At 69.4% G+C, this 47,476-nt stretch carries 48 protein-coding genes, 3 tRNA genes and 2 pseudogenes (1 of these 53 cut by a window edge); 27 read left to right on the forward strand and 26 right to left on the reverse strand.

The annotated features are described in order from the left end of the window. The 9 genes from F4Y45_04600 to F4Y45_04640 form a co-directional block, all read right to left on the reverse strand. On the reverse strand, positions 1-6 hold the beginning of the coding sequence (locus F4Y45_04600; GenBank protein ID MXY23788.1) for a type II toxin-antitoxin system prevent-host-death family antitoxin. 471 nt of this gene lie to the left of the window's left edge; the window shows 6 of its 477 coding nt (coding positions 1-6); its start codon is at positions 4-6; its stop codon lies beyond the left edge, outside the window. A gap of 33 nt (positions 7-39) precedes the next feature. Next, a complete protein-coding gene (locus tag F4Y45_04605) occupies positions 40-273 on the reverse strand; it encodes an addiction module toxin, HicA family (GenBank protein MXY23789.1) in 234 nt (77 codons plus the stop codon). Position 274: 1 nt separating this feature from the next. Further along, positions 275-487 carry a type II toxin-antitoxin system HicB family antitoxin gene (locus F4Y45_04610; GenBank protein ID MXY23790.1) on the reverse strand — a complete coding sequence of 71 codons (213 nt, stop codon included), beginning with the start codon at positions 485-487 and terminating at the stop codon, positions 275-277. A gap of 471 nt (positions 488-958) precedes the next feature. Further along, a complete protein-coding gene (gene rfbD / locus F4Y45_04615; protein ID MXY23791.1) occupies positions 959-1,804 on the reverse strand; it encodes a dTDP-4-dehydrorhamnose reductase in 846 nt (281 codons plus the stop codon). Continuing rightward, positions 1,801-2,283, reverse strand: a complete 483-nt coding sequence (smpB, locus tag F4Y45_04620; GenBank protein MXY23792.1) for an SsrA-binding protein SmpB — start codon at positions 2,281-2,283, stop codon at positions 1,801-1,803. Before smpB ends, rfbD begins: the two co-directional genes overlap by 4 nt. 21 nt (positions 2,284-2,304) lie before the next feature. After that, complete coding sequence (gene pdxA / locus F4Y45_04625) at positions 2,305-3,288, reverse strand: 4-hydroxythreonine-4-phosphate dehydrogenase PdxA (GenBank protein MXY23793.1); 984 nt, start codon at positions 3,286-3,288, stop codon at positions 2,305-2,307. Beyond that, the gene (locus tag F4Y45_04630) at positions 3,281-4,153 is read right to left on the reverse strand and encodes a stage 0 sporulation family protein (protein ID MXY23794.1); all 873 of its coding nucleotides are present in this window, start codon (positions 4,151-4,153) and stop codon (positions 3,281-3,283) included. Before F4Y45_04630 ends, pdxA begins: the two co-directional genes overlap by 8 nt. Before the next feature lie 16 nt (positions 4,154-4,169). Continuing rightward, entirely contained in the window at positions 4,170-5,210 is a 1,041-nt protein-coding gene (locus tag F4Y45_04635; GenBank protein ID MXY23795.1) for a DNA polymerase III subunit, read from the reverse strand. Positions 5,211-5,325: 115 nt separating this feature from the next. Continuing rightward, positions 5,326-5,928 carry an HAD family hydrolase gene (locus F4Y45_04640; GenBank protein MXY23796.1) on the reverse strand — a complete coding sequence of 201 codons (603 nt, stop codon included), beginning with the start codon at positions 5,926-5,928 and terminating at the stop codon, positions 5,326-5,328. Between the two features lie 75 nt (positions 5,929-6,003). Between F4Y45_04640 and F4Y45_04645 the strand changes: the two genes are divergently transcribed. From F4Y45_04645 to F4Y45_04670, 6 genes and pseudogenes are all read left to right on the forward strand, one after another. Then, positions 6,004-6,216, forward strand: coding sequence for a hypothetical protein (locus F4Y45_04645; GenBank protein MXY23797.1), 213 nt, complete (start codon positions 6,004-6,006; stop codon positions 6,214-6,216). A gap of 5 nt (positions 6,217-6,221) precedes the next feature. Then, positions 6,222-7,583, forward strand: a pseudogene (locus F4Y45_04650) (methyltransferase). A 96-nt stretch (positions 7,584-7,679) separates the two neighbouring features. After that, positions 7,680-10,211: an LTA synthase family protein gene (locus tag F4Y45_04655; protein MXY23798.1), complete on the forward strand. Its 2,532-nt coding sequence runs from the start codon at positions 7,680-7,682 to the stop codon at positions 10,209-10,211. Positions 10,212-10,303: 92 nt separating this feature from the next. After that, positions 10,304-10,378 (forward strand) — tRNA-Val (locus tag F4Y45_04660). Positions 10,379-10,469: 91 nt separating this feature from the next. Continuing rightward, positions 10,470-10,546 (forward strand) — tRNA-Asp (locus F4Y45_04665). Between the two features lies 1 nt (position 10,547). Continuing rightward, a pseudogene (locus F4Y45_04670) lies at positions 10,548-10,676 on the forward strand (type II toxin-antitoxin system RelE/ParE family toxin). A 36-nt stretch (positions 10,677-10,712) separates the two neighbouring features. Here F4Y45_04670 and F4Y45_04675 read toward each other — a convergent pair. The 6 genes from F4Y45_04675 to F4Y45_04700 form a co-directional block, all read right to left on the reverse strand. Continuing rightward, entirely contained in the window at positions 10,713-10,901 is a 189-nt protein-coding gene (locus F4Y45_04675) for a hypothetical protein (GenBank protein MXY23799.1), read from the reverse strand. Between the two features lie 51 nt (positions 10,902-10,952). Next, positions 10,953-11,504 carry an isoprenylcysteine carboxylmethyltransferase family protein gene (locus tag F4Y45_04680; GenBank protein MXY23800.1) on the reverse strand — a complete coding sequence of 184 codons (552 nt, stop codon included), beginning with the start codon at positions 11,502-11,504 and terminating at the stop codon, positions 10,953-10,955. Continuing rightward, positions 11,497-12,630 carry a lipopolysaccharide heptosyltransferase I gene (gene waaC / locus F4Y45_04685; protein ID MXY23801.1) on the reverse strand — a complete coding sequence of 378 codons (1,134 nt, stop codon included), beginning with the start codon at positions 12,628-12,630 and terminating at the stop codon, positions 11,497-11,499. The genes F4Y45_04680 and waaC overlap by 8 nt, the downstream gene beginning before the upstream one ends. After that, positions 12,572-13,111 carry an adenylyltransferase/cytidyltransferase family protein gene (locus F4Y45_04690; protein MXY23802.1) on the reverse strand — a complete coding sequence of 180 codons (540 nt, stop codon included), beginning with the start codon at positions 13,109-13,111 and terminating at the stop codon, positions 12,572-12,574. The genes waaC and F4Y45_04690 overlap by 59 nt, the downstream gene beginning before the upstream one ends. A gap of 1 nt (position 13,112) precedes the next feature. After that, positions 13,113-14,168, reverse strand: a complete 1,056-nt coding sequence (locus tag F4Y45_04695; protein MXY23803.1) for a hypothetical protein — start codon at positions 14,166-14,168, stop codon at positions 13,113-13,115. Between the two features lie 75 nt (positions 14,169-14,243). Beyond that, positions 14,244-15,980, reverse strand: coding sequence for an AAA family ATPase (locus F4Y45_04700; protein MXY23804.1), 1,737 nt, complete (start codon positions 15,978-15,980; stop codon positions 14,244-14,246). A 186-nt stretch (positions 15,981-16,166) separates the two neighbouring features. Between F4Y45_04700 and F4Y45_04705 the strand changes: the two genes are divergently transcribed. From F4Y45_04705 to F4Y45_04725, 5 genes are all read left to right on the forward strand, one after another. Beyond that, entirely contained in the window at positions 16,167-17,471 is a 1,305-nt protein-coding gene (locus F4Y45_04705) for a 3-deoxy-D-manno-octulosonic acid transferase (GenBank protein MXY23805.1), read from the forward strand. Further along, positions 17,465-18,481, forward strand: coding sequence for a tetraacyldisaccharide 4'-kinase (lpxK, locus tag F4Y45_04710; protein ID MXY23806.1), 1,017 nt, complete (start codon positions 17,465-17,467; stop codon positions 18,479-18,481). Before F4Y45_04705 ends, lpxK begins: the two co-directional genes overlap by 7 nt. Then, a complete protein-coding gene (locus F4Y45_04715; protein ID MXY23807.1) occupies positions 18,478-19,353 on the forward strand; it encodes a lysophospholipid acyltransferase family protein in 876 nt (291 codons plus the stop codon). Before lpxK ends, F4Y45_04715 begins: the two co-directional genes overlap by 4 nt. A gap of 157 nt (positions 19,354-19,510) precedes the next feature. Continuing rightward, a complete protein-coding gene (gene gap / locus F4Y45_04720; protein MXY23808.1) occupies positions 19,511-20,527 on the forward strand; it encodes a type I glyceraldehyde-3-phosphate dehydrogenase in 1,017 nt (338 codons plus the stop codon). A gap of 21 nt (positions 20,528-20,548) precedes the next feature. Continuing rightward, positions 20,549-21,736: a phosphoglycerate kinase gene (locus F4Y45_04725; GenBank protein ID MXY23809.1), complete on the forward strand. Its 1,188-nt coding sequence runs from the start codon at positions 20,549-20,551 to the stop codon at positions 21,734-21,736. 47 nt (positions 21,737-21,783) lie between these two features. Here F4Y45_04725 and F4Y45_04730 read toward each other — a convergent pair whose 3' ends face one another. Continuing rightward, a complete protein-coding gene (locus tag F4Y45_04730) occupies positions 21,784-22,494 on the reverse strand; it encodes a tetratricopeptide repeat protein (GenBank protein MXY23810.1) in 711 nt (236 codons plus the stop codon). On the opposite strand from F4Y45_04730, the gene F4Y45_04735 reads away from it, so the two are divergent. From F4Y45_04735 to F4Y45_04770, 8 genes are all read left to right on the forward strand, one after another. Continuing rightward, on the forward strand, positions 22,390-23,145 hold the full coding sequence (locus F4Y45_04735; GenBank protein MXY23811.1) for a triose-phosphate isomerase: 756 nt from the start codon (positions 22,390-22,392) through the stop codon (positions 23,143-23,145). The genes F4Y45_04730 and F4Y45_04735 overlap by 105 nt on opposite strands. Positions 23,146-23,163: 18 nt before the next feature. Then, on the forward strand, positions 23,164-23,535 hold the full coding sequence (gene secG, locus F4Y45_04740) for a preprotein translocase subunit SecG (GenBank protein ID MXY23812.1): 372 nt from the start codon (positions 23,164-23,166) through the stop codon (positions 23,533-23,535). A gap of 56 nt (positions 23,536-23,591) precedes the next feature. Next, positions 23,592-23,678: transfer RNA gene (locus F4Y45_04745), tRNA-Leu, on the forward strand. Further along, the gene (locus F4Y45_04750) at positions 23,642-26,500 is read left to right on the forward strand and encodes a M1 family metallopeptidase (protein MXY23813.1); all 2,859 of its coding nucleotides are present in this window, start codon (positions 23,642-23,644) and stop codon (positions 26,498-26,500) included. The genes F4Y45_04745 and F4Y45_04750 overlap by 37 nt, the downstream gene beginning before the upstream one ends. A gap of 243 nt (positions 26,501-26,743) precedes the next feature. After that, positions 26,744-28,270, forward strand: a complete 1,527-nt coding sequence (locus tag F4Y45_04755) for a coproporphyrinogen III oxidase family protein (protein ID MXY23814.1) — start codon at positions 26,744-26,746, stop codon at positions 28,268-28,270. A gap of 40 nt (positions 28,271-28,310) precedes the next feature. After that, positions 28,311-28,673 (forward strand): hypothetical protein, encoded by a 363-nt coding sequence (locus tag F4Y45_04760; protein ID MXY23815.1) that lies wholly within the window; start codon positions 28,311-28,313, stop codon positions 28,671-28,673. Continuing rightward, positions 28,666-28,857, forward strand: coding sequence for a hypothetical protein (locus tag F4Y45_04765; protein ID MXY23816.1), 192 nt, complete (start codon positions 28,666-28,668; stop codon positions 28,855-28,857). The genes F4Y45_04760 and F4Y45_04765 overlap by 8 nt, the downstream gene beginning before the upstream one ends. Positions 28,858-29,011: 154 nt before the next feature. Then, the gene (locus tag F4Y45_04770; GenBank protein ID MXY23817.1) at positions 29,012-30,157 is read left to right on the forward strand and encodes an ATP-binding protein; all 1,146 of its coding nucleotides are present in this window, start codon (positions 29,012-29,014) and stop codon (positions 30,155-30,157) included. A 12-nt stretch (positions 30,158-30,169) separates the two neighbouring features. Here the strand turns inward: F4Y45_04770 and F4Y45_04775 are convergent, their stop codons facing one another. The 8 genes from F4Y45_04775 to F4Y45_04810 form a co-directional block, all read right to left on the reverse strand. Further along, positions 30,170-31,030, reverse strand: coding sequence for a CoA ester lyase (locus F4Y45_04775; GenBank protein MXY23818.1), 861 nt, complete (start codon positions 31,028-31,030; stop codon positions 30,170-30,172). A gap of 9 nt (positions 31,031-31,039) precedes the next feature. Further along, positions 31,040-32,542, reverse strand: coding sequence for an MmgE/PrpD family protein (locus tag F4Y45_04780; protein ID MXY23819.1), 1,503 nt, complete (start codon positions 32,540-32,542; stop codon positions 31,040-31,042). Positions 32,543-32,556: 14 nt separating this feature from the next. After that, on the reverse strand, positions 32,557-34,002 hold the full coding sequence (locus tag F4Y45_04785) for an amidohydrolase family protein (GenBank protein ID MXY23820.1): 1,446 nt from the start codon (positions 34,000-34,002) through the stop codon (positions 32,557-32,559). Beyond that, the gene (locus tag F4Y45_04790) at positions 33,999-34,505 is read right to left on the reverse strand and encodes a MaoC family dehydratase (GenBank protein ID MXY23821.1); all 507 of its coding nucleotides are present in this window, start codon (positions 34,503-34,505) and stop codon (positions 33,999-34,001) included. Before F4Y45_04790 ends, F4Y45_04785 begins: the two co-directional genes overlap by 4 nt. 103 nt (positions 34,506-34,608) lie before the next feature. Beyond that, positions 34,609-34,914: a helix-turn-helix domain-containing protein gene (locus F4Y45_04795; protein ID MXY23822.1), complete on the reverse strand. Its 306-nt coding sequence runs from the start codon at positions 34,912-34,914 to the stop codon at positions 34,609-34,611. After that, positions 34,911-35,243 carry a hypothetical protein gene (locus F4Y45_04800; protein MXY23823.1) on the reverse strand — a complete coding sequence of 111 codons (333 nt, stop codon included), beginning with the start codon at positions 35,241-35,243 and terminating at the stop codon, positions 34,911-34,913. The genes F4Y45_04795 and F4Y45_04800 overlap by 4 nt, the downstream gene beginning before the upstream one ends. Positions 35,244-35,295: 52 nt before the next feature. Next, the gene (locus tag F4Y45_04805) at positions 35,296-36,480 is read right to left on the reverse strand and encodes a CoA transferase (protein ID MXY23824.1); all 1,185 of its coding nucleotides are present in this window, start codon (positions 36,478-36,480) and stop codon (positions 35,296-35,298) included. Then, positions 36,480-37,730: an acyl-CoA dehydrogenase gene (locus F4Y45_04810; protein MXY23825.1), complete on the reverse strand. Its 1,251-nt coding sequence runs from the start codon at positions 37,728-37,730 to the stop codon at positions 36,480-36,482. Before F4Y45_04810 ends, F4Y45_04805 begins: the two co-directional genes overlap by 1 nt. Positions 37,731-37,760: 30 nt before the next feature. Between F4Y45_04810 and F4Y45_04815 the strand changes: the two genes are divergently transcribed. The 7 genes from F4Y45_04815 (at position 37,761) to F4Y45_04845 (ending at position 45,138) form a co-directional block, all read left to right on the forward strand. Next, positions 37,761-38,864: an ATP-binding protein gene (locus F4Y45_04815; GenBank protein MXY23826.1), complete on the forward strand. Its 1,104-nt coding sequence runs from the start codon at positions 37,761-37,763 to the stop codon at positions 38,862-38,864. 445 nt (positions 38,865-39,309) lie between these two features. Next, positions 39,310-40,317 (forward strand): Dam family site-specific DNA-(adenine-N6)-methyltransferase, encoded by a 1,008-nt coding sequence (locus F4Y45_04820; GenBank protein ID MXY23827.1) that lies wholly within the window; start codon positions 39,310-39,312, stop codon positions 40,315-40,317. A gap of 5 nt (positions 40,318-40,322) precedes the next feature. Beyond that, positions 40,323-41,486, forward strand: a complete 1,164-nt coding sequence (locus F4Y45_04825; protein ID MXY23828.1) for a DUF1343 domain-containing protein — start codon at positions 40,323-40,325, stop codon at positions 41,484-41,486. 5 nt (positions 41,487-41,491) lie between these two features. Continuing rightward, positions 41,492-42,016 carry a hypothetical protein gene (locus tag F4Y45_04830; GenBank protein MXY23829.1) on the forward strand — a complete coding sequence of 175 codons (525 nt, stop codon included), beginning with the start codon at positions 41,492-41,494 and terminating at the stop codon, positions 42,014-42,016. A 34-nt stretch (positions 42,017-42,050) separates the two neighbouring features. After that, positions 42,051-42,566 carry a hypothetical protein gene (locus F4Y45_04835; protein MXY23830.1) on the forward strand — a complete coding sequence of 172 codons (516 nt, stop codon included), beginning with the start codon at positions 42,051-42,053 and terminating at the stop codon, positions 42,564-42,566. Between the two features lie 50 nt (positions 42,567-42,616). Next, positions 42,617-43,801 carry an FAD-binding oxidoreductase gene (locus tag F4Y45_04840; GenBank protein ID MXY23831.1) on the forward strand — a complete coding sequence of 395 codons (1,185 nt, stop codon included), beginning with the start codon at positions 42,617-42,619 and terminating at the stop codon, positions 43,799-43,801. Positions 43,802-43,803: 2 nt separating this feature from the next. After that, positions 43,804-45,138, forward strand: coding sequence for an amidase (locus F4Y45_04845; protein MXY23832.1), 1,335 nt, complete (start codon positions 43,804-43,806; stop codon positions 45,136-45,138). A gap of 114 nt (positions 45,139-45,252) precedes the next feature. Here F4Y45_04845 and F4Y45_04850 read toward each other — a convergent pair whose 3' ends face one another. Next, positions 45,253-45,690, reverse strand: a complete 438-nt coding sequence (locus F4Y45_04850; protein ID MXY23833.1) for a rhodanese-like domain-containing protein — start codon at positions 45,688-45,690, stop codon at positions 45,253-45,255. Positions 45,691-45,754: 64 nt separating this feature from the next. Between F4Y45_04850 and F4Y45_04855 the strand changes: the two genes are divergently transcribed. Continuing rightward, positions 45,755-46,732, forward strand: coding sequence for an abhydrolase domain-containing 18 (locus F4Y45_04855; GenBank protein MXY23834.1), 978 nt, complete (start codon positions 45,755-45,757; stop codon positions 46,730-46,732). A 70-nt stretch (positions 46,733-46,802) separates the two neighbouring features. On the opposite strand, the gene F4Y45_04860 is transcribed toward F4Y45_04855, so the two are convergent. Further along, positions 46,803-47,476 (reverse strand): insulinase family protein (locus F4Y45_04860; GenBank protein MXY23835.1); only part of this gene is annotated, 674 nt, incomplete at its 5' end.

A 47,476-nucleotide genomic window follows, 5' to 3' on the forward strand; every position in this document is an offset into this window, starting at 1 on the left:
AATCATATAGTCATATTGTAGTCAGAAATATGACTATGTTCAATGAGCCCTTGGGCGCAGAAGGTTGACGAATTCCTCTCGACTCAGCCCTGCGTCGCGAATCAAGGCCCTCAGGAGTCCTCGCCCCAACTCCCGATGCTTTGGAACGGTGAGCCTCCGGCCGGTCGGTCCGACCAGAATCATGTGGCTGCCTTCCGTGCGGTCGAGTTCGAAACCGACCTGGGCAACCACCTTGAGGAACTGGTCTCCCGAGATAACAGGCAGCCGTGCCAACTTAGGCCTGCACCTCGATCACCTGAAAGTCCGACGACTCGGGCCGTCCGGCACCATGCTCGCGCATGCTCGCCACGTACCCCCGGACGGCCTCTCGGACGTTGTCGAGTGCTTCGACCTTCGTCCGCCCCTGACTATGGCAGCCTGGTAGCGTAGGACAACTCGCCACAACCCAGCCGTCTTCGTCTGCCTCGAACACGACCAGCAGCCGCAACACTTCGCTCTCTCTGTCAGCAGCTTCTGACTCCGCCAACGGTGCTGCAACATGACCCCTCCTAGCCGGAAGCGTCACGGTCTCCGATTGCACTTGATCCACGGGATGCTCCTCGATGTTGAACCCTAATCGGGTGAGAATCCTGTGTGCGTCCTGCGCCGTGAAGCCTACGGGAGGCAACCCAGTGACCAGCCGGACGACCTGCTTGATCGGGTACTGCCGTTCATGCAGTGCGACGAAGTACTTGTTGCGACCATCAGCCGGCAACGGTGGCTCGTTGCGCGTCGCGTTCAGAGCATCGGCCGCAGTGATCGAAAACGAGTTGCCGCGGATCGTGAATTTCATTCTTTCACCTCTTTCTATTACTTTCTATTTATAGCCGGCGGCGAGATTCTCGTCAACCAGTCTTGGGCGGACCGAGACGACCGGCGCCATGAATCGAGATGCCGGCCTGGAGGCCGGCGCACCAACCTAGAGGCGAGACCGTGCGTAGCGCGCGACGGCATCCTGCCAGGTCGGCATGGCGATGCCGGTCGCGGCGAGCTTCTCCGAGTCGAGCGCGCAGTACTTGGGGCGGGGCGCCTTGAGCGCCATCTCTTCCAGCGTGGTGGGCCGGATGTCGGGCACTGTGACGTTGAGCTGCCGCGCGAGTTCCCCGGCGACCTCCATCCACGTGGCGTGGCCGGTCGAGGCGCAGTGGTAGAGGCCGGGCGCCGGCATTCTTCCGAGCAGGGCGATGGTGGCGGCGGCGACATCCTCGACGTAGCTGGGCGAGACGACGCGGTCGGTGAAGGCGTGGACCTCGCGGCCGGCAAGGAACGCGTCGGCCATCCGGTCGATGGTGCCGCCGTGGGCGCCGCCGAAGAGACTCTCGACGCGGAGCACGTAGCTGTTCGGACCCTCCGCGAACCACTCGCCGAGCAGCTTGGACGCGGCATAGACGGCCGCCGGGTTGGGGTCGTCGGTCTCGACGTAGGGCTCGCCCTTCGTGCCGTCGAAGACGAAGTCGGTGCTGTAGTGGACGAGGTTCGCACCCACCTCGACCGCGGCCTTCTTGATCGCCCGGACGCCGAACGCGTTCACCGCCAACGCCGTCTCCGCATTGTCCTCGGCGCCGTCGACATCGGTGTAGGCGGCGGCGTTGAGGATGGCGTCGGGCCGGAGCCTCCCGATGGTCTCGCGCACGGCGGCCTCGTCGGCGACGTCGAGCGCGGCGCGCGGCAGCGCGACGACCGCCTTTTCGCCGTAGGCGGCGGCGGCGATCCGCACGAGGGCCGGACCCAGCCGGCCCGCCGCTCCGGTAACGACCACCTTCATCGCGAACGCTCCTTGAGGGCCGCCCGCGTCTCGCGATCGATCTGGCGGCGGCGGATGGTTTCGCGCTTGTCGTGCGCCTTCTTGCCCTTGGCGACGCCGAGCGCCACCTTCACCAGGCCGCGCTTGAAGTACATGCGGACCGGAACCAGCGTGAAGCCGCGCTCCACCGCCTTGCCGGTCAGCTTGTGGATCTCCCGCTTGGTCAGCAGCAGCTTGCGGCGGCGCAACGGCTCGTGCTCGCTGTAGCCGCGATGGCTGTAGGGACTGACGTGCAGGCCGTGCAGGAAGATCTCCCCCGCCTCGATCCGTCCGTAGCTGTCGCGCAGGTTGACGCGCCCCTCGCGGATCGCCTTCACCTCGGTGCCGAGCAGGACGATGCCCGCCTCGTAGACATCCGAAATATGGTAATCGTGTCGCGCCTTGCGGTTGTCGGCGATAAGCCGTTCGCCCGCGGCGGGCGCCACCGTTGCAGTCGCCATCGGTCGATCTCTCTGTTCAGCTTACGCCGACGCAGGGGCGCCTGCGGAGGTGTTGACGAGATTGACGGCAAGCCGCACGGCGGCGAGCAGGCCCGACGGGTCGGCCATTCCCTTCCCGGCGATGTCGAAGCCGGTGCCGTGGTCGACCGAGGTGCGGACGATCGGGAGGCCGAGGGTGACGTTCACCGCTTCGCCGAACGCGATCAGCTTGATCGGGATGAGTCCCTGATCGTGGTAGCAGGCGATCACGGCGTCGAACTCACCGTCGACGGCGCGGCGAAAGACCGCGTCGCCGGGGATCGGGCCGGTGACGTCGATGCCGGAGGCGCGGCAGCGTTCGACGGCCGGAGCAAGCGTCCGCTGCTCCTCGTCGCCGATCAGGCCGCCCTCGCCCGCGTGCGGGTTGAGTCCGGCGAGGGCGAGGCGCGGGCGCGCGACGCCGAATCGCGGAAGCTCCGCGTGGGCCAGGCGGATCGTCGTATCGATGCGCTCCGGGGTGAGAAGCGCGGGAACCTCGGCGAGCGGCACGTGCACGGTGGCGAGCACGACGTTCAGCCGGTCGGCGTGAAACATCATGCGGACGTCGCGGGCGTCGGTGAGATGGGCGAGCAGGTCGGTGTGGCCGCGCCATCTCAGGCCGGCCGCGGCCCAGGCCGCCTTGTTGATGGGGGCGGTGCCGATGGCGTCGACCCGGCCCGCCCGCGCGTCGCGCACGGCGGCCACGACCGAGTCGTAGGCGGTGCGGCCCGCTTCGGCAGACACGGCGCCGGGGCTGAACCGCCGGCGGGCCTCCGCGGCGTCCGGGCCGTACAGCACGGGAGTGCAGAGGGCGCGGATCGCCGGATCGGCCTCCACCAGGCTCGCGATTTCCGGTCCGATGCCGGCGGGGTCGCCGGTCGTGATGGCGACGCGGGGTGACGGCCCCGAGGCCGGCGGAGCATCCGGAGATGCCGGCCTGGAGGCCGGCGCACCAACTGGGACGCGAGCCGGCGCACCGTCAGCCACTGCCGCAACCGCCACTGCAATTGCCGCATCCGCCGCCGGACGACCCGCATCCGCCACCGCCACCGCAACCGCCCGCGGCCCGCGAACAGGAGCTCTCGTGGGCGCAACCGGCGTACTGCTCGCCGGCCGCGTTCGGCAGCTCGTAGCGGAGGCAGCACTTGAGGCGGCCGCAGACGCCCGAGAGGCGAGACGGATTGAGGTTGAGGCTCTGCTGCTTCGCCATCTTGATCGAGATGGGCTCGAAGCGGGGCAGCCACGTGGTGCAGCAGAGCGGCCGGCCGCAGACTCCGTAGCCGCCCAACAGCTTCGCCTCGTCGCGCACGCCGATCTGGCGCATCTCGATTCGGCAATGGAACTCGGTGGCGAGGGCGCGGATCAGGTCGCGGAAGTCGACGCGGCTGTCGGAGGTGAAATAGAACGTCAGGTGCGGCTCGTCCACCTGCAGCTCGGTCCGGACCAGCTTCATCGGCAGGCGGTGCTCCCGGATCTTGAGGGCACAGAACTGGTGCGCGGTGCGCTCCCGGTGCTGATGCCGGAAGCGGGCCGTGATGTCGCTCTCGGTGGCGCGGCGGATCACCCGGTCGCCGCCCCCGGCGGCGGCGCGGGGGGCGGCGGCGGAGCCGGGGGGCGCCGAAAGTTGCGGCAACTGCGGGATGGTGCGCACCCCGGGGGCATAGGCTACCGGGGCGGCGTGCGTACCCACCACGTCGTCGCCGGCCTGGAGCGGCGGCTCGAAAGCCACGCCTTCGAGCAGGAAGCGATGCACGCGGCCCACCGGCTCGAACTTGACGCTGACGAACGGCGGCGTCGCGCGCGGCGGCGTGTCGCGCGGCGTCTGGTCAGCCTGCGGTGTCTCGTCGGCCATCCCTGCCCTCAGTCTGTCACAAGCGGCACGCCACCCAATCGGCCACGGTCTTCGGGCTGACGTTGCGGTCCAGGGCGTCTATCGCTTCGTTCACGGCTCGGAAGGCGCGCAGGCCGCGCTTGCCGCCGTAGGTCGTCGACAAGGTGGCGACGCGGTCGCCGAGATCGGCGTTGGCGAGCGGCGCGTCGGCCTCGGCCGCCGCGACCTCCGCGTCACGCAGGAGCGTGGCAAGCAGGCGGAGGCGGCGGCGCACTTCGGCGCGGTCGGCGGTCGGAGCCCGTCTGGATCCCGATCCGGCCGTGAACGCCTTGGCGCCCTCCAGCCGTCCGGGGACGTCACGGGCCGAGGCGACGGACTCCAACAGGCGGATCGCCAGGTCGCGCGACGCGGCCAGCTCGCCCGACGCCGAGCGGAGGGCGCGCCCGACGCTCCCGCCGGCCGACGCGGCCGACGCGCGGGCCAGGCGCGACTCGATTCCGTGCCGCGACGTCAGGAGATCGACAATCACGGGCACGGTCAGCAACCCGAAGCGCAACTGCGGGCAGCGCGACCGGACCGTATCGAGGAGCAGGCCGGGACGCTCGGCGACCAGGATGAACTGCGACGACTCGGGGGGCTCCTCCAGGGTCTTGAGCAGCGCGTTCTGGGCCTGCGGCGCCATCGCGTCCGCGTCGTCGATCACGACGATCCGGCGGCGCGCCTCGAAGGGCCGATAGACCGCCTGCCCCACCACCTCGCGGATCTGATCGACGGTGATGGCGCCCGACGCGCTGTCGGGCGGTTCCACGACGACCACGTCGGGAAAGATGCCGCGGCCGATCCGGCGGCAGACCGCACAGACGCCGCAGGCGTCGACGGCGAAGTCGCCGTCCCCGGTGCGGGGCTCGAGGCAGTTCACCGCCTCGGCGATGGCCACGGCGGCTAGGCGCTTCCCGACCCCTTCGGGGCCGCTCAGCAGGACGCTGGGCGGGAACGTGTCGCGGGCGACGGCACGCGCAATGCGGGTGGTAACCCCCCGATGACCAGCGATGTCGCGGAAGGGCACGGTTTCCGCAATCTATCATGCCGGCCTGGAGGCCGGCGCACCGGGTTGCTTATGCCGGCCTGGAGGCCGGCGCACCAGGTTGCTTATGCCGGCCTGGAGGCCGGCGCACCGGCCGGCGCACCGGTTCTCATGCTGGGTGGCGAAGGAGCCAGCTCGTGGCGTCCATCAGCGTGTCGACGACGGCGTCCGCCTCGAGGTCGGGTCGCGGCATCTGCTCCTGGGTGCGGCCGTAGCCGGTGCGGACGAGGATGGCGCGCGCGCCGACATTGCGGGCCAGCCGAACCTCTCCCCACTTGTCGCCGATGACCACGGAGCGCGCGACGTCGAGATCCAGGTCGCGCGCCGCCTGCTCGATCATTCCCGGCTTCGGCTTGCGGCAATGACACACGCACCGGTAGGCCTCGACCGGCGCGTTCGGGTCGTGCGGGCAGTAGTAGTGGCCGTCGAGCTGCTCGCCGATCGCGCGCAGCCGGCTGTCGATCAGCTCGCGCACGGTTTCGACGATCGCCTCGTCCTGCATGCCGCGCGCGATGCCGACCTGGTTGGTCACGATGACGACCGCGTAGCCGGCGCGCCGCATCAGGCGGATGGCGTCGAGCGCCCAGGGGTACAGCTCGAAGCGGTCGACCCGTTCCAGGTAACCGACATCTTCGTTCAACGTGCCGTCCCGATCGAGAAAAACCGCCGGTTTCATTCGTGACCTCCGTTGCCGGCCCGCCGGATTGCCCATGCCGGCCTGGAGGCCGGCGCACCGGCGGGGCGCCCGTGTTACCTTGGGATTTCCGTTCTGCTACACTCGTTCCACATGAAGAAAACGCTGCCGTTTGCGTCGCTCGTCGGCCTGCTGCTGCTCGTGTTCGAGCGGCCCGCCGCCGCCTATCTCGACCCGGGCAGCGGGAGCATGCTGCTCCAGGTGCTGCTGGGTGGTTTCGCCGCGGTCGGCGTGGCGATCAAATTGTACTGGCACCGGTTCAGCGCCCTCTTCAGCCGCAGGCAGCAGGATCCCGACAAGCGGTAGCCGCCGTGGACCCGGCTGCCCCTCCACTGGTTGAACCGGGCTCCTTCCGCGACCCCGACACGCGCGTCTTCCATCAGGACGGCGCGATACTGCGCGGCCTGAGCGAGCGTGCGCTGGCCGACTGGACGCAGTTGGCCGCCACGGATTTCTTTGCCCGCTTCTCGGAGGCGGGCCACCTGATTCCGACCCGTCTGCTGGACACCTCCGGGGAGACGCTCCCGGCGCCGCCGGCGGCTGACGCGTGGGCCGCCATCCTGGAGCACGAGCGCGTGCCGGTGATCTCGTACCCCTACGAGTGGTCGTTCGGCATGCTGCGCGACGCCGCGCTGCTGCAGCTCGACCTGACCCTCGCCGCCCTCGACGAGCAGATGACGCTGAAGGACGCCACGCCGTTCAACGTGCAGTGGGTGGGCGCCCGCCCCACGTTCATCGACGTTGGATCGTTCACCGCGTATGCGCCGGGCGATCCGTGGGCCGGCTACCGGCAGTTCTGCGAGACGTTCCTCTATCCATTGTTCCTCCAGGCCTACCGCAACGTGCCGTTCCATCCCTGGCTGCGGGGCCGCCTGGAAGGGATCACGGCCGAGGAATGCCGCGCGTGCTTCTCGCTGCGCGACTGGCTGCGGCCCGGGGTGCTGGCGCATGTCGTCCTTCAGGCGAAGGCGCAGGCACGCTACGAACGGACCGACGACGACGTCCGGGGCGAGCTGCGCGACGCCGGTTTCGGCGCCGCGCTGATCCGGAACAACGTCGCGCGGCTGCGTCGCACGGTGGAACGCCTGGCGTGGGCGCCGTCCGGATCCACCTGGTCCGGCTACCAGGACGAGCTCAGCTACGACGACGCGGAGGTCGAACGGAAACAGGCATTCGTCGGACGCGTCGCGGCGGCGCGGCGGCGGGCGCTCGCGTGGGACATCGGCTGCAACACGGGCGTTTATTCGCGCATCGCGGCGGAGCACGCCGACTACGTGCTCGCCCTCGACGCCGACCACCTGGTGATCGACCGGCTGTACGCCGCACTGAAGGAGGACGACGGCCACCGGAACATCCTTCCGCTCATAGCGGACGTGGCCGATCCGTCGCCCGGCCTCGGATGGCGCGGCACGGAGCGCCGGCCGCTGGCGGACCGCGCGCGGCCGGACCTCATCCTCTGCCTCGCGTTGATGCACCACGTGGTCATCGGCAGGAACGTGCCGCTCGACGACTTCGTCGCGTGGCTCGCAGACTTCGGCGCGGAAGTCGTCCTGGAGTTCGTCCACCGCGACGATCCCATGGTGGAACGGCTGCTGCGCAACCGGGGCGACCAGACCGTCGTCTATTCGGCCGAGGCGGTTAGCGCAGCCCTCGCGCGCCGCTTCGATGTCGCGACCAACGAGACGGTCGCGGCCGGACGGCGGACGCTCTATCACTGCCGGCCGAGGGCCGGCGCCGGCGCGTGACGGCCGTGCCCGCGCCAGAGGTGGATGCGAACCAGGGCTGAACGCGACCCGGGGCTGCTGGTCGCCACGCTGCACGTCGCCGGCCTCTGGGCGGTGGCGGTAGCGCAACCGCTCTACGACGTCGTCGGCCGAAGCCCGGAGTTCTTTGTCGCGCACGACGCACGGCCGGTGGACCTGGTCGCACTGGTCTTCGCCCTCGGCCTGACCGGTCCGGTCGCGTGCATTCTGCCCATCGCCGCCGCCCGCCGCCTTGGCCCGCGGTGGCGCGCGATCACTCTCGGCGTCGTGATCGGGACGCTGAGCGGGGCCATTGCCCTCGCCGCGATCCGCGCGTGGGGCGACTGGAGCGGCGCGCAGACGCTCGCCGTCGCCACGGTGGTGGCCGCCGCCGCGGGATGCGCTTACGTCTGGGCCGCACCGGTCCGGATGTTCGCCACGTTCCTGTCGGCGGCGGCGCTCGTCGTCCCGGCGGCCTTCCTGTTCAACCCGGCGATGACCTCGCTGCTGGCGCCTCCCGACGCCGGGCGCGGCGCGCTAGAGGGTGTCACGTTCGAGACAACGCCGCCGGTCGTCGTGGTGGTGTTCGATCAACTGCCGCTCGCCTCGCTTCTCGACCGGGACAGCGCCATCGACCGGACGCTCTATCCCCATTTCGCGGCGCTGGCGGACGAGGCGACGTGGTTCCCGAACGCGAGCACGGTCAGCCCCACCACCAGCCTCGCGGTACCCGCCATCCTGACCGGCCGCTACCCGCGGCACGGAACGCTGCCGACGTTGGACGACCACCCCGGCAATCTCTTCACGCTGCTCGGGTCGCGCTATCGCCTGGAGGTGATCGAGCCCCTGACCAGTCTTTGCCCGGCAACGCTCTGCCCCGTCGAACGTCCCGGCGTCCTGGCGTGGCTCGGCGCCGTGCTGCGCGATCTGCGGATTGTGTGGCTTCAGGTGGTCCTGCCGGACGATCTGACCGGGTCGCTCCCCCCGGTGACGCAGACGTGGGCCGACTTCGCGACGCTGGATCCGCCGACGTTCGGGGAGGTCTGGCGTGAACAGCGGCGAGACGACCGCCGCCGGGTCGTGGACCGGTTCGTCGCCGGGCTCGCCGGCGGCACCCGCGGCCAGCCGACGCTCCACTTCCTGCACGTGCTGCTGCCCCACGAGCCCTGGCAGTACCTGCCGACCGGCCAGCGCTTCACCTTCCGTCCCCACGTCCCCGGCCTGTCGAGGAACAGCAACTGGACTCGCGACCCCCGACCGGTCGCCCGCAACTATCAGCGCCACCTGCTGCAGGTGGGCTACGTCGACAAGATCCTGGGCGACATCGTCGCGCGGCTGCGGGACACGGGAACCTGGGACGACGCGCTCGTTGTCGTCACCGCCGATCACGGCGCCAGTTTTCGCCCCGGCTTCGCGCTGCGCCGGCCGGAAGACGGCACGATGGCGGACGTCGCTTCGGTGCCGCTGCTGGTCAAGCTGCCGGGGCAACGGACCGGCAGCGTGAACCGGGCGAACGTCGAGACCATCGACATCCTCCCGACCATCGCCGGCGCCGTCGGGGCGCGGCTGCCCTGGGAAGCGGACGGCGCCGACATCCTGGCCGCGCGGCCGCCGGCGAGGCCCGTGAAGCAGATTCACCTGTTCGACGCCGAGCGGGTCGAGGAAGCACCGGCCGACCTTTCCGCGGAGCTTGCGGACACCGTGGCGCGCAAGTTCGCCATCTTCGAAAACGGCAGTCCATTCGATCCGTTGCGCGTCGGCATGGAGTACGGCCGGCTGGTGGGCGAGCCGGCCGCCGCCTACACCTCGGGGCGGCGCGCGCCGTTCGAGGCGACGCTTGATGCCCAGGGTCTGCTGGGCGATGTCCGCCCGGACGCCGATTTCGTGCCGGCGCAGCTCGCCGGCGTCGTTGTCGCGCCGGACACGGAGGCATCGACCGACCCGCCGCCGCTCGCCGTCGCCGTCAACGGCGTTGTCGCCGCCGTGACGCGGCCCTACACGTTTCGGGTAAGCGGACGTTCCGGCATGTGGGAGTCGATTGTCGAGCCCCGGTTGTTCACGCCCGGCGCCAACACGATCGAGCTGTTCGCGATTCGCGAGGACGACACCGGAGGGATTGCGCTGGACGCCGCCTACCGGTCCGATCCCTCCGCCTCCCCCGACAACCTCATCCTCGAAGAGATGGCGGAGGCCTCCGGCGTCGCCACGTCCGGTTTCTACCTCCAGGAGTGGGCTCGCAACCGTCCCGTCCGCTGGACGGACGGCCACGGACGGATCACGGCGCCGATCGACCCGCGGTCGCCGCCGGCCGCGCTCGGCGTCGAGGTGAGCATGACGGGGGGCCGCACCCCGAAGGCCCTGCAGATCGACGTCAACGGATGCAGGCTGTACCGCGGGATCGCGGAGCCGGGATGGTCGGCCACGTTCCCGTTCGACCGATGCCCGATCCGCGGGAACACCATCGAGATCGATCTCGTGAGCGGTACGCATGTCCCGGTCAGGGGTGACAGCCGGACGCTGGGGCTGGCGTTCGCGGTGGTGGAGCTGCTGGAGGAGTAGGACTCCCCGGCGGGGCCCAATCCAGCGAGCCCAACGCAGCGGGGCCAACCCTTCGGCGGCCGGACGTATAATCGGGGGCGGGCGATCGCCGCGGGCGGTTAGCTCAGGGGTAGAGCACCGGTTTTACACGCCGGCTGTCACAGGTTCAAATCCTGTACCGCCCACCATCCACGCCACTCCCGCACGACGGCCGGACGCGGGCCTTCGTATCGGCAACCGCCGCCCGAATGCGCTATGATCATTTGTTCCGACCTGTGCGGGGTCGTAGTTCAGCTGGTTAGAACGCCGGCCTGTCACGCCGGAGGTCGCGAGTTCGAGTCTCGTCGGCCCCGCCACTTTCCTCAACCTGATGGCCCAAATCGTCTTCGTGTTGGCGACTGGCGCGTGTTCTTCACACGACGGGACGAAGGCGTGATCGAGATCGACACCATTCTCCATCGGCGCGAGGCGTACCGACGCCCTTGATCGCACCGACAGGCGTGTCAAGCGGCAGGAGGTAGATCAGGAGCCGCGTTCCAGCTCTCGCTTGATTTGATCCAGGGTGAACGTGCGGCCGGCTGCGTGATCCGCACGCCCCTCTTCGATGGCGTGGATCGCGCTCTCACTCAGCTCCTCGTCGCTTCGTCCCGCCCGCGATCGTTGGCGCACGTCAATAGGCTGACGGACCCGAGAAGTCGGTCGCGCTTTCAACTCCGGCATCCTCTAGTCTCCCGATACCCAATGATAACCGTTGTCGACCCGTCACGGTGCAGTAAACCACGCCTTCACGGCCATGACGGCAACCGTGCCGAGGAGGCCGGCGACGGCGTGGTGTTCCCGGTTGTCGATGGCGTGGCGCAGGCTGAAGCGGCGGCCGGCGGCGCCCGGCGTCAGCTCGCCTGCAACATAGCGAGTGTAGGTGTCGCCGAACGCGTCCCGCAGAGTCGCCGTCTCGAGGCGGATCGCCGCCGCGGTCATCGCGCCGACGTAGCCCAGCACGACGACGGCGACCACCCAGTTGGCGGCGATGACGGAGAATCCGACACCCAGGAGCCCGGACCCGACGTAGAGGGGATGCTGCATCCAGCGGTACGGCCCGGACGTGGTCACCTCGCGTCCCTTCATGAGGTGTCCCGCCGCCCATAGGCGCAACGCCTCGCCGGCCAGCGCGATCGCGGTGCCGGCTATGAGCGTCGTCCAGGTCGGCGTCGCCAGGGCGAACGCGACCACCGCCACCGCGAAGCCGGTGACGACGCGGCGCCGGGCCAGGTGAAAGAGACGCCGCAGCCCGTGGTCGCGGTCGAGATCAAGCATCGGTCCTCGGATCGGCGCCCCCGAGGCGGCGGTCGATCGCGGCGCACACCTGCGCCACCTCCAGGCGATCGAGACACCACGACGGCGCCGTGCAGTGGCGCGCCATCCTTCCCTCCGGGCCGGACCGGGCGCGCTGCCGGTAGCAGTCGCACTCCGCCGCGACGACGACGTCCGCCTCCGCCCACGGCCCGTTGCGGGCTGGATCGCTCGGTCCGTACAGGCCGACGACGGGCACGCCGAGCGCGGCGGCCAGATGGAGCGGCCCGGTATCGCCGGACACGACCAGCGCCGCGCCCTGCAGGAGCGCGGCCAACTCCGCGAGGCTCGACTCGGGCGCGAGCGTCGCCGCGCCGTCCGACGCGTCGACTGCCGCGACGGCAGACGATTCCCCGTCGCCCGGTCCCCAGACGACGACGGCCGGCAAGCCGTGCGCGTCCCGGAGGTGGGTGGCGATGGCGGCGAACCGCTCCGGCGGCCATCGCTTCGTCGGCCACGCCGCATTGGGATTGAGGACGGCGTACCGCCCGGTCGGCGCGTCCAGATCGCCCCGCAGCTCGTCGACGAGCGGGGATGGCGGCGCCTCCAGCGGGAACGACCAGGCGACGGCGCTCGGTTCCGACTCCCCCACCGCGGCCAGGATGCCCAGGTTGCGATCGATCACATGCCGGGGATTTCCGGGGTGAATCGTCTCGTCGTAGCCCCAGCCCGCCCACCGCTCGCGCAGGAACGGCGCCGCGAACCCGACCCGGCGCGTGGCGCCGCTCAGCCATACCGCCGCCGCCGACTTGGCGAGCCCCTGCAGATCGAGGGCGACGTCGTAGCCGCCGTCCCGAAGCTCGCGCCGGAACGCGAGCCACGCGGCGACCGCCGGACGGCTGCGTGACGCCAGGACGATGGGCCGGTCGATCACCGGAGTCAGCTCGAGCAGTTCGGCGTAGCGCTCGTCCACGGCCCAGTCGACGGTCGCGTCGGGGAACTTGCGGCGGAGAGCCGCAGCCACCGGCAGCGTGTGGATGATGTCGCCGACCGCGCCCAGCCGGACGATCAGCAGGCGCATCGAGAATGCGTCACTCCGGGTCGCCCACGGCGCCCTGGCCGGCCGCGCCGGCGGCAGGCCGCGCAGCATCCAGGCTCGCGGCGGCGGCGCGGATCCGGTCGAGCAGGTCGCGCGTCGAATGATCCTTCGGGTCGCCGACGATCGCCGTCCGACCGCCCGACGCCGCGACCACGTCGCGCTCGGGGACCGTCGCCGCCGTGTAGTCGGTGCCCTTGCAATGGACGTCGGGGCGGATTCGTTCGATCACCGGCGCCACCGTCGGGCCGGAGAAGAGGACGACGTAGTCGACCATCGCCAGCGCGGCGATGAGCTCGGCGCGTTCTTCCTCCGGATGGAGCGGCCGGCCGTCGCCCTTGAGGGCGCGCACCGAGTCGTCGTCGTTGACGGCGACCACCAGCCGGTCCGCTTCCCGCGCGGCGCCAGCCAGGTAACGGACATGCCCGACGTGCAGGAGGTCGAAGCAGCCGTTTGCGAGCGCGACGGTCCGGCCGGCGGCACGCTCGGCCGCCACGACCGCTTCCAGTTCATCCGCGCTCACCACCCTGCCCATCTCAATCGGCGCGGATGGCGGCGATCAGCTCGTCGCCCGTCACCGTGGCCGTGCCGCGCTTCATGACGACCAGGCCGGCCGCGTAGTTGGCCAGCCGCGCCCCCTCGTAGAGCGAGGCCCCGGCGGCGAGGGCGAGGGTCAGGGTGGCTATGACGGTATCGCCGGCGCCGGTGACGTCGGTCACCTCGTCGGTGCCGTGGATCGGGACGTGATCGGTCCGCTGCCCCCGGACGAAAAGCGCCATCCCGCGGCTGCCGCGCGTCACGACGACCCCCCGCGTGGCGCTCCTCTGGAGAATCGAGCGGCCCGCCCGCTCCAGCGCCTCTTCGTCATCGCCGATCGGAAAACCGGCCATGCGTTCCGCCTCCGACTCGTTCGGCGTGCAGGCGGTGGCGCCGCGGAAGGCGGCGAGGTTGTGGCGCGAATCGATCAGGACGGGGGTGGAGCGACGCCGGACGCTGCCGCCGACCGCGCCGGTGATCTTCTGAAAAAGGGCCGGCGTGACGAGGCCGGATCCGTAGTCCGAGACGAGCACGGCGTCGCAGTCCGCGACGGCGGCGAGCGCCGCCTCTTCGAGCGCGGCGGCGGCGGCGGCCGCGTCGCGCAGGTCGGCGGGGTGATCGATCCGGACCACCTGCTGCCGCGCCGTGTGCGGGCTCCCCGCGAGGATGCGGGTCTTGACCGGGGCGCGATACCCGGCGGGTCGGACCACGTGCGCGCGGTCGACGTGAGGGCCGAGCGCGCGGAACAGCCGGCGGTCGCGGTCGCCGCGGCCCACGAGGCCGACCAGGCGCGCCTCGCCCCCGAGGGCGCCGGCGTTGCAGGCGGCGTTCGCGGCGCCGCCGGGAACGATCGTGTCGCCCGCGTAGTCGAGAATCAGCACCGGGGACTCGCGGGAGATGCGCGACGGGTCGCCGTAGAGAAAACGATCGCAGATCACGTCCCCGACAACGGCGACGCGGCGGCCGGTGAACCGCTCGGCGAGTTCGATCAGGCGGGAGGAGAGATCCGCATCGGAACGGAGCGGTTGGACGCCTGTTACTGGACTCACGGAGATCCGATCAAGTGCGTGATGCGGTAGCGCATCGCATTATTGCAGACCCACGCCCTGTGGGAGTGCCATCGCGGACTGCTAGACCGGCACAGCATCGGCGCTTTCTGCCACCTGCACAATCGCATCGAGCTTCTCGCGGATTTCGGTGTCGACTTCACTCTCTGGAACATGCCGGACAAGTTCGTGGAAGTTCTTCTTGGCCATCAGATTCGGCAGGCGGAGCCGCTCGAAATAGGCCTTGAAGAGCGGTGTCAGGAAATCGTCGCTCGCTTTGATGTCCGCACTCCAGGGTGAACCCTTACCCAAGGCCTTCAACGCCGATTCGATCTCGTCAATGGCGGCTCGCATCGCCTCCAGCCGTCGGCCGGCTTCTGCTGCGGTGAAGAGGGGACCGTTTGCATCCTCCGGCGCCGAGGCCGTCGCGTACGCTTCCAGTGTCGCTCGCGTGCAGACATAGTTCTCGATTTCCCGGCGTCTCCACATCAGACACTCGACAGGAGCCATGTCTCGCGGTTCGGCGTCGCGTCGATCGAAGAGAGCTACGCCGCGCAGTCCCGAGAGCGCCTCGCGCAGGCCGTGATAGTGGTTCTGTACGGCGGCGGGTCGGTTCCCCACGTAGTGCACGAAGGGCCGCTCCAACTCTTCCACTGCACGCCCATGCCCGAGTCTCTCTGCAAAGGCCTGCAGAAACGAAAGGTCCGTAGAACCCTCAAGATAAAGCACCCAGCCGGTCTGCTCGGCTTGGTAGTACTGATCGAATCCGATGTCGCGAAGCGCTTTAAGGAGCTGGCTGCCCCGATCGTCGACGCGGTGTGGAGCGCCCACGAAGGCTACGACGACATCCCGTTCGGCGGCTTCGTTGAGCAAGACTTCCGAGTGACTGGCGGCAATTACCTGACCCCCGCTCCGGGCCGCAACGTCGGTGAGCAGTCGGTAGATCTGCCGCTGCCGGAGAATCTCCAAGTGCGCATCGGGCTCGTCGAGCAGCAGGACCGCGCCGGGATTCGCATACAGATAGGCCAGCAGGAGGAGCGTCTGCTGCAGGCCGCTGCCGGATGAAGACAGGTCGAGCCGGACACCCCGTTCGCGGTAGGTCATCGCGATCTCGCCCCGTTCTGCGACGTAGCGAGGCGGATCGAGCTCGGACCCGAACAGATTCTGGACCTGCTCCACCAGTTCATTCCAGCGTTCCGGCTGCCCTTCGTGGATCTGGAAGCAGAGATTGCGCAGGACCTCGGCAGTGCGACCCTCGCCAATCCGCACGTTCACCGCGCCCTGATCCAGTCTTGTCTCGGTGGCGGCCAGCCCAGACATCGGTGGCAGAAACGCGATCTCCACCGTTCCCGCTTCGTCGGGTACCGGCAAGCGATCAGGCGCCTTGCCCTCCGAGCGGCGAAGGAGCCGACAGTAGAAGGACTCCTCATTCGCGTAGTCGAATTCGAGCCCGCAGGTCCACACCTTGTCGTTCGTGACGCCCTCGACGACTAGATCGATGCGGATGTTGCTTGTGGTCTGCCGGCCATCGACCTTTCGAACGTCGCGCACGTGCATTGAGCGCCACAACAGATTCGCGTCCGGGATCGGAATCGCCACGAGATCCCGGCGGTTCACGGTGACACCGGGACGCTTCTCCGGAGTGGTTCTTCCCGAACGCTTCTCGTTCCAGCGCTTCAGGCCAATGTCCCATAAGGCCAGCGCCTGCATCGCCGACGTCTTGCCGGAGTTGTTCGGGCCGATGAACACCACCGGGCTGCCGAGCTCGATCTCGACTTCCCCGAAACGTTTGAAGTTACGTACCGTGAGTTTGGTGAGCATCAGCAGGCTGGATCACGGCGCACGCGGTGACACTCGGTCCGGCGGCCACGTCACGGCCGGAGTGTAGCGCAGCACGGCGCCAGCCGCACCGCGAGTGACGTACTATGGGGTCCGTGCCGGTGCCGGTCTGGAGACCGGCGAACCATCGTGCCGGCCTGGAGGCCGGCGCACCGGCCAGCGCACGGCATGTATTCGGTCTATACCGCGCTGCTCGTCCTGTACGCGCTGTTCCGGCTGCCGCCGATGGTCTACGCGGCGTGGCGGCGAGGCAAGCGGACGGGTGACGTCGGCCAGCGCTTCGGTCGACTGCCGGCATCGGTGAACCCGGACGGGAGGCCCGCCATCTGGATCCACGCGGTGTCGGTGGGCGAGACGCTGGCGGCGCGGCCACTGGCGCGCGCGTTCCGCTGCGCCTACCCGTCGCACCGGCTGATTCTCTCCACGACGACGGTGACCGGCCAGGCCGTGGCCCAACGCTTCGCGGGGGACGGCGAGGTGGATGCGGTGATCTACGCGCCGTTCGACCTGCCCGGCGCGGTCACGCGGGCCCTCGACCGAATCGCCCCGGCGCTGCTGGTGCTGATCGATACCGAGCTGTGGCCGACCCTGCTGCGCGCCTGCCGGCGGCGGGGCGTCCGGACGCTGGTGGCGAACGGACGGATTTCCGACCGGTCCTACCGTCGCTACCGCCGCGTGCGCGGCTTCATGCGGCACGTCCTGGCCGACGTCGACCGCATCTGCGCGCAGACCGACGACTGGCGCGGCCGGTTCATCGACATCGGCGCCGACCCCCAGCGGGTGACGGTCACCGGCAACCTCAAGTTCGACGCAGCGGGCGCCCCGGCCAACCGGGCCGACGCGCCGGGCGGCGCCGGTGATCCCCTCCTGGCCACGTTCGCCTTCGCCCGTGACCGACCGGTGGTGATGGCGGCCAGCACCCTGGCCGGCGAGGAGGAGCCGGTCCTTCGCGCCTTCGCGGCCATCCGCGAGACGTCGCCCGACGCGCTGCTGATCGTGGCGCCGCGGCATCCCGAGCGCTTCGACGATGCGCACGCCCTCGCCGAACAGGCCGGGTTCGCGGTCGCGCGGCGCAGCGGGCTGGCAACGGGCGCGGACCCCGGCACAAGCGTCATCGTCCTCGACACGATGGGCGAGTTGCCGCGGCTCTTCCCGACGGCGTCGGTCGTCTTCGTCGGCGGCAGCTTGGTCCCGGCCGGCGGTCACAACGTGCTGGAGCCGGCGGCGGCGGGTCGTGCCATTGTGGTGGGACCGCACATGGAGAACTTCCCGCAGGTGGCGCGGCAGTTGCTCGCGGCAGGCGGCCTGCTGCAGGCGCGCGACGCGGCTGAACTGGCAGCCATGTTGGCTGAGCTCGTGCGGGACGACGCGCGACGCGAGACCCTCGGGGCGGCAGCCCGGCAGGTGGTCGAGGCGAACCGGGGCGCGACGGACCGGACGCTGGCGGCGGCGGCGGAGCTGCTGGCATGCTGAGCGCGGTCTACGGCGCGATCGCGGCGCGACGCCGGTCCTTCTACCAGTCGCATCCCGACGCGTTGCGGCGGCTCGCGCGGCCCGTGGTCAGCATCGGCGCCCTCGCGGCCGGCGGGCGCGGCAAGACGCCGGTAGCCGCGCTCGTGGCCAGGCTGCTGCGTGACGCGGGCGAGCGTCCGGCCATTCTGAGCCGGGGCTACGGCCGGCGGACGACGGCCGACGGCGTGGTCGTCGTCCGGGCCGGGGCGCGCGATCCGGCGCCAGTCGACCTCGCCGGCGACGAGCCGCGCATGCTGGCGGAACAGGTGGATGCGACGGTTCTCGTGAGCGAGGACCGCTTCGTCGCCGGACGCCTCGCGGAAACCCGTTTCGGCGCCACCGTCCACATCCTCGACGACGGGTTCCAGCATCTGCATCTCGCGCGCACCGTGGACCTGCTGCTGATCGACCCGGCGGATCCGGACCGGCGAACGCTGCCCTTCGGGCCATTGCGCGAGCGGCCCGACACCGCCCGGCTGGCCGACGCGCTGATCGTCGACTCGCCGGACGAGGAGGCGGCGGCTTCCGTCGCCGAACGGCTCGGCGCCGGCAACTGGTTCCGCCTTGCGCGGTCCAACGCGCCGCCCCGAGTGGTGGCGGCGGGCGACGGCTCCGCCCCGACCCCGGAATCGGTTCCGGCGCCCGGTGCGCGGGTCGTCGCCGCCGCCGGCATCGCCGCGCCGGAACGCTTCACGGCGACGCTGCGCGACGCCGGGTACGACGTTGCCGAGACGGTCGCATTCGCCGATCACCACCGCTTCACGCCGGGCGACATACAGAAGCTGGCCGCGCGCGCGCAGGCGGCGGGTGCGGACGCCGTCCTGACGACGGAGAAGGACGCGGTCCGGCTGGCGCCGATGGCGCCGTTTCCGGTCACCCTGGCCGCCGTGCCGCTCAGGGTCGCGGTGGATCCGGCGGAACGGTTCCGCGAGTGGCTGCTCGCGCGCGTCGCGGCCGGAGGCGGCGAATGAACGTGCGGTTTCGGCACCGCGTCGAGTACGCCATCGTGCAGGCGTTCCGGGGCATGGTCCGCATCGCCCCGCGGCGCGTCAGCCTGGCCGTCGGCTCGGCCCTCGGCGCGCTGTTCCACCGGCTCCACGCGTCGCGCCGGGAGGTGGGAGCCGACAACCTGCGCGCCACGTTCCCGGAGATGACCGAGCCGGAGCGCCGCAAGATCCTCAACGCCACGTTCCGCCAGATCGGCCGGCACGTGATCGACTTCCTCAACTTCGACGCGATGTCGCGCGAGCAGATGATGCCGCTGATCGACATGGAGGGGGGCGAGCATGTCGAGCGGGCCCGGGCGGAGGGCCGGGGCGTCATGTACTTCGCGGGACACTACGGCAGCTGGGAGCTGCAGATCATCGTGCACGCCTTGCACTACTCGCCGATCACGATGATCGCCCGCAAGCTCGACAACCCGCTCCTGGAGCGGCTGATCGAACAGATTCGGACGCGCGTCGGCACCCGCGTGCTGCCGCGCCAGGGGGCGACGCGCGGTCTGCTGCGGGCGTTGCGCGAGGGAGAGTCCGTCGGCATGATGATCGATCAGCACATTTCCGACCGGAGCGCCATCCGGATCGACTTTCTCGGGCGGCCGGCCGCCACCACCACCGCCATCGCCTCGTTCGCGCTCCGGTTCGACGCGCCGATCATCCCGGTCTTCGCGCTGCCCAAGGCCGACGGCCGGTACCGCATGGTCTACGAACCGCCGATAGAGCCCCCCGACGACGACGATCCCGACCCGATCCGCACGTGCACGCGCCGGTGCACGGAGCGCCTGGAGGCGCGCATCCGGGCGGAGCCGCACCTCTGGCTCTGGATGCACAGGCGCTGGCGCTGATGGAGCGCACCGCGCCCCACTGCCCGCGGTCCGCCGTCGGTCCGGTCTGGTAGAATCTTCCCATCCTGTTCGCTCGCGGGCGGCGCGCCGGCGCCACGCCGCGGGTACCCCCAGTCAGTGTTACGGAGAGCGCGAGAACACCAGGAGGATTGAGTAGATGGGCACGAAGGTCGGCATCAACGGATTCGGGCGAATCGGACGGAACATCATGCGCGCCGCGATGGAGCAGGCGGACGGGGCCATCGACTTCGTCGCGGTCAACGACATCACCGACCCCGGCACCCTGGCCCATCTCTTCAAGTACGACTCGGTCCTCGGCAATCTCGACACCGACGTCGCGGTCGACGGCGACGGCCTGCGGGTCGGCGACACGCACTTCAAGGTGCTCTCGGAGCGCGATCCGGCCGCCCTGCCCTGGGGTGAGCTGGGCGTCGACGTGGTGGTGGAATCGACCGGCCTGTTCACGAAGCGCGACGACGCCGCGAAGCACCTCGCGGCCGGCGCGAAGAAGGTGATCATCTCGGCCCCCGCGAAGCAGCCCGACCTGACGCTGGTGCTCGGCGTCAACGACGACGCCTACGACCCGGCGCGGCACGCGATCATCTCGAACGCGTCGTGCACGACCAACTGCCTCGCGCCGGTCGCCAAGGTGCTGCACGAAGCGTTCGGCCTGCGCCGCGGCTGGATGACGACGATCCACTCGTATACGAACGATCAGAAGCTGCTCGACTTGCCGCACAAGGACCTGCGCCGCGCCCGGGCGGCCGGCGTGTCGATGATCCCGACGACGACCGGGGCCGCCGTCGCGGTCGGCGAAGTGCTGCCGGATCTGAAAGGCAAGCTGGACGGGATCGCGATGCGCGTCCCGACGCCGAACGTTTCCGTCGTCGACCTGGTGGCCGACGTCGAGCGGCCGGCGAGCGCCGAGGACGTGAACGCGGCGTTCGAGGCGGCGGCCGACGGACCCCTCAGCGGCATCCTGGAGCTGTCGAAGGCCCCGCTCGTCTCCGTCGACTTCAAGGGCGACTCGCATTCGTCCATCGTCGACGCGTCGTACACGAAGGTGATGGAGGGCGACTTCATCAAGGTGCTGTCGTGGTACGACAACGAGTGGGGCTATTCGTCGCGCTGCGTCGACCTGGTGAAGCTGCTCGCGGCAAAGGGCGTCGGTTAGGCGGGCGGGCGGCTGGCGCCAGTGGCGAAGCGCTCCATTCGCGACCTCGCGCTCGACGGGCGGCGCCTGTTCGTCCGCGTCGACTTCAACGTGCCCCTCGACGGCGGCCGGGTGGCCGACGACACCCGGATCCGCGCGGCGCTGCCGACCATCGAGTACGCCCTCGGCCAGGGCGCCTCGCTCGTGCTGGCATCGCACCTCGGCCGGCCGAAGGGGAGGGTCGCACCCGAGCTGAGCCTCCGGCCGGTCGCCGCCCGGCTGGCCGAGCTGCTGGACCGGCCGGTCGCATTCGCGGAGGACTGCGTCGGCGAGGCGGCCGAACACGCCGTCGCCGGGGCGGGAGCGGGCGGCGTGACGCTGCTCGAGAACCTCCGCTTCCACCCGGAGGAAGAAGCGAACGATGCGGCGTTCGCGGCAGCGCTCGCTCGGCTGGCCGACGGCTACGTGAACGACGCGTTCGGCTCGGCGCACCGCGCGCACGCGTCAACCGCCGGCATCGTGGCGCACGCGTCGGACGCGGCGGCGGGCTTGCTGCTCGCGCGCGAGCTCGACTACCTCGGTTCCCTGCTGGCCGCGCCGGAGCGGCCGTTCGTCGCCATCCTGGGCGGCGCCAAGGTCTCGGGCAAGCTGGAAGTGATCGAGAACCTGCTGCCCCGGGTCGACGCGCTGCTGATCGGCGGCGCCATGGCCTACACCTTCTTTCTGGCCCGCGGCCTGCCGACCGGGCGGTCGCTGGTGGAACCGCGCCTCGTGAGCGAGACGCGCCGGATCGAGGCGGCCGCGGCCGAGCGCGGCGTGCGCCTGGAGCTGCCGGTCGACCATGTCGTCTCCGGAAGCCTGGAGGCGTCGGCCGCGCACGAGTGCCTCGGCGTGGACGATATCGCCATCAGCGACCGGATGGGCGTCGACATCGGGCCGGCCACGCGCGAGACCTACGCGGACATCATCGCGTCCGCCCGGACGGTCATGTGGAACGGTCCGATGGGCGTCTTCGAGGTGGAGCCGTTCAGCCGCGGCACGGTCGCCGTCGCCCGCGCCGTCGCCGACTGCGGCGGGACGACGGTGATCGGCGGCGGCGATTCAGTCGCCGCGGCCGCCCACGCCGGAGTCAGCGACCGTCTTTCCCACATCTCCACCGGCGGCGGCGCCTCGCTCGAGTTCCTCGGGGGGCGGACGCTGCCGGGTGTTGCCGCGCTGCCGGACGCCTGACGCCCGAGACCCGGGTCCTCGTCCCCCCCGGTCCGCCGGCCCGACGATCAACCCAGCCGCGCGAGCCGCTCCTCGCACTCGGCGACCCCCGCGTCGATCCCGCTGGCGCGGTAGAGATCCCGCGCCTGCCGCCAGAGAGCCCGGGCCGCGTCGGCCTCCCCGAGCGCTTCCTTCAGGATTGCCATCGGCCGCACCGTATTCGCGTACTCCAGTGGGGGTGGGCCCGTGTCGGTCCCGTCGTACAGCGACAGCGCCTCCGCGTAGCACGCGTGTGACTCCCGGAGCCGCCCGGCCCGGCGGTATTCATCTCCGAGATGACGCAGCGCGGTCGCCAGACGCGCCGGAGCGTCACCTTCCCTGGCAAGTGCGACCGCTTCCTCGCAGCAGGCGCGCGCCGCCTCGTGGCGGCCGGCGTCCGACTCGACATGACCGAGTTTCCCCAGGGCAACGACCAGCCCCGGGGCGTCGCCGGTCTCGCGGCAGATGGCGACCGCCTCAACGAGATGGGCGCGAACCTGATCGATCACCTTCGGGTCGGCCTCCGGACGCGAGGCCCCCGCCAGGGCCTCGCGCCGCAGAGCCCACGCCTTGCCGATGAGCGCGGCAGCCTCGCGGGCAGAACCCATGGGGTCTAGAATAGCGGCCACACGCCTATGCGAACACCGGTCCTGGCCGCCAACTGGAAGATGCACAAGACGATCGCCGAGGCGGTCGCCTTCACCGAGACGTTCCTGCCGCTGGTGGCGGACGCCGACCATGCGGAGATCGTCTTGGCGCCCCCCTTCACGGCCCTCGCCGCGGTCGCCGCCGCCTGTCACGGGTCGAACGTCGCGACGGCCGGACAGGACGTCCACTGGGAGGCTCAGGGCGCCTTCACCGGGGAGGTGAGCCTCGCCATGCTGGCCGAGGCCGGCGCGAGCCATGTGATTGTCGGTCACTCCGAGCGCCGGCAGCTTTTCGGCGAGACCGACGAGACCGTCAACCGGAAAGCGCGGGCGGCGCTGGCGGGCGGACTGGCGCCCATCGTCTGCGTCGGCGAGACGCTCGATCAGCGCGAAGCGGACGAGACCGAAGCGGTGCTGGATCGGCAGGTCGCAGGCAGTCTGGCCGGGTTCGACGCGGCGCAGGTCGGGACCGTCATCGTCGCCTACGAGCCGGTCTGGGCCATCGGCACCGGCCGGACCGCGACGCCGGACCAGGCCCAGGCGGCGCATGCGCACATCCGGAGCCGCCTCGCCGGTCTCGCGGGCGACGACGCGGCGGCGAGCTGCCGGCTGCTCTACGGCGGCAGCGTCAAGCCGGGGAACGCGGCCGAGCTGGCCGCCCGGCCCGACGTCGACGGCGCCCTCGTCGGCGGCGCCAGCCTCGACCCGGCCAGCTTCGCCCGGATCGTCGTGGCCACCAGGTAGCACTGATATACTGTCCGGATGCTGAGCACGCTGCTCTCGGCCGTGTACGTCGTCTGTTGCCTCCTGCTGCTCGTCGTCGTCCTGCTGCAGCAGGGAAAGGGCGGCGACATCGCCGCGGCGTTCGGGGGAGGCGGGTCTCAGGCGGCGTTCGGGGCGCGCTCCGGCGCGACGATCCTGACCCGCGCGACCACCATTCTCGGCGCCCTGTTCATGCTGGGGGCATTCATCCTCGCGATCGTCGGCCAGCGCGGGCCGAGTTCGGTCGTCGGTGGAATCGACGGAGCGCCCGTCGGGACCGAGACGGTGGCCGAGGCGCCGCTTGCGGCGGACGAAGAGGACGCTGCGGCGTCCGGGGAAGGCGCCGCCGAAACGCCTCCGGCGCAGCAGTAGGGCCGCCGGACAACGTGATTGCGGCGCGCCGCCGGGCGCGCGGCAGAGGAGCCACCGCGGAAGTGGCGGAACGGCAGACGCGCCAGCTTGAGGGGCTGGTGAGCCAATGGCTCGTGGGGGTTCAAATCCCCCCTTCCGCACCATTCTGTCACCCTTCTCCCCGGAGAAGGCCTTCTTTCCGGGGAAGGGAATGCGCCTGACCCCCTGGTGGACCGGCGCATTCCCGGCCGGGGCAATCCTGGCCGCCGTAGCGCTCGGCCCCGGCACGTGCGCAGTCGAGCAGGCCTGCGCCGTTGCACAGGCCGGCACTGCCGTAACGGCTGGCGCCACTACCCAGGACGACGATGATGACGACCCCAGCCTTGGTCCGCCCGCGGTCTATACCGAGCTGCGCGAGGCGGCGCCCGAGCCGGCCGGACGCATAGCCGCCGGCACCCGGTTGCAGGTCGATCGGTTCGAGTTGGAGTTCGACGGCGGCGACCTGTTCCTGCTTCCCCCGATCGGCGGCCGCGACACCGTCGCCATCTACCAGGGTCGCGGGACGTTCCATGCCTACCCGCCGGACGGCGTCGAGCTACAGCAGCTCCAGAAGCTGATCGAGGCCGATCGCATCGAGGAGGAATTCGAGCGGTTCATCGTCTGGTTCACGGGAGACCTGGGTGAACGGCTGCGAGCCCTGGCCGACGCCGGGGCGCCGGACGGCAACGTGGGCCGCGCCGCCGACCTGCTGGAGGACCGGCGCGAAAAGCTGCGCGAGGACCGTCTCCTCAATCCCGACGCGCGTGTCGCGGCGGACCTCTGGCGGGCCTCGGTCGAGCCGCCGCTGCCGGACGCCGAACGCGACTTCGTCTTCTTTGAGATCGACGGACGCGAGCACGACTGGTTCACGGTCGAGGTCGAGCCGCTGGACCCGGAAGAAGTCGGCGTCACGCGCTACGACGGGGGCCACCGGATGGTCGATGTCTGGATGGGCGCGCACGCCGTCGCCGACTTCGACGCGGCGGCCGTCGCGTCCACCATCGGACGCTTTCCGCGCGATCCGGAAGCGGACGGCCCCTTCGATCCGGACGCCGAGCGGGATGACGACGACGACTGGACGGCGCCCGACTACGGGCTGTCGCCGCGGGTCCTCGAACCGGACGATGAGCCGTGGCAGGCGCGGGTGTCGATCTCGCGCACCGATGTCGACCTGGCCATCGAGAGGAACGGCGACGCCGAGGCGAGCGTCGCGCTGGTCGTGGAACCGCTCGTCGATCTGGCCACGCTCCGGGTGCTGGTGTCGCCGCTCGCCGAGGTGACCGACGTCCGCTGGCGGACCACGCTGCCGGACGGCGTCGATGACGTGAACGCGGTGGCGCTGCTCGACGATCCGCCCGAGCCCGACGAACCGGCCCCGCTTCTCGGCGAGTCCATCCACTTCATCCAGGAAAAGCACGACCGGCGCCTGAGCCCCGACCTGTACGAGCCGCGCCTCGTCATCCTGCTCCCGCGCGCCGTCGCCGCCGGCGAGCGGTTCATCCTGGAAATCGCCTACGAGGGAGAGCTGATCGAGCGGCTGCGCGACGCGAGCGGCTACTACCTGAAGGACAGCGTCTACTGGATCCCGCGCCATCCGGACAACCGGCGGCGCAGTTTCCACCTGACGTTCCGCACGCCGGAGCGTTACCGGATCGCCAGTGGCGGCCTCCTGACGGAGGAGCGGGTGGAGGACGACACGCGGATCATGCGGTGGATCACCGCGCAATCGGTCCGCAACACGATGTCCTTTCACATGGGGCGGTTCGAGATCGACGAAGTGCCGGCCGACGCGCTGGCCGAGGAAGGCATCGACCTGCCGTCCATCGCGGTCTATGCGGACCGTCATCACGTCGGCTTCGCGCCGGGCAACCGGGAGAAGACCATCGAGGACCTGATCGGGTCGATCCGGACCTACACCGACTATTTCGGCCCGTATCCCTTCGAGTCGCTCCTCGTGACGGAGACGCGCGAGTACGGCGCGCAGGCGTTCCCCGGCCTGGTCCTCCTCACGTTCCAGGCGTTCGGCATGCTGCACACCGGCGAGCAGGAGCTGTTCCGCTCACACGAGGTGGCCCACCAGTGGTGGGGCGCGGGGGTCGACTGGGAAGGCTATCGCGATCAATGGATCTCCGAGGGATTCGCGCACTACTCCGCCGCCCTCTACGCGCTGATGGGACTGGAGGACGAGGACCAGTTTCTGGAGATGCTCGACGCGTGGCGGCTCGACGTTCTGGGCATACCGAGCGTCGGCCAGGGGCTCGGCCTCAAGCGCTACGGCTTCCTTCCCCAGGTGATCCAGCGGAGTGACGCCCATGAATCGGGGCCGCTCGTGGCCGGCTTCCGGCTCCGGACCACCGACACGCCGGCCGACTATCGCCTGCTAGTGTACGAGAAGGGGGCGTTTATCCTGCATATGCTCCGGATGCTCCTGATGGACCTGGAGACCGGTGACGACGAGCGGTTCCGCGCGATGATGCGCCGGTTCGTGGCCGATCACATCGGCGGAGTCGCCAGCACGCGGTCGTTCGAGGCCGCCGTGACCGAGGCGTTCGGCGAGCCGATGGACTGGTTCTTCGATCAGTGGGTGTATGGCGTCGACGTTCCCGAATACCGCCCCGACCTCGATGTCGTGGATGCCCGCCGCATCCCGTCGGCCAGCGCCGCCGGCGCGAGTGACGGAGGGCGAAGCGATCCCGCCGCGCGCGAGCTGCTCGATGCCGCCCGGCGGGATGCGCCGTTCGTTCTCCGCGGCACGGTGCGCCAGGAGGAGGTGCCGGCAGGCTTCCGGATGCCGGTCCCGATCCGCGTGACATTCGACGACCGGCCGCCGATTCTCCGGCGCATCTGGATCGATCAGCCGGAAGTGGCGGTGGAGATCCCGCTGCCGGCCGAGCCCGACGAGGTCGAGTTCAATTGGCACCACGGCGTGCTGGCCCGCGTGCGGTAGAACCGCGCACGTGCGGCAGAACCGCGCGCGTGCGGCACAACCTCCGGTGCGCCGGCCTCCAGGCCGGCAGGACCAGGCAGAACCGCACGCGTGCGGCAGAACCCGGACACGGGCCGGCGGTTCCTGCCTTGACAGTCCCGACACCGAGAACGGACAATCTTGGTTGCGCGCCACCCAGCCGTGCAGCCGCGTAGCGGCGCCGGGCGCCAACGGATCGGATTCCGGATCGCTATCGCCACCAAGATGCCCGAGTCATCGGATATCCGTGCCTGGATCGACGCCCACCGCCGGCGACGCCAGAGCAACAAGGTGCTCCATGGGCACCCGTCGCCCATGTTCTGGCTCGACCGCGAAGTCCCGATCTGCGACGTGATGGCGAACCGCCGCACCGCGGCGGAGACGATGCGGAAGAAGATAAACCTGTACGTCGGCACGCCGTACTGCCTGCCGACGCAGCCGGACCGCTGCGGGTTCTGCCTGTTTCCGAGCGAGGTCTACCGCAACCGGCAGCAGCTCGACACGTACCTGAACTACCTCCGCCGCGAGGGAGAACTGTTCCGCCCCTGGCTGGGCGGCGCCGAGCTTGCCAGCATCTACTTCGGCGGCGGGACGTCCAACCTCTACCGGGCGGATCAATACGCCCCGCTGATGGGGATCGTCCGCGAACTGTTCGACATCCCATCCGATATCGAGGTGACCCTCGAAGGGATTCCGCAAACCTTCACCCGCGAGAAGCTGGAGGCGATGCAGGCGGCCGGCATCAACCGGATCAGCATGGGCGTGCAGCAGCTCGACGACGAGCTGATCAAGGCGAGCGGGCGGCGCCAGAACGCCGCGCAGGTCTTCGACACCGTCGATGCCTGCCGCGACCTCGGACTGCCGCTCAGCATCGACCTGATCTTCGGGTGGCCGAACCAGACGGTCGATCACATGCTGAGCGACCTGCGCGCGCTCGTGGCCACGGGCATTACGCACATCACCAACTACGAGCTGAACGTCGCGGGCCGGACCGACTTCTCCCGCAACCGGCGCCACGAGTTGCCGACGACCGAGCAGAACCTCGAGATGTACCGGATCGGGCGCGACTACCTGGTCGCCGAGGGATTCCGCCAGACGACACCCTACGACTTCGAGCGCGCCGGTCCGGTCCCGAGCGCCTATCTGTACGAGGAACTGTTCCGCCAGCCCTTCCGGATGGGCGACGCCAACGGCCACGCCGGCGCCAATGGTCATGGCAACGGCGCCGGCCGCCGCCACCCCGGCGCCAACGGTCATGGCAACGGCGTCGGTCGCGGCCACCCCGGCGAGACGCTGGTCGGTTACGACGCGTGGGGCTGGGGATTCGCGGGGATCTCGTTCTTCTTCGGCGCGCCCGATTCGCCAGGCTGGGCCTACATGAACCACGTCCGGGTGGACGATTACTTCCGCGACCTCGACGCCGGCCGCTTCCCGGTGATGCGCGGCTTCCACTACACGCCCGAGGACCTCCACCTGCACCTGCTGTTCCAGGAGATGCAGGGACTGGAGGTCGACGGCGCCCGGTTCCGGGCCCTCACCGGGCGCGACGTGGTCGCCGACTATCGCGCAATCTGGGGGGAGCTGGCCGAACTCGACTGGGTACGGGTCGAGGACCAGCAGATCCGCATCCTCGGCGACGGCGCGTTCTACCTGCCGCTCATCCAGAACCTCATGGCGCGCGACCGGCTGGAAGAGATGCGCAGGGAGCGCGTCGCCGGCGTGGCCGGCGCGTCCGCGTTCTCGGCCGCGTAAGCCGACGGAATCTCATCGGCGGCACGAAGGCTTCGTCACCGTGGACGCGGTCCCCAGTCAGGCACTCGCGCCGTTGTCGCGCATCTACGAATGGGCGCGAAAACGGGGTATTGAACTGCAGGCCGAACACCTGATGATCGAAGGCGTCCCGGTGCAGTTCCTCCCGGCCTATAGCGCCCTTGTTGACGCCGCACTCTCGACCGCGCAGGTGCACGACTACGACGGCGTGCCCGTCAACGTCGTGGATCCCGAGCACCTCGTCGCCCTGGCCCTGGAGGCCGGCGGAGCCCGGCGACGCGAGCACGCGTGGCAACTCCTGGAAGCGGGTGCGGTCGACCGGGAGCGGCTGCGACGTATTCTCAAGACCCACGCCATCGCAGCGGAGATCCCTAACGATGCCTGACCGCCTCCCGGCGGATGTCGCGGCTCTTCTCCGGCGAAAGCGCGTGTGGCACCGGGCACAGGCCACACGGCCGCTACAGGAGAAGGTGCGCATCCTTCTGGAGTTGCAGCGCCAGGATCTGCCGCTCATTGCCCGCCAGCGTCCACTCCGGCCGTGGGAGCGGCCGTGGGACGTGACGCCCTAGCCTTAGCGGCTAGCACCGAGAGCGGCGACCGTTGTGCGGGACATCGCAGAATGGTCCCGACTATAATACGATTATATAGATAATGGTCGGCATGGAGACTCAGGGCCGCATCTACGACACGCTGCTTGCCAACCACTTCGCGAACAACCGGCAGATGGCCTTCGTCAGCGGGCCGCGCCAAGTCGGCAAGACCACCACCTGCCGGTCCCACGCGGATGCGTACTGCAACTGGGACAACCTCGACGACCGGGCATTGATCCTCGCAGGGCCGGCTCGCCTCGTCGCCGGATTCGGCGTCGAGCGGTTGTCCGAGACTCTCCCGGTGGCGCTGTTCGACGAGCTGCACAAGTTCCCGCGGTGGAAGCCGTTTCTCAAGGGGCTGTACGACACGTACGCCAATCAGCTCCGGATTATCGTCACAGGCAGCAGCCGGCTCGATATCTATCGGCGCGGAGGGGACAGCCTGATGGGGCGCTACTTCGCGTACCGGATGCACCCGTTCACCGTCGCCGAGACTATCCGTCGAGATCTTCCGGATCCGGACCGGATCGTGCGTCCCCCCCAACCGGTCGAACCGGGCGAGTTCGACGCGCTCTGGACGCACGGCGGCTACCCGGAACCGTTCCTCCGGCGTGACTCTCGATTCAGCCGGCGCTGGCAGTCACTGCGCCTGACGCAACTGGTCCGAGAGGATGTCCGGGACCTGACGCGAGTTCAGCAGATCGATCAGATGGAGGTGCTGGTCCGCCAGTTGTCGCGCGGGTCCGGGCGCCAGTTGGTGTATGGCACGCTCGCGTGCGAGACACGGGTCTCGGTGGACACGGTCCGGCGCTGGATAGCCGCGCTGTGCGATTTCCATCTGGGGTTCCTGGTCCGGCCATGGTTCCGCAACGTCTCGCGCTCGCTACGGAAGGAGCCGAAGTGGTACTTGCGGGACTGGGCCCACATCGAGGAGGACGGTCCCCGGTCAGAGACGTTCGTGGCGTGTCACCTGCTGAAGGCGGTCGAGGGCTGGAACGACATGGGACTCGGCCGGTTCGACCTTGCGTACCTGCGCGACAAGGAAAAGCGGGAGGTCGACTTCCTGGTCGCGCGAGACGGAGAGCCCTGGTTCCTCGTGGAGGTAAAGCACCGGGACACGTCCCTGAGCCCGTCGCTCGCGCACTATCAGCGGCAAGTGGGCGCGCCGTTCGCGTTTCAGGTTGTCATGGACGCCGATTACGTTGCGACGGACTGCTTCGCCGCGCCCGGCCCTCCGCTGGTGGTCCCAGCCCGGACTCTACTGCCCCAGCTCGTCTGAGCGGCGTTCGGGTTACGGGTCCGCCAAGGCGACCGCGTCGGCGATGGCAAGCGTCCGTTGCGCCGCCGCGATCACGGGGCGCTCGATCAGCTTGCCGTCCACCAGGAGGACGCCGCCCGACTGCTGCTCGTAGGCGGCGACGATACGCCGCGCCCACGCCACTTCGTCGGCCCCGGGCGAGTAGGCCGCCTGAATGACGGCTACCTGCGTCGGGTGGATGGCCGCCCGGCCAGTGAAGCCGAGCGCCCGGGTCCGACGGCTCTCATCCGCGAGGGCGTCGAGCGCCGGCACGTCCATGAACGGCGTGTCGAGCGCGCTCACACCGGCCATCGCCGCCGCCGCGACGACGCGTGAGCGGGCGTAGAGCAGCGCATCCCACTCGATCCGGCAACCGACGTCCGCCGCGTAGTCGACGGCGCCGAAGAAGAGCGCCGAGACGTCCGGCGTCGCGGCGGCGATCGCCTCCGCCGCCGCCACCCCCCGCGCCGTTTCGATCTGCGCGATGACCGGCAGTCCGGGCGCCGTCTCCGCGAGGACGTCGGCCGCCGCCCGGATCGCGTCGATGCCTCCGCACTTGGGCACCACAAGCGCGTCCGGACGGATCCCCGCGTCCCGCACCGCTTCGAGATCCCGCAACCCGAGCTCGGTAGTCGGGTCGTTGATGCGCAGGCTGACTTCCGCCCGGACCGGAGTGCGCTCGGCGAAGAGGGCGATGGCCTTCTCGCGCGCGTCGTCCTTGGCCGCGAACGAGACGCCGTCCTCCAGGTCTATGCAGACCGCATCGGCACCGGTGGCGAGCGCCTTGGGGTACCGGTCCGGACGGACCGCGGGGACGAACAGGAGACTGCGGCGGACCCGGAACGGCGGCGCCATGGACGAGAACTAGGTAGCAGAATGGCCGGCCGACGTGTGAGCGCCGACCGACGCGCCAGCGCCCGCGGACGCCGAGACCTCGGCGCGCGTCGCCAAGTGGCACGCGAGCGAGCGGGCGGTCGGCGCCTCGTCGAGCGTCCGTAACCACCCGAGCGCCGCCTCCGCCGCCTCGGGCGGGACGGCGCGTTGGGCGCAGGCCAGGAACTTGTCGTCCAGCTCCGCCGGGGACGCCGGATTCTCCGGGTAGCCGCGGGCGCCCCGCACGGCCCGTTCCAGCGTCCGGCCGTCGGTCAGGCGAAGTGTGATCCGCGCCTCGGTAAGCGGCGGCACGTCGCGGCCAAGCCGCTCGTCGGCCCGCATCGTCACCCGCGGGACGAGCCGCACGACGTCGGGCGACTGCATCGCGGCGGTCTCGAACGTGTCGATGTCGACGCGGCCGAACGCCAGCGCGGCGGCAGCGCAGTAGTGGAGCGAGAACTTCCCTTCCAGGCCGGTCGCCGGCCGGTCATGGATGAGCACCGTCGGGACGACGGGATCGACGTCTATCTCCACCGCTTCCACGTCGGCGGGTCCGATTCCCGTCTCGCGGCGCAGATCCAGCAGCGTGTCGATGGTCGGATGGGTTGCCGCGCACGACGGGTAGAGCTTGACCGTGATCCCGCCGTCGACGATCTCCCAGTCGCGGCCCAATCGGTCGAGCCCGCCCGCCAGATCGCGCCCGGCGCTCTGCATCGCCACCAGGAAGCCCTGCGGGCCGTCTATCGCCCGGTCCGACGCGGTGAGGCCCTCGCGCGCGAAGAGCGCCGCCAGCACGCCGTTGCGCGCGGCCAGCCCCGCCTGCAGGGGTTTCACCATCGTGCCGAAGTTTTCCTTCAGCCCCGACGCCTCGGAGGCGGCGATCGCCAGCGCCCGGCCGGTTGCCTCGGCATCGAGTCCGTAGACGCGCGCGGCGGCGGCGGCCGCCCCAATCGTCCCGATCGTCGCCGTGCAGTGCCAGCCCTGCTCGTAGTGCTTCCGGTTCATCGCGCGACCCAGCGCCGCCTCTACCTCGAAGCCGACGACATAAGCGTCGAGCAAGGCCAGGCCCGGCGCGTTCTCCGCCTCGGCGGCGGCAAGGGCCGCCGCGACGAGGGGCGTGCTCGGATGCGCCAGCGTCACCCAGCACATGTCGTCGAAGTCGAGAGCGTGAGCCGCCGTGCCGTTGGCGAGGGCCGCCCACCCGGGACCGGCGGTAGCGCTGGTCCCGAGGATGAACGACGGCCCGGCCACGCTGCCGTCGAGGTGCGCCACCTGATGCACGATGCGGGCCGACGGCTCGACCGATCCGGCCAGGGCGACCCCCACCGTATCCAGCACCGCGTCGCGCGCCGCCGCGCGCGCCTCGGGAGGCGGCTCGGCGGTGGCGATGAACACGGCGAAGCGCGCGATGGCGCCGCGGGCGGCGGCCCTGTCGGACGCGACCGGCTCCGCGGCCGGTCGGGTGGCGGGTGAGGCGGTGGTCGTCGCTGGCATCGGGACGCTCCTGGTCAGTTGCCGTAGAAGCGGGCGATTTCGGTAAGGCGCTCGGAAATCTCGTCGCGCGGAATCCACCGGCCGCGGATCATCACGCCGGCGGGATCGCGGACGTTGGCGATGTCGTCGATCGGATTCTCGTCGAGCAGGATCAGGTCGGCGCGCAGGCCGACCGCGACGGTGCCGAACTCGTCCTCGGCCCCGAAGTACTCCGCAGGGCGGCGTGTGCCGATCTCCAGAACGTCGTACGGCGTCATCCCCACGTCGACGTAGAGCGCCATCTCGTGGTGCATGGCGAAGCCGGGGACGCTGAAGATCTGCGGCGAATCGGTCCCGAGCGCGATGTTGGCCCCGCCGAGGTGGAGCGCGCGGAGGATCCGGCGGCGCAGATCGGCGACCCGCCGGTTCACCTCAATGTCGCTCGCGCCGAGCCGCGTGTCCACCGCCTGGCGCCACCGATCGACCGTCTCCGGCGGCATGTAGCGGACTTCCGGCCGTTCGGGCAGCACGTCGACCGAGCCCCGGTCGTTGTAGAACGCCGTCTCCCAGAGGACCATCGTGGGGACCACCCAGGCCCCCGCATCGACCGTCGCCTGCACCAGTTCCGGAATGCGCGACTCGTCCACCTCGTCTATCAGCGCGCCCACCTCGCGCAGGCCGCGTGCGCCGTCGGGCCGTGTGTCTTCGTCGACGAGCGCCTCGACGTAGTTGTCGAGGTGGTCGATCGACACCTGGCCGGCCTCGAGAGCACGACGGAGTCCCACGAAGTCCGAAACATGACCACCGAACGGGATGCCGACCTCGTTGGCCGCTGCCGCCATCGCGTCGAACGACTCCAGGCTCATCCCTTCGTGGGTCTTGATCAGGTCGTAGCCATCCACCTGGTAGCTGCGGGCCAGGCGATCCGCCTCTTCCGGCGTCTGGACGCTCTGGCCGTTCATCGACACGCTGCCGAGGTAGAGATTCGGCCCCAGCAGCAGGCCCCGCTCGATCGACTGGCGCAGGCCGAACTGGGACGGCTCGCCCTGCATGCCGCGGACCGTGGTGACGCCGTTGGAGAGATAGAGGAACAGGAGGTTGCGGATGTCCTCGTCGCTCTCGCGCGAGCTGGGGAGATGACCATGCATCTCCGCCAGCCCCGGCATCAGGTAGCGCCCATCTCCTTCGACCCGATCGACGCCCTCGGCCAGCTCGATGCGGTCGGCGGCGTCCCGTGCCGCGATGCGCCCGTCGGCAATGACGACCGTCTGGTTCTCGATCACCCGGTCGCGGTCCATCGGCAGGACGTTGACGCCGACGAACGCGACATCCCCCTCGACGACGGTGGCCGGGTCTCCGCCACCGCCACAGGCAACAAGTGCGCCGACGGCCATCGCCGCCGCCGCCAAGCTCCGCATGCCGCGCCGGCCGGTGCGCCGGCCTCCAGGCCGGCTCCGATGCTCCCGCAACTCGATGCTCACTCCTTCACCTCGGGACGCTCGTTCGCGTACGCCGGCACGTGCCCCCGCCGGTAGACCATGAAGGTCCGCTTGTACGTGATCACGACCGTCCCGTCCTGATTGAAGCCGCGCGTCCGGACCGTGACGATCCCGACGTTCGGCCGCGACTTGGACTCGCGCGTCTCCAGCACCTCGCTCTCCGAGTAGATCGTGTCGCCATGGAAGACCGGCGCCGGCAGCCTCACCTCGTCCCACCCGAGGTTGGCCATCGTGTTGACCGACAGGTCCATCGTCGACTGGCCGGTCACGAGCGCCAGCGTGAACGTGGAATCGACCAGCGGCCGGCCGAACTCCGTCTTCTCGGCGTAGGCATAGTCGAAGTGGATCTTGTTCACGTTCTGCGAGAGCAGCGTGAACCAGACGTTGTCCGCTTCGAGCACCGTCCGGCCGAGCGGATGCCGGTAGACATCCCCCACCTTGAAATCCTCGAAAACCCGTCCCGTCCAGCCTTCTTTCACCGCCATGGCACCTTCCAGGAAACGGCGCTCACGCGTCCAAGCCGCAGGCGCCGTAGTCGGGAGGATTGTAAATCAACGGCTCGTTGGCCCGAACGACCGGGCGACGGCCTCAGCCACTGAGGGCCCGCACGACGGCGTCCGGATCGCGGTCGATAACGGTCAGTAAGACACGCGCGGCACGGTCAGGCACGCGACGCCCCTGCTCCCAATCCTGTACCGCACGTGCATCTAGACCAAAGCGATCTGCGAACTTCCGACGGCTCAGCTTCATCCGACGCCGGAGCGCGACAATTCGGACCGCAGTTGGATCGTCCACTATCCGGACCGGCAATTCGACCTCGCCGCGAACATGGGCAAGAACCTCCCCCAGTGCCGCTTCGATCTCTCGCCCCACACTAGTTCGCTCTCTAGTCATCCCTCGGCGCCTCCTTTCTTGATGGCAGCGACAAGTCTTGACAACACCCTCTTGTCAGTAGGCGTCAGATCGTCGCGATCCGCCTTTGCGTAGGCGGTCAACATGTAGACGCTGTCCAGCGTCGCGGAGTAGTAGTAGATGACCCGGATGCCACCCCTCTTGCCTCGGCCGGAACCTGCCCAACGCAACTTGCGAATACCTCCTGTGCCGGGGATGCGCAGTGATCCGTCGGGCTTCGCCGCGATCGTCGACTCCATTTCTTCACGCGCCACATCCGTGATGAGCTTGCGAATCGCGCGCTCGTAGGCCGTCGTGGCGAAGATACGCACGAGCCACAAGTATGCGGCATTGCCGCATAGGAGCGCAAGGCCGCCAAGGGAATCAGACGATGCAGGCTTCGCGCCAAGCGGCAATCGTCTCGGGGGCGTAGCCGAGTTCCGCCAGGATCGCGTCGGTCTGCTCTCCGACGTTCGGGATCGCGTCCATCCGCGGGTCGATGCCGTCGATGGTCGCCGGGGGGATGGTCATCCGGATCGGTCCGGCGGACGACGGTGTCTCGCGCCACCGGTCGCGCGTCTCGAGCTGGGGGTGGGCGGCGAACTGCGCCACCGAGCGCATTCGCGCATTGGCGATGCCGGCCCGCTCCAGCCGTTCGACGATCGCTTCGGCGGTCAGCGTGCGGAACACGTCGTGAATCGCGGCATCGAGCTCGTCGCGGTGCGCCACCCGCTTGGCGTTGGCGTCGAAACGCGGGTCGGCGGCGAGGGCTGGCTGCTCCAGCACCACCTCGCAGAAGCGGACCCATTCCCGTTCGTTCTGGACCGCCAGCAGGAAACCCCCACCGTCTGCCCCCGTGAACGGGCCGTACGGCGCTATGGCGGAATGCCGCGCGCCGCTCCTGCGAGGCGGCGAGCCGCCGCCGAGGGTGTAGTAGAGCGGGAAGCCCATCCATTCCCCCAGGGCCTCCAGCATCGAGACCTCGATGGTCGCCCCTTCCCCGGTCTGCCCGCGACGGAGCAACGCGGTGAGAACGCCCGAGTAGGCGTACATGCCGGCCGCGATGTCGGCGACCGAAATGGCCGACTTCACCACCTCGTCTTCCGTGCCGGTGATGGAAACCAGGCCCGCCTCCGCCTGCACCAGCAGGTCGTAGGCCTTCTTGTCGCGGTACGGGCCCGTTTCGCCGTAGCCGGAGACGTTGCAGACGATGAGACGCGGACGGCGCTCGCGGAGTGTCGCGGCGTCGAGGCCGAGCCGGCCCGCCGCGCCTGGCGCCAGGTTCTGGACGAAGACGTCGGTCCGGTCGATCAGCCGGTCCACCACCTCGCGCGCCTCGGGGCGCTTCAGGTCGAGAGTCAGCGATTCCTTCGAACGGTTCAGCCAGACGAAATGGCTCGACAGCCCCTGCACCGTCGTGTCGTAGCCGCGGGCGAAGTCGCCGACGCCGGGACGCTCCACCTTGATGACGCGCGCCCCCAGGTCAGCGAGCTGGCGGGTGGCGAACGGGGCGGCGACCGCCTGTTCGAGGGTGACCACCGTCAGCCCGTCGAGGGGACGCGCCGCCATCAGAACGATCGGGGCAGCCCGAGAACGTGCTCGGCGATGTACGAGAGGATCAGGTTGGTCGAGATCGGCGCCACCTGGTAGAGACGGGTCTCCCGAAACTTCCGCTCGATGTCGTAGTCCTCGGCGAATCCGAAGCCGCCGAACGTCTGCACCGCGACGTTGGCCGCCTCCCACGACGCATCGGCCGCGAGGAGCTTCGCCATGTTCGCCTCGGCGCCGCACGACTGGCCCGCATCGAACAGCTCGGACGCGCGCTTGCGCATCAAGTCAGCCGCTTCGATGTTGACGTGCGCGTGGGCAATCGGGAACTGGACCCCCTGGTTCTTGCCGGTCGGCCGGTTGAAGACGATCCGCTCGTTGGCGTAGCCCACCGACCGCTCGACGAACCAGCGGCCGTCACCGACGCATTCCGCCGCGATCAGGATCCGCTCCGCGTTCAACCCGTCTATCAGGTAACGGAATCCCCGCCCCTCCTCGCCGATGAGCTGTGACGCGGGCACCTCCAGGTTGTCGAAGAAGACCTCGGTCGTTGCGTGGTTCATCATCGTCCGAAGCGGGCGGATGGTCACGCCGTTGCCCACCGCGGTCCGGAGATCGACGAGAAAGATCGACAGCCCGTCCGTCTTCTTCTTGATCTGCTCAAGCGGCGTCGTGCGGGCGATCAGCAGCATCAGGTCGGAGTATTCGGCGCGCGAGATCCAGACCTTCTGGCCGTTGACGATATAGCGGTCGCCATCGCGCACCGCCATCGTCTTGAGTTGCGTGGTGTCGGTGCCGGTCGTCGGCTCGGTCACGCCGAACGCCTGCAGGCGAAGCTCTCCGGAAGCGATCCTGGGCAGGTACTCGCGTTTCTGCGCCTCCGAGCCGTGCCGCAGCAGCGATCCCATGATGTACATCTGGGCGTGGCAGGCGGCGGCATTCCCACCTGAGTGGTTCACTTCTTCAAGAATGACCGACGCCTCGGCGATCCCGAGGCCGGCCCCGCCGTATTCCTCCGGGATCAGTGCGGCCAGGTAGCCCGCGTCGGTCAGCGTCCGGACGAACTCCTCCGGATAGGCCTCGTCCCGGTCGAGATCCCGCCAGTAGGTGTCGGGGAACCGCCGGCACAGCTCCCCTACCGCGCTTCGCAAATCCTGGTGGAGTTCAACTTCCGCAACCGCCACGATGCCTCCTTTTGGGATTCCCCGGTATTGTTGCTTCCGCCGGACGGCAAACGCAACCCGTACGCCCAGTACCAGAACCGATTCCATCCCGCACGCCTCTGGTATACTGCGTCAACGATGCTCACACGCATTCACGTCGACAATTACAAGTGTCTGACAAACTTTGATCTCCGTCTCTCGGAACTAACCTTGTTGCTGGGCGACAACGGTTCCGGAAAGTCGGCCGTGTTCGAGGTCGTCAACAAACTGCGCGAGTTTCTTAGCGGCGAGAGCCGCGTCGACCGTCTTTTCTCCACCTCCGACATCACTAGTTGGACTACAAAGACCGAACAACGCTTCGAGTTGGAGTTCTCGGACAAGAATGGGGTACTCACATATGAGCTCACCATCGACCAATATACCGAGAAGAAGATCGATCGCGTGAAGGCGGAACGCTTGACCGCCGGTGGCAAGCCACTCTTCTCTTTTGAATTGGGTAAGGTACAACTCTATCGTGACAATCACAGCAAGGGACCGACGTACAGTTACGATTGGACACAGTCCGGCCTCGCATTCGTCGGCGGTCGCCACGACAATAGGCAACTATGCCGGTTCCGCGATACGCTGCGGCGTTTCCAGTCCTTGTCCTTGCGCCCGGCGAGTATCTCTGGCGTTTCCGAGGGTGAAAGCGACGTTCTGGATCACACGGGCGAAAACTTCGCTTCCTGGTACCGAGGCCGGTCGCTAGAGAATCCCGAACACGTGCAACAAGCAGTGTCACGACTCCAGGATGTCCTGCCAGGTTTCGTCGGTTTGAAACTGTCGCAACGCAGTGGCGACCATCGGGAGTTGCTTGCCCAGTTCGCACCGCCCGGCGAGGCCGCCGTCCAATCTTATCGTTTCGACAGGCTATCCGATGGCCAGCGGGCACTCATTGTGCTGTACATGCTGACCTTTGCCGATGAACCTTCTGGAATACCGCGCACGCTCTTTCTGGACGAACCGGACAATTATGTCACTCTGCCGGAGTTGCAGCCGTGGCTCGCCGCGCTGGAGGATGGTTGCGGAGTCGAATTGCCGCAGACGGTGATCATTTCTCACCACCCGGAAGCTATCGACTTCCTCTCCGACAAGGCCGTTTGGCTTGCGCGCGAGCCGGAAAGTCAGACCCGCATTGTAGACGTCGCCAATGATACGGGGCTTCGCCTTTCCGAACTGCATGCGCGAGGCTGGGCGCCGTGAGGCGCGCGACAATTATCCTGCTGTGTGAGGATAAACAGCAGGATGTTCTGATCAGGAGGGTAATCGGCAAACTGAGGCGCCGGGATGTTCCCCGGACAGTACCTATGCCATGCGGTCGGGGCTCGGGAGAACAATTCGTGCGCGAGCAGTTTCCGAGCGAATTGAGAGAGCAGCGGAGGAGGGCTGCTTCATCCGTGCTCGTTGTTGTCGTTGACGGGGACACAGTCGGAATCGAAAGACGCCGCAGGCAACTGAACGACGCGTGCGACGCCGCCGGCGTCGATCCACCGACGACCACTGACCGAGTTCTCATTGCCATCCCCACGCGCAACATCGAGACCTGGTTGTCCTATCTCGGTGGGAAAGACGTAACGGAAACGGACGTCTACCCGCGGTTGTCGAGGCCGGGCGATTGTCGGCCACATGTCGACGCCCTGGTGCAAATGTGCCGCACCAACCAGTTGCGGCCGACGGCGCCGCCCTCACTCGAGGCCGCATGCACCGGCTATCGGAACGCCTTCCGAGCAAGGTGATTGACGCCGCAACGGTCCGGCCGTTCCTGAAGTGGGCCGGCGGCAAGCGCCAACTGCTGCCGGTACTGCGGCGCTTCTATCCGGCCCGTTTCCGTGGCTACCACGAGCCATTCCTGGGAAGCGGCGCGGTCTTCTTCGACCTCGTGAACCAGGGTCGCCTGCCGGCGGAGCGAGTGCGTCTGACCGACATGAACGCCGACCTGATCGGCTGTTGCCTGCGTCTGCGCAACCAAACGAATGAAGTGGTGGCGGCCCTCCGGCGGCTGGACGACGCACGGCGACGCGATCCGGACGCGCACTATTACCGAGTGCGCGACGAGCAGTTCAATCCGGCCCGCGCCGCGATTCTGAACGGTGCCCGGCCCCGCCCCGACCGCTACACGCCGGAGCTGGCGGCGATGCTCATCTACCTGAACCGGACCGGCTACAACGGCCTCTTCCGGTTGAACGCCAAGGGCGCGTTCAACGTGCCGCGCGGCCGATTCGTCAACCCGCGTGTCTGCGACGAGGACAACCTGCGGGCGGTGGCGTCGGCGTTCGAGGCCGTGCACGCCACCATCGACTACGCACCCTACGACGCGTTGGTACAGCACGCGCAAGCGGAGGACTTCATCTATCTCGATCCGCCCTACGCACCCCTCAGCCGAACGGCGCATTTCACGTCGTATACGGCTGGCGGCTTCTCGAGCGCCGATCAGCGCCGTCTGCAGCAGGTGGTGCTGGAGCTCGCTGATCGCGGATGCTTCGTGCTGCTCAGCAACTCGACGGCGGCAGAGATCGGACGGCTCTATGACGGCAACCGCGATGCGGCGCGCGCCGGCATCCGGGCGCACCGCGTGCCGGCGCGGCGCGCGATCAACTCGAACACTACCGGGCGTAGCGGCGTGATGGAGTACGTCATCACCAACATCGCGGCGTGACGACGATGGCGATCACGCTGGGATCCGAACGGGCGCTCCGCGACGGCGTGCTGGACGGTGCGCGTGTGGGCGTGGTGTCGAACCCGGCGTCGGTGGACCGGCAGTTCCGCCACGTTGCGGATCGCGTCGCCGCCCTGCCGGGCGTCACGCTCGCGGCGCTCTTCGGGCCTCAGCACGGCTTCCATGCCACGGCACAGGACAACATGGTGGAGACCGGCCACGCGCGGCATCCGCGCCTGGGCGTGCCGGTCTACTCCCTCTACAGCGACACGCGCGAGCCGACCGCCACGATGCTGAAAGGACTCGATCTGCTGGTGATCGACCTGCAGGACGTCGGGACGCGCGTCTATACGTACATTTGGACGATGGCGAACTGCCTGCGCGCCGCGGCACGCGCCGGCGTCGGTGTCGTCGTCTGCGACCGGCCGAATCCCATCGGCGGCGAGGCCGTCGAAGGACCGGTGCTCGACCCGGCGTTCGCGTCGTTCGTGGGCCAGTTGCCCATCCCGCTCCGGCACGGCATGACGATCGGCGAGCTGGCGCGGCTGTTCAACGAGGAGTTCGGCATCGGCGCCGACCTGCAGGTGGTCGCGATGGAAGGCTGGTCGCGCGCGATGTGCCACGATGAAGCCGGCGCGCCGTGGGTGATCCCGTCGCCCAACGTGCCGACCCTCGACAGCGCGATCGTCTACCCGGGCATGGTGCTGCTCGAGGGCACGATGCTGTCGGAGGGGCGCGGCACCACCCGGCCGTTCGAGTTGGCGGGCGCTCCCGGCGTCGAACCGGACGCGCTCGCCGCCCGCCTGAACGGGCTCGGCCTGCCCGGCGTGCACGCCCGCCCCGCGACGTTCGAGCCGACGTTCCAGAAACATGCCGGCGCCGTCTGCGGCGGCTGCCAGCTCCACGTCACCGATCGCCGCGCGTTCCGGCCGGTCATGACGGCGGTCGCCCTCATCGCCGCCTGCCGTGACGCGCTGGGAGAAGCATTCCGCTGGCGTGAGCCGCCCTACGAATACGAGGCGCAGAAGATGCCGATCGACATCCTCGCCGGCACCGACGCGCTCCGTCGTGACATCGAGCGGGGCCGCCCCCTGGAAGCGATGGCCGCCGACCGGGACGCCGCCGTCGCCGCGTTCGCTCCCATTCGAGAGCGCTATCTGCTGTACTAGGAGGGATGGATGATCGCGGACGGAGAACCATGAACGCGGACGGAGGAGGTCGGATGGACGCGAACGAACGGCAGGTCCTGGTGGCGCGGTACAAAGCGGGGTACCAAGTGGTGGCCAATGCGCTCGAAGGCGCCACCGACGCGGAACTGGATGCGCATCCGGCGCCCGGCAAGTGGTCGGCGCGGCAGATTGTCCATCATCTGGCCGACAGCGAGATGACCAGCGCGATCCGGCTGCGGCTGATGCTTGCTCATGATCGGCCCGCGATCGGCGCTTACGATCAGGACGAGTTCGCCCGCCGGCTCCACTACGACCGGCCGCTCGCCACGTCCCTGGCGGCGTTTCGCGCGGCGCGCGACGCGACGGCGGAACTGCTCGACCGGCTGAACGAAGAGGACTGGATCCGGCTCGGCGTTCACCCCGAACACGACAGTTACGGAGTCGAGGAGTGGCTCCGCATCTACGCGGCACACGCGCACGACCACGCCGATCAGATCCGGCGCGCCCGGGCCGTCGCGGGCACCGGCTGACGCCGCCGCAACATCACGTCGTTCCCCAGCCCCTATGGCCCGATCCACCGCGTTCACTGTCGATCTGACGATACGGATCGTCGCCGCGCCGACGCGGGTGCTCTCGGCCTTCTTTGACGCGAGAGCGCTTTCCGCGTGGTGGAACACCATCGGGTCCGTCACGGCACCGCGACCGATGGGAGTCTACGCGGTCGAGTGGGACTCGACGCCGTTCCAGGACGCCGTGCTCGGCACCCTCGGAGGCGTGCTCTACGGCACGGTCATGGAGTTCCAGCACGGTCGCGAGTTCTTCCTCGCGGACGTGTACTGGCTGCCGCCGGAAGGCGATCCGATCGGACCGATGGCGCTGGAGGTGACGTGCGGCGTGGACGGACCGGCAACGCAGTTGCGGGTGCGGCAGCATGCGCTCGGCGACGGGCAGCGGTGGCAGCACTATGGCGTCCTCATGCAGACGGGCTGGGAATCGTCGCTCGAGTCCCTGAAGCGCTATATGGAGGACGGCGCCATGCCCCGCCTGCCCCCGCGCGGAGTCCCGCCGCCCCGGCGCTAGGGGCTCGTGGTGAAACCCCGCGTGGCACCGAAAGCGGCGAGGCGCACGGCATGGCGACGCGACAGATAGTCATTGTCGGCGGGGGCGTTATTGGCTCGTCCATCGCCTGGCACCTCCGGACCAGCGGGCGCGGCGTCGACGTCACGGTCATCGAACGGGATCCCGCCTATCGCCGCGCGTCGTCGTTTCTGGCGATGGGGGGCGTCCGGCAGCAGTTCAGCTCCGCCGCCAACATCCGCCTCGCACAACGCAGCATCGGCTTCTACCGGCGGTTCGACGAGACGATGGGCGCGCCCGGCGCGCGGCCCCGGGCGTGGCTCCGGCAGCGTGGCTATCTCTTTCTCGTGAACGACGCAATGGTCGAGCGGTTCGAACGCCGCTATGCGACGCAGCGGTCGCTCGGCGCGAACGTCGAGCGGCTGAGCGTCGAGGCGATCCGCGCCCATGCGCCGGACCTGCGGCTCGATGACATCCGCTTCGGCCTGTTCGGCCCCGACGACGGCTACGCCAACCCGCGCGAAGTGCTGGCCGGGTTCCGGCGGGCGGCGGAAGCGGCGGGCGCAACCTACGTAACCGGGTCGGTGACCGGGGTGGCGGTTGCGGGCGGGCGCGTCCGGGATGTCACGCTGGACGACGTCAACGCCGTTCCTGCCGATGCGCTCGTCAACGCGGCGGGGCCGTTCGCCGCGCGGCTTGCCGCGATGGCGGGCGTCGATCTGCCGGTGGCGCCGGTTCGACAGCACCTGTTCCGGTGCGCCCTTCCCCACCGCTGGCCGTACCGCTTTCCGGTCGTGATCGACCCGACCGGCGTCCACTGGCGGCACGACGACCCGGCCGCGCCGGACGGGCAGGATCGAATCATCGTCGCGAAGACAAGACTGGACGAGCCGGCCGGCGAGAACTTCGACTGCGACCTGTCACGCTGGGAAGACGATTTCCGGCCGCCCCTGGTGCGGCGGCTCCCGGCGCTCGGCGCGGTCGAGCTGATCGAGGGGTGGGCCGGACTGTACGAGATGACGCCGGATCACAACCCGCTCATCGGCGCGCATCCGGCTATCGCCGGCTTCTACCTCGCGAACGGTTTCAGCGGCCATGGCCTTATGATGGCGCCCGCGGTCGGTGCGGCGATGGCCGAGCTGCTGACGACCGGCGCGTCGACGCGCATCGACATCGCACCGTTCGACCCGACACGGTTCGCCCGGGGCGAGACGTTTCACGACGACGCCATGATCTGACAATGCAGTTCAGGACGATAGCGGACATCGGCGCCGAGCTTCGCGCCGGCCGGACAACGGCCGCCACGTTGGTGGATGACTGCCTCGCCGCCATCGCCGCCCGGAACGACGAATTGAACGCGTTCGTCCTGGTGCGCGACGCGGAGGCCCGCGCGGAGGCGCGTGGTGCGGACGAAGGACTGGCCGACGGCGAGGACCGCGGCCCGCTGCACGGCATTCCGATCGCGCTCAAGGATCTGATCGACCTCAAGGGCACGCCTACCACCGCCGCGTCACGGCCGCTGTTAGCCAACGTGGCTCGCGCCGACGCGCCCATCGTGACGCGCCTCTGTGACGCCGACGCGGTAATCGTCGGCAAGTGCAATCTCCACGAGCTCGCCTTCGGCACGACCGGCGAGGAATCGGCTTTCGGCATGACCCGCAATCCGTTCGCCCGGGACCGGAGCGCCGGCGGGTCGAGCAGCGGCTCCGCCGTCGCGGTGGCGACCGGGATGGCTGTCGCCGCGATCGGGACGGACACGGGCGGTTCCATACGGATTCCCGCCTCCGCCTGCGGCGTGGTCGGCCTGAAGCCGACCCATGGCGAGGTGAGTCTGGAAGGTGTCGTGCCGCTCGCGCCATCGCTCGACCACGCGGGACCGATCGCCCGGACGGTCGAGGACGCCGCAACCATCTTCCGCATCATCCGGGACGACGACGTGGGGGACGACATCCCGGAGCCGCCCGCGCGGCCCCGCCTCGGGATCCCGCGCCGCTATTTCTTCGACCTGGTTGAGCCGGCGGTGGAGGCCGCGTTCGACGCAGCCGTCGCTCGCCTGGAATCCGGCGGCGTGGCGGTCCGCGGGACCGACATCGCGGGGGCCGAGGAGACGACGTCCGTGTATGCCCGGACCCAGCGTTCCGAAGCGTTCCGGTGTCACGCCAAACTGCTCGAACGGCACGCCGCCGACATCTCGCCGGGCGTCCGCGAACGGCTCGAGTCCGGCCGCAGCGTAGCGGACGACGACTACGGCCGAGCCCAGGAGCGGCGGAAGGTGCTCGCGGCGGCGGTAGATGCGGCGCTGGCCGGCTGCGATGCGCTGCTGCTGCCGACGCTCCCGATCCTACCGCCGCCCATCGGCGCAGAGACGGTCGAACTGGACGGCCGCGATGAACCGGTCCGCCCGCTCATGCTTCGGCTGACCCAGCTCTTCGACGTCACGGGCCACCCGGCGCTATCGACTCCGTGCGGCGACGCGGATGGCGTGCCGGTCGGCCTGCAACTGGTCGGTCGCCGTGGCGAGACGGACCGGCTGCTGGCCCTCGCGGCCGCGTGGGAGCGTGTGATTCGGGAGTAAGGGCGCGCGGGTTCGGTCTACCGGCCCGGTCCGCCGGTCCGGTGCGCCGGTCTCCAGACCGGCATTCTCTTGTCTATTGCCGGCGTGCCAATGGGTAGACGCCGGCGCACCAGCCTAGCCGCCTGACAGCTCGCCGTAGCTGCCGCCGGGCGTCGGCTCGGTATCAACCGGAAGGCCGGCATCGGCCCAGCCCTCGTTGAGCACCTGCCCGGTGTACCGGTCGCGCGCGCCGCCGAAGCCTCCCAGGACGTTGCAGACGTTCGTGTAACCGGCGCTCACCAGAATCTGCGCCGCCTGCGAAGAGCGGCCACCCATCTGGCAGCCGACCAGCAACTTGGCGTCCTTCGCGTAGTTCGCCTGCATCACGTCGAGAAACTGCACGTTCGGCTGCATCATGCCGGTAGCGGGGTCCCGGTGCAGCAGCGGCACGTTGTGCGCGCCGGCCGGGTGGCCCGCATCGTACTCGGGGATCGACCGTACATCGACGTACGTATAGTCCTCGCTCGCGCGCAACGCCTGCGCCTGTCTCACATCCACTTGTGTCACGCTCATGCGCGGAATAGTAGCATCCGCATTCGTGATTGCCCCGTTTTTTCACCGCTGGGAACACTCACTGGTGGCGCGCACCACGGACCGGGTGGTCCGGCCGTTCGAGTGGGGACTGGACTGGGTGTTCGAGACGGCGCCCCGCGACGATCCGGGCAGCGCGCTTCGCGACTGGGCGGCAGAGCAGACCGCCGCCAGCGAACGGTTCTACGCCGCCCCGGCGGCCCACGACTTCAGCTTCGACGGGTTCAACCTCTCGTTCCCCAGCGCGTTCCGGACGCCGCACCCGGAAAACAACACGGTCCGCGCGCGGTACTTTCCGGCGGCGGCCCGGAAGAACGGCGACCCGCCCAAGCGGGCCGTCGTCATACTGCCGCAGTGGAACGCCGGCTTCGACGCACACATCGCACTGGCCCGGATCATCGCTCGGGTCGGCATCAGCGCGGTCCGGCTCAGTCTTCCGTACCACGACGAGCGCATGCCGCCGGAGCTCCACCGGGCCGACTACATCGTGAGCGCGAACGTCGGGCGGACGGCGCAGGTCTGCCGGCAGGCGGTGCTCGACGCGCGCCGGACCGTCGACTGGCTGGTAGGGCAGGGCTACGAACGGATCGGCATCCTCGGGACCAGCCTCGGGTCGTGCCTCTCGATGCTGACGGCGGCGCACGATCCGCGCATCCGGGTTGCGGCGCTCAACCACATATCGCCGTGGTTCGCCGACGTGGTGTGGGAGGGGCTGTCGACGGCGCATGTGCGGGAGGGGCTCGACGGGTCGATCGACCTGCCGCTGCTGCGCGACTGCTGGCTGCCGATCAGCCCCGCCCCCTACGTGCATCGAATGCGAGGAACCCGAACCCTCCTCGTGTACGCGCGGTACGACCTCTCGTTTCCGGTGCGGCTCTCGCGCCAGCTCGTGGATCAGTTCCGGACCGAGGGCGTCGATCCGGAAGTGTCGGTTCTCCCGTGCGGGCACTACAGCACGGGAATCGCCCCGTTCTCGTGGCTGGACGGATGGGTCCTGGTGCAGTTCCTGCGCCGGGCGCTGTAGCCGGACAGCGACCCGGATCAGCGCGGGCCGCCACATGTAGCATGGCGACTCCTGTCACCCCGCCCGAAGATCAGGGCCGGGTCGCGTCGACGCCGTCCGGAGTCGCGTCCACCGGCTCACCGAGGCCGAGTGCGCCGAGCGAAGGACGGACCTCGGGTGGTCCGACGACGACCACCGCGAGGGCGTCGGGGTCCAGTCGCCGCCGCGCGGCGGCGGTGGCGGCGGCCGCGTCGACCGCCTCGACCCGGGGGACGAACGTCGTGTACTCGTCGTCCGGCAGGTCGAACAGCGCGAGCCGGAGGGCCGCCCGCGCCACCTGCCCCGAGGTTTCGAAGGCGCGCGGAAAGCCGAGCGTAATCGCCGGCTTCGCGACGGCGAGCTCCTCCTCGGTAACCGGGCGAGCATCCCGGATGGCGTGCAACTCGGCAATGATCTCACGAACCGCCTCGGCGGTGACCGCCGCCTCGACCGCCGTCCCGACGTCGAACGGCCCCCGGCCTCGGCGTGCGTCGAAGGACGAATGAACACCGTAGGTATAGCCCTTCGCCTCGCGCAGGTTCATGTTGAGGCGGCTGGTGAACTGCCCGCCCAACACCATGTCCATCACCCGGACCGCGTGGAAGTCGTCCGCCTTCCGGGCAATGCCGAGATGCCCGACCCGGATCTCGGACTGCACCGCCCCCTCGCGCGGGACGAACGTCAGGCGAGCGGCGGGCGGCGCGGGGTCGGCGGGGGGATCTGGCA

Source organism: Acidobacteriota bacterium, assembly GCA_009838525.1.
GTDB lineage: Bacteria > Acidobacteriota > Vicinamibacteria > Vicinamibacterales > UBA8438 > VXRJ01.

Excerpts from the sequence above, each read along its gene's own strand:
- waaC (MXY23801.1), bottom strand. The coding sequence starts at position 12,630 with ATGCTGCGCGGCCTGCCGCCGGCGCGGCCGGCCAGGGCGCCGTGGGCG.
- F4Y45_04825 (MXY23828.1), top strand. The coding sequence starts at position 40,323 with ATGGCGATCACGCTGGGATCCGAACGGGCGCTCCGCGACGGCGTGCTG.
- F4Y45_04775 (MXY23818.1), bottom strand. The coding sequence starts at position 31,030 with ATGGCGCCGCCGTTCCGGGTCCGCCGCAGTCTCCTGTTCGTCCCCGCG.
- F4Y45_04850 (MXY23833.1), bottom strand. The coding sequence starts at position 45,690 with ATGAGCGTGACACAAGTGGATGTGAGACAGGCGCAGGCGTTGCGCGCG.
- F4Y45_04835 (MXY23830.1), top strand. The coding sequence starts at position 42,051 with ATGGCCCGATCCACCGCGTTCACTGTCGATCTGACGATACGGATCGTC.
- F4Y45_04770 (MXY23817.1), top strand. The coding sequence starts at position 29,012 with ATGGCCTTCGTCAGCGGGCCGCGCCAAGTCGGCAAGACCACCACCTGC.
- F4Y45_04790 (MXY23821.1), bottom strand. The coding sequence starts at position 34,505 with ATGGCGGTGAAAGAAGGCTGGACGGGACGGGTTTTCGAGGATTTCAAG.
- F4Y45_04795 (MXY23822.1), bottom strand. The coding sequence starts at position 34,914 with ATGACTAGAGAGCGAACTAGTGTGGGGCGAGAGATCGAAGCGGCACTG.
- smpB (MXY23792.1), bottom strand. The coding sequence starts at position 2,283 with ATGGCGACTGCAACGGTGGCGCCCGCCGCGGGCGAACGGCTTATCGCC.
- F4Y45_04805 (MXY23824.1), bottom strand. The coding sequence starts at position 36,480 with ATGGCGGCGCGTCCCCTCGACGGGCTGACGGTGGTCACCCTCGAACAG.
- F4Y45_04680 (MXY23800.1), bottom strand. The coding sequence starts at position 11,504 with ATGCTTGATCTCGACCGCGACCACGGGCTGCGGCGTCTCTTTCACCTG.
- F4Y45_04840 (MXY23831.1), top strand. The coding sequence starts at position 42,617 with ATGGCGACGCGACAGATAGTCATTGTCGGCGGGGGCGTTATTGGCTCG.
- F4Y45_04640 (MXY23796.1), bottom strand. The coding sequence starts at position 5,928 with ATGGGCAATCCGGCGGGCCGGCAACGGAGGTCACGAATGAAACCGGCG.
- F4Y45_04645 (MXY23797.1), top strand. The coding sequence starts at position 6,004 with ATGAAGAAAACGCTGCCGTTTGCGTCGCTCGTCGGCCTGCTGCTGCTC.
- F4Y45_04830 (MXY23829.1), top strand. The coding sequence starts at position 41,492 with ATGGATGATCGCGGACGGAGAACCATGAACGCGGACGGAGGAGGTCGG.
- lpxK (MXY23806.1), top strand. The coding sequence starts at position 17,465 with ATGCTGAGCGCGGTCTACGGCGCGATCGCGGCGCGACGCCGGTCCTTC.
- F4Y45_04750 (MXY23813.1), top strand. The coding sequence starts at position 23,642 with ATGGCTCGTGGGGGTTCAAATCCCCCCTTCCGCACCATTCTGTCACCC.
- F4Y45_04845 (MXY23832.1), top strand. The coding sequence starts at position 43,804 with ATGCAGTTCAGGACGATAGCGGACATCGGCGCCGAGCTTCGCGCCGGC.
- F4Y45_04655 (MXY23798.1), top strand. The coding sequence starts at position 7,680 with ATGCGAACCAGGGCTGAACGCGACCCGGGGCTGCTGGTCGCCACGCTG.
- F4Y45_04765 (MXY23816.1), top strand. The coding sequence starts at position 28,666 with ATGCCTGACCGCCTCCCGGCGGATGTCGCGGCTCTTCTCCGGCGAAAG.
- F4Y45_04780 (MXY23819.1), bottom strand. The coding sequence starts at position 32,542 with ATGCCAGCGACGACCACCGCCTCACCCGCCACCCGACCGGCCGCGGAG.
- F4Y45_04755 (MXY23814.1), top strand. The coding sequence starts at position 26,744 with ATGCCCGAGTCATCGGATATCCGTGCCTGGATCGACGCCCACCGCCGG.
- F4Y45_04690 (MXY23802.1), bottom strand. The coding sequence starts at position 13,111 with ATGGGCAGGGTGGTGAGCGCGGATGAACTGGAAGCGGTCGTGGCGGCC.
- F4Y45_04700 (MXY23804.1), bottom strand. The coding sequence starts at position 15,980 with ATGCTCACCAAACTCACGGTACGTAACTTCAAACGTTTCGGGGAAGTC.
- F4Y45_04705 (MXY23805.1), top strand. The coding sequence starts at position 16,167 with ATGTATTCGGTCTATACCGCGCTGCTCGTCCTGTACGCGCTGTTCCGG.
- F4Y45_04730 (MXY23810.1), bottom strand. The coding sequence starts at position 22,494 with ATGGTCGGCGTCCGCCACCAGCGGCAGGAACGTCTCGGTGAAGGCGAC.
- F4Y45_04815 (MXY23826.1), top strand. The coding sequence starts at position 37,761 with ATGCTCACACGCATTCACGTCGACAATTACAAGTGTCTGACAAACTTT.
- F4Y45_04810 (MXY23825.1), bottom strand. The coding sequence starts at position 37,730 with ATGGAATCGGTTCTGGTACTGGGCGTACGGGTTGCGTTTGCCGTCCGG.
- rfbD (MXY23791.1), bottom strand. The coding sequence starts at position 1,804 with ATGAAGGTGGTCGTTACCGGAGCGGCGGGCCGGCTGGGTCCGGCCCTC.
- gap (MXY23808.1), top strand. The coding sequence starts at position 19,511 with ATGGGCACGAAGGTCGGCATCAACGGATTCGGGCGAATCGGACGGAAC.
- secG (MXY23812.1), top strand. The coding sequence starts at position 23,164 with ATGCTGAGCACGCTGCTCTCGGCCGTGTACGTCGTCTGTTGCCTCCTG.
- F4Y45_04715 (MXY23807.1), top strand. The coding sequence starts at position 18,478 with ATGAACGTGCGGTTTCGGCACCGCGTCGAGTACGCCATCGTGCAGGCG.
- F4Y45_04630 (MXY23794.1), bottom strand. The coding sequence starts at position 4,153 with ATGGCCGACGAGACACCGCAGGCTGACCAGACGCCGCGCGACACGCCG.
- F4Y45_04735 (MXY23811.1), top strand. The coding sequence starts at position 22,390 with ATGCGAACACCGGTCCTGGCCGCCAACTGGAAGATGCACAAGACGATC.